The following is a 57087-nucleotide window of genomic DNA, read 5'->3' on the forward strand; positions in this document are numbered from 1 at the left end:
AGCGATCAGTAAAACGGCTGCTGACACCTGCCAGACACGAAGTATCTTGATGTTTACCTTGTGGTGGCGTTGTCTGATCTTTTTACGTACTTCGTCCAGTGATCGCTGTGTTTGAGATGAAGTTGCTGCAGGGGTGACTTCCTCTATATTGTCCCACAAGCCTTGTAAGGCTTTTTCTTTTTCTCGGGAGAATTTTTCTCCGGTAAGCCATCGATGGAATTCGTCCCGTGAGGAGGTTGAAACATCGGTCGTTTTTACAAATAATTCGATAATCTTGTTAAAATAGTTTCCCATCTCGTATCTGCGTCTAATAAAATCGCTTCTGTCAATCAATACGACAACACTCGATTTGCCGATTGTATATTAGATACAATCGAGAAGAGGGGACTACTTAAAATTTTATGAAAAAAATTAGAATAAGAATTAGTTTTTTGAGATCTTTCAGCGCCAAATAGATGTGTTGTTCTACTGTTCGCACCGATAAGTCCATTTTTTCGGCGATTTCGTGATGGGTTAAATGTCCGAAACGACTCATTTCAAATACCTGCCTGCGTTTCTCAGGCATTTGTTCCAATGTCAATTTCAGTAATAGCTGTAACTCTTCATGGTATATTTCATTCAGTGGATCTTTGAATTCGGTCATTTCTTCCAATGAATGTAAGTTTATCTGAGAGTATATGTATTTGGATTCTAGGTTTTTCCGTTTAATGCGATTGAAAACATGATTTTTAACCATTGTATACAAGTAATTCCTCACAAGATTTCCTTCCCATAAATCAGGTTGTTCCCATAATTTCACAAAGATATCCTGTGCTATGTCTTCAGCTTCCTGTTCCGATTTAAGAAGAATGGCGGCAAACGTCCTGACTTTCGGAAAATACTGAATGAATATTTCTTCAAATTCTTTCCTGTATGATTCTGTGTTCACTTAGTAAAAACCTTCAATTACCTCACTTATCCGCAACCTTATAGTCTTTCATGAGGGTTACATTTTCAAAAACACCTCTCGCCACAAAGATAATATTATTCGGTCAGAAATATGTTTCTTTGTCGCTGATCTTTGTATCATCTGTCCATTGATGATGAACTGATCACTCTCATCGCTTTATTTTTTATTGTACACTGCTAATGCCATGAGCCGTAGGCGGTGGGCTTTTTCACATAAGTTTCTCCTAGTATATTGAACGGTGATTTTTATCTGTCCGCGCGGTTTTAAAAAGAAAATCCTGTACCTTTGCGGCAATATGCCAAAACTTTTGATATTTTGATAAATCCATTCATCCGCACTCTGATTTCATCCATTATAGGTAGTTTTCTGCTGATCGCGTGCAGCGGGGAAAGATCCGGTTCAAAGACCCTGTCCGGATCAGACCGCATTCCGTTTGAAGAGAACGATGAACAACCGGCCGACACACGATCGAGGGAGGAACCGGAAACTGTTGACGAAATGGAATACCGGCAACGGCTCCTGTACAATGCCAACGGCGATACGACCGGACTGTGGCCGGTGCAGGACCAGCCGCTGCCGCTCAAAGGAGCTATTTTGCCTTACAGGCGTGTAGTGGCATATTACGGGAATCTGTTCTCCAAAAATATGGGTATTCTGGGAGAATATCCGCCGCAAGAGGTATGGCGAAGGCTGAACGAAGAAGTGAAAGCATGGGAGCATGTCGACCCGGATACGCCTGTGCAGCCGGCCATCCATTACATAGCCGTGGTAGCTCAGGGTTCGCCCTGGAGCGACGGGAAATACCGTTATCGAATGCCCGAGGCGCAGATCGATTCCGCGTTGGCCATCGCCGAAATGGGCAACGCCATCCTATTCCTCGATATTCAGGTGGCATTGAGTACTGTGGAAGAAGAAGTGCCGCTACTGGAGAGATATTTGAAAATGCCGCATGTGCATCTGGGCGTCGATCCCGAGTTTTCGATGAAAGACGGCACCCCGCCCGGAAAGAAAATCGGCACGTATGATGCCGGAGACATTAATTTCTGCACGGAATACCTTGCGAAACTGGTGCGGGAATACGATCTTCCTCCCAAGATACTGGTCGTACACCGTTTCACCCGGGGAATGGTGACGAACTACCAGGATATCGTTCTCAGGCCAGAGGTGCAAATCGTCGTCGATATGGACGGCTGGGGAGGCCCTCAGTTAAAATACGATACGTACCGGCAGTACCTCTACAAGGAACCCGTACAGTTTACAGGTTTTAAACTTTTTTACAAGAACGATGTAAAACATCCGCCGCATCGGATGCTTACTCCCCCCGAGATCATGAAGTTAACACCTCACCCCCTCTATATACAGTATCAGTAAACGAACTACGTACGGCAAGGGGGTATGGCGGCCGGAAGAACAACTCTCACGCTTCCTCCTTGCTCCACCTGTGCTAAAACGGTAAATTTCAGGTTTATTGAACCAATTCCGGTGCCGTTTGTTTGATTTATATTGGTTTATTATCAACATTCATTCAAACTATGGCACATTCTACTATAATACAGCTGTTGGGAGACCAAAGTGATTATCTCCTGAACCATGTGAGTAAAACCGTTGAGAAGTCAATGATTCATCCTACCGGGCCGGATGTTATTGAAAGGTTATGGATTGATTCAGACAGGAATATTCCGACTTTGAATAACCTCCAGCGTCTGTTTGGGCATGGACGTCTGGCGAACACCGGCTATCTGTCCATATTGCCTGTCGATCAGGGAATTGAACATACGGCAGGTGCTTCTTTTGCTCCCAATCCTATTTATTTTGCTCCGGAAAATATTGTGAAACTGGCGCTTGAAGCCGATTGTAATGCTGTGGCATCCACTTTCGGCGTGCTGGCTTCCGTAGCCAGAAAATATGCGCACAAGATTCCTTTCGTGGTTAAAATGAATCACAATGAACTGTTGACTTATCCGAATTCCTATAACCAGGTACTTTTCGGTACCGTAAAGGAGGCATGGAATTTGGGTGCTGCCGCGGTAGGGGCTACTATTTATTTCGGATCGGAAGAGAGTCGCCGTCAAATTGTGGAAGTGGCGGAAGCATTTGAATACGCGCATGAGTTGGGGATGGGCACTATCCTGTGGTGTTATTTGCGTAATAACGCTTTTAAGAAAGAGGGAGTGGATTATCATAGCGCGGCCGACCTCACCGGTCAGGCCGATCATCTCGGTGTGACGATCAAGGCGGATATCATCAAGCAAAAGTTGCCGACCAATGATGGAGGATTCAGGGCGATAGGTTTTGGAAAAACCAATCCCGGCATGTATGACCAATTGAGTTCCGAGCACCCGATAGACCTTTGCCGGTATCAGGTGATCAATGGCTATATGGGGCGGATAGGATTGATCAACTCAGGAGGGGAATCACGTGGCGAGAGCGATCTGGCAGAGGCGGTTTATACCGCGGTGGTGAACAAACGCGCCGGAGGAATAGGGCTTATCGCAGGTCGTAAAGCTTTCCAGAAACCGATGGAAGACGGTGTGGAGCTGATCCATGCTATCCAGGATGTTTATCTCGACAACGAGATCACCCTGGCGTAGCGGATGGTGATCACCTCTCATCCTAAGATGGATAGAGACCGTATAACAAAGAACACGGATAACCGATTGAGTTGTCCGTGTTCTTGTTTTCGTGTGCCGTACATGATTACAAACTTGGAGGGGCAAGTCCACTACGGAGCGCCATCCACCTTTCAAACATTATGTCGTCGTGGAAGTATCGGCCACAGCTGCCAGATTATCGCCCCGGTAGGTATGAGAAGCATCTGATGCTTTGTATTTGCCATGAGTAACCAGATTAGCGGTCGACTTAGGGTTGAATGTCTTCGTTTTCTGGAAACCAGACCATCATACTTCCCTCCTTCCGGTTATTCCAGGCATAATAAGGTAAAAGTACCAGGCTAATCTCTCTGTTTCCTTCCGGAGTCTTTTCCCAGGCGGAAATAACCAACCCTCTTTGCTTTTTACAGGTATTGGCTGATGGATACCCAAAATACGTTTTTTAATAAAAATTCGCTTTCATCAGACTATTTCTCCCAACGGCATAATCCAAGGTAAACTTGTCTTCTGCTCGTACTGCTTAACGAAATAGTTGTTTTTGTTTAAAATTTAACAAAAAAAGAGATCGTTGGAATGATTTAAGATTGTAAATTTTTGAAGAAAACAATCAGGGTAGAAGGAGAAGATTTCAACCGGTATTTACTTGAAAATTTATTTTGTAGCATTCTTTTTGTCAATCCTATTTTCGGGGTTCTGACGATTATCCCAAAATGATAGTATGTGGATTTCAGATTCAATAATTTCATAGAAGATCAGATAAACCTTCATTACGATAACACGGGTTCTCTTGTCTTCCGAAAGTCTTCCTATAAACTCGTTTTCCGAAAGAGCATCCATTATTTGTTTGATCTGGTCTAAAAGCCTGAGACTGTATTTGGTGTTTCCATTCCTTAAGTTGTGGAAGATCAATGTGTTTTTAAGTTCATAATCCGCTTGCTTAGACCATATTATTGTTCTTTTAACCATGTCGTCATTTCTTCCATTACTTGCTCGTGAGATTTATAGTAACCCTTTGCAATATCCTCCCGTCCGGCTTCAATTGCCTGTTTTTGAGCTTTGTTTAACTCATATAACTCTTGCTCGGAACTATCAAAAATTGTCTGTAATGCTTTTAGAAAAGTTTCATTGTTTGAACTTTTGATGCGGGAAATCAGATTTTTTTTTAAGTATGAAGTACTGTTCATATAATAATCCTCCTTTCAGTTACAAATATATGAATAAATTGTGAGGAAGAGGTCATAAATAATCGGATAAATTGTGAATGGTGATCTCCTCCGCATCCTCTTTCAAGATAAGCTCATCCTCTACGGTTACGTGCAACTGAAAAGGGAGAACATCCCGCATCTCTTCTTGCGCAGTGAGGGGTGTGGTGTCTTCCTTGTTAGTTCGGTTAATATCTATAAGCCTGTTTCTTAACGATCTCAAAAGATAAGACTTCAGGTTATTTATTTCATTCAAAGAGGAATGTTGCTCTTTCAGTACTCTTGTAAGCAAATTGTCAATAGGTGTCTATTAATCAGTGTTATATTACTGATAGTCAAACGAATAATTATTTGAAAAAAGACCCACAGTGGATCGAATGGATGTGCAAAATAATGAAAAAATAAAAGAGTAATAAAATATATTCAAGGAAAACAAAAAATAAATCTTTTCCGGTACAAAATAAATTGCGTAAATTTGTACATGAAAGGAGATTTATCGTATGGGTAATAATAAAGTAATAGCCACTATTGAGTATAACCTTATATGACCCCATTCCTGTATAAAATAGCGGAACTCTTTTACGCGCAATACGGCAATGACCTGTATCGGCATACCTTTGTCTTTCCGAACCGCCGTGCCGGTTTCTTCTTCCAGAAGTACCTCGCGGAAATTGCCGGTAAGCCGCTTTTTTCCCCTTCTATAATAACTATTCAGGAACTTTTCATGTCCATGTCTTCCTACCGGCTTGCCGACAAAATTGAAATGCTGGTGATGCTCTACGATCATTTTGGAAAGATCAGTGGTTCCGGCGAGTCGTTTGATGACTTCCTCTACTGGGGGGAGATGTTGCTGAACGATTTTAATGATGTGGACAAGTATATGGCGGATGCTAGGCAACTATTCCGCAACGTGCATGATTTCAGGTCGATGGATGATGATTTGACCCATCTTACAGAAAAGCAGAAAGATGCCATCCGACGTTTTTGGACTCATTTTATGCCGGTCGGGGAGAGCGAGACCAAGAAAAAGTTTCAGGAGACATGGCAAATATTGTATCAACTCTACACCACTTTCCGCACGGAGCTACAACAAAAAGGACTTGCCTATGAAGGCATGATGTTCCGTGAGGTGGCCCAAAGTGCCCGGTCGGGGGAATTGGATGTTAGGAAAAATGTAACGAATTGGCAGGGAACGGAGAAGCCGGCCGGCAAGGTCGAAGGATTCGGAAAACAGGATCATTCGTTCGAATCTGGAGAACAACGGAATCCTGATCAGGACGGCTGGCAGCCGGGATGTTATATATTTGTAGGATTGAATGCCCTTACGCCTGCGGAGACGGTGTTGCTTGAACACTTGAAACATCGGGGGATTGCCGATTTCTACTGGGATTATGAGTCACCGCAGGTTCAAGACAGTCAGAACCGCGCATCTTTATGGGTAAAAGAAAACCTGCGGAGGTTTCCTTCCCGGTTTATACTACAGGATAGTGATGGAGCCGGCATTTCATCTCAACCTGTTGGCGGAAATTTTTCGGAAGATAGAGGCGGAGAGTCAGCAAGGGTTGATTTGGAAGAGGTGGGTGAAAGAAATAAGCAGGGGGAGGCGAAAACACATATAGAAGCAATCGGTATTCCCTCCGGGGTAGGACAGGCGAAACATGTCGCGCAAATTCTTTCGCGATTGATCGAGTCCGGCAATATTCCCAATCCGGATGAGGCGATCAACACTGCCATAGTGCTGCCGGATGAACGGCTTTTGTTGCCGGTACTCTATTCCATTCCCGAGGAGATCGGAAAGATAAACGTCACTATGGGGTATGGACTCTCTTATTCCTCGATTGCGGCGCTGATGGAACATATTGCCGGTTTACAGCGTAATATACGGGAATCCGCCGGAGAAAAGATGTTTTATCACCGGAATGTGTTATCGATACTGAATCATCCGTTGGTGTGTATATCGGCCAAAGAGGAGGTGGAAGCGCTAAAAACATATATCCTTGCCAATAACCGGATTGTCGTCTCGGAAGGGGAATTTCCGCCCCATCCCCTCTTCCGGCTGATCTTTCGTCCCTTGACCGGGTGGCATGATATTTTCGAATACATAAAAAATATCCTCACTTTTATCTATGGCATCCTGACGGATGAAAAGCATCATAAGGAAGAAACCGGGGACACTACGCGGCCGGTAGATCTGGAACGGGAGTTTATCGTACAGTATCATAAAACCGTGACCCGTTTGCAGGACAGGCTTCAGAATGCGAGAAACATGTCGCTGGAGACCTGTTTCCGTCTGTTGAAAAAACTGGCACATTCCATCACTGTGGCATTCAGCGGTGAACCCCTTTCGGGCTTGCAGGTGATGGGTGTGCTGGAAACACGTGTGATCGACTTTGAAAACCTCATCATCCTTTCGATGAATGAAGGCGTTTTCCCCTTGAAAGATCCGGTCAACTCTTTTATCCCTTTCACATTGCGGAAAGGATTCGGTCTTCCCGTATACGAACATCAGGACGGTACCTATGCATATCATTTTTATCGCATGATCAGCCGTGCGAAGAGGGTGTTTATGCTCTATGATACACGCGCGGAAGAGATGCAGACGGGCGAAGTGAGCCGTTATTTTTATCAGTTGAAGTATCTTTATCCCGATTATTTCAATATTTCGGAGCGAGTGGTGGCTTACGATGTGGCCGCGCCCGAAATATTACCGGTCTCGGTCAGCAAAACGCCGGAAGTATTACGGAAGTTGGATGCATTCAGAAAGGGAGGGGAGTCGTTTCTGTCGGCCTCGCTCATCAACAACTACATCAATTGTCCCCTGCAATTTTACTTTACGGCGGTGGAAGGCCTCTACCAAGAAGATGAAGTGCGGGAGTCGGTAGAGTCTGACCTGTTCGGCTCGATCTTCCACAAGTTGATGGAGACGATCTATAGCCGTTATAAAGCCAAAACGGTTACGCCTGACGTGCTGACAGCGATTGCCAAAGATGATGCTTTGCTGACGAGGCTGCTCGAAGAGGCATTCGCGGAGTATTATTTCAAACAGAAGGATGAGCCCCGGCCGTTACTGGGACAGCACTATCTGATCGGGGAGATTCTCCGGAGCTATGTGAAACAAACCTTGGAAACGGACAAGCAGTTCACGCCCTTTGAATTTGTGGCGGCGGAATACCGTTTCGGGCAGGGGAGGCCGTACCGTGTGAACGCTGAACTCTGGGTGAATTTCAAGGGGATTATAGACCGGATCGACAGGGTGGGGGATAGTTATCGTATCATCGACTATAAGACTGGAACGGGAATGACTGATTTCAAGCAGATCGCCGACCTGTTTGACGGATCAAAACCGAACCGGCCCTACCAGATCCTGCAGGTGTTTGTGTACGCATTGTTTTACGCACAGGAATATCCTGACGCGCGACTATCGCCGGCCATTTATTACCTTCGTTCCATTTTTGGTGATCCATCACCGGCTGTCACCTGTAATAAACGTCCTATATCTGACATCTCGGTTTTTATGGACGAGTTTCTCCCGTTATTCCACAATTGCCTTGAGGAGATTTTCAATCCCGACATCCCGTTTGCCCAAACAAAAAATACCAAAAACTGCCAATGGTGCGCTTTTAAGGAGCTTTGTAGTCGATGAGGGGGTGGAGATCGGAAAAACTGTTGATCACCCAATCCGCTCCGGCATCCTGTAAGGTTGCAGCGCCAAATGAAGTCGTCAATCCGGCTACCCCGCATCCGGCCGCTTTTCCGGCGAGTATCCCATTGATGGAATCTTCAATAATGAGGGTCGATCTGTGATCAGCCCCTAAATTATCCAATGCCAGAAGATAAGGCTCCGGATTGGGTTTATGTTTTTGGGTATCCTCCTCCGTGATGACAATATCGAAAAAAGAAGTCAGATTCAATAGCTTGTCCACTTTTCGCACTGTGAAAAGCGAGGAGGAGGTAACCAGTCCGGCCTGTAGTTTTATGGATTTTACTTTTTGAATAAAATCAGTGAAACCTTCCACATACTTCAACTCTTTCAACAGACCTTCAAAAAAAGCATTTTTCTCTTCCAGCAGCTCTTCCATGGAATGAGTGTTGTCCATGTTTTCATATACATGCCGAAAGAATGACTCATCCGATCTCCCCACATAATCGGTTAGAAACGATTGTGAATATTCGATGCCATGCCGTTCCAAAGTGAGGCCCATAGCCCGGAGGTGTAGTTTTTCCGAATCAATCACAACACCATCCATATCAAATAAAATAGTCTTTAACGCTAACTTCTGCATAATGAATGAACCACCACACAGGTTATTTGTTCATTGGGCTTGACCTTCGGGAGCAAAAATGGTCTCTTTTGCGTTCAGTTCACGCTATTTTCCGGTGATGACGTTGTCCTTATCCGTTCCTCTTCCATCAATATCATGGATGAATAGCCGAAAAATTATTGTTGATTTTTACGTTTTACTGTATTATACGCGAGGAGGAGAGCCGTGAGCAACATGATGAGCAGCGCCGCGTAGGCGATGCTGTCTGTCACCTTGATGCTTTTCGGATCGAAACGGAATTCGACTGTGTGTTGTCCCGCCGGAATAGGGAGTGCCCGCAGGGTGTAGTTGGCCCGCAGCATCTCTGCCGGCTGTCCGTCGATAGTGATCTGCCATCCCTTGGGATAATAAATTTCTGAGAACAAAGCCAGTTCATCTTTTTTTGCATCTACAGCATAGGTCACATAATCTGAGTCGTAGTCGGTGAGTTGAATGGTTGACGCCGAGTCGGCCGGCGTGGGTCGGAAGCCGGCGAGGATTGGCTCATATTTTTTATCGGCTACTGCCTCTTTCCGGAGGTCGATGGCTCCCAATGCGTCGATTTCTTCATCGGCGTTCTCCACAAAACGTATACCATCCACAAACCACGCGTTCCCCATGGCATACGGATTCTCCAGAGGAACAGCGGTGCCATCCTGTGCGGGCATAATGACCCATTTCGCATTCAGCATATTCAACACTTTGAACCTGTCGGCATTCAATGAATCCATTTCGCCTTGTGCCTGGATAATTCCTTGTTGTAAAGCCATCATTTCGGATCTGAGATGTATGTCTATCAGATCCTGGTAACGACGCAGTTTTGCGGCATGATACCCCCCGATCACTTTATGGTGGTAGGGTGTGACGCCGTCGTCAAAGGTACTGGTTGCCATATTCAACACACGGTAATATTGGGTGGTATCCTGCAGGATATACTGGTCGGCAGGTGATGGGGCAAATAGTTGTTGTTGGTTGCTTTCCGGCACGAAATCACTATCTTTCAAGTAGCGTTTGTTCACCCCCCACATATCCACTAAACAAAGCAGTAAAATGGCTGCTACCGTCCATTCTGCTTTTAACTTTTTATGGATGAACAGCCAAACAAGAACTCCTCCGATGGCAACAATAAAAAAGCTGCGCCAGGCATCCGCCGTAAAGATGGCCACACGCATGTCGGTCAGGTTGGCGATCACCGCTTGGATATGCGCGGGTGGCAGTGATTGTAATGCCTGCATTTCCTGTCCGGAGATAAAGGAAGAGAAGAAGAGTTTTGGCGCGACGGCAAACAATAAAGCCATTCCACCGGTTACCCCAAGGCTGATATAGAGTTGTTTCATATTGTTTTTCAGCATTTCCGGCTTTTGAACCAGTTCCTTCACTGCCAGTACGGCCAGCAGCGGAATACAGAATTCGGCCACCACAAGGATGGAGGAGACTGCCCGGAATTTATTGTACATTGGTACCCAATCAATAAAAAAATCGGTCAATCCCATGAAATTCTTTCCCCAGGAGAGCAGGATAGAGAAGAGGGTCCCGGCCAACAGGGCCCATTTCAATGGCCCTTTCACAATGAAAAGCCCCCATACGAAGAGCGCCAACACAAAGGCGCCCACATAGACCGGTCCTGCTGTAAAGGGTTGTTCCCCCCAGTACTGTCCGATCTGTTGATAGAGTGGTTGATATTCCGGGCGCGCTTTACTCATTGCCTTTTCATTTTCGGCAATTCTAGCGGCGGAAGTTCCACCTTTGGTATTAGGTACCAGCAATGTCCATGTTTCGCCTATACCATAGCTCCAGGCGGTGATATAATCACGTTCCAGCCCATTGCCGGTTTTATTCTCTTCTCCATGATGGGCTAATTCTGATTTACCCCGCATGGTTTCTTTCGAATATTCGTAAGTGTGGTAAAGGTTACTTCCGTTGGCCGCCACGCCGATGATCCCCGCTGCAAGCAGCACCGCTGTCGATCTCAAGAAACCGGGCAACTCTTTTTTTTGAATGGCTTCTATAAAAAAAGCAGCCGCTATAAAAAGCATGACAAACAAAAAGTAGTAGGTCATTTGCGGGTGGTTTGACGATATCTGGAAGGCGACGAAGAGCATGAAGACCAGTCCGCCCTGAAGATATCTCTTCCGGTAGATATAGATCATTCCAGCTATGGTAGGCGGGATATAGGCAAGGGTGACGAATTTCCAGATATGTCCTGCCGCGATAAGGATAAAGAAATAGGATGAAAAGGCCCATATAACGGCGCCCAATGCACTAACCAGAGGAGATGCTTTCAAGGCCCGCATCAGGATGTAAAACCCGAGCAGCATAATAAATACCAGGCCGACATAATTCGGCAGGAAAAGAGAATAGGCTTTTTTGACCGCATCCTGCGGCTTGGAGGAGTCGTAAGTGGGACTCATCTGATAGGAAGGCATTCCGCTGAACATGGAGAGGTTCCACCTTGTACGTTTCCCATCGTGGCGTTCCATGTAATCGCGTTGTTCCTTTCCCTGCCCGATGGCAGCCAAGGAGTCGCTTTGTGCTATTACACGTCCCTCTGTCACGGGCGATGCGAAATAGATGAATGAGACCAGGATGAATCCTGCGATCACGATTGTATCGGGCAATATTTTCTTGAAATTGAAAGATTGTTTCATAGGATTAACCGTTGCAGTTTACTGTTTGAACCGCAAATTTAACAGATTATTCCGTGAAAGCGTTGTTTTTGGTCAATTCTTTTGGAAGATGCGGGGATCAAGCGGGATATGGCCGACAAAAAAGAGGGAACCTTTTTAGGCCCCCTCTTGCATGGATATTAAAACTGTTTTTAAAAACGCTTTCCTATGGAAATGCCAAGCCGGGGATAACCCACATAGTCGGTGTCGGAATACCGTACACCACCCACATAAAGTTCTCCCACCCAGTTGTTCTGTGAGAGGTATTTCCATCCTATGGCCAGCCCGAATCCGGCCAGCACTTCGGATCTCATATCATAGAAACGCTCATTTGTCGACACTATAGCCCCATTCGCTTCAATGAAAAAACCAGCTCCATATTTTTGCAGGTTCTTCGCATTTCCTCCGAAGAACCAACGGACATAAGGAATCACTGCAAAGTCCACAGGATATCTTCCCTGATCCAATGCCGCGCCCAACGATCCTCCCAGGCTGAAATCGGCGCTTAAGATACGCTCATAAGAAATCTCGGGGAAAGAAGAGAAAATGGTGGTTGGCAGGTTTAACTTTATTTCATTCCGTGGAAGATCTCTCGATACTTTCCATCCCATCACCCGATGTGTCTTTTGGGAAAAAGCAGTAAAGCTGACCAGCAACGCGATAGCAAGAGTAAATAGATGTTTCATATTTGATTATTTTATTTTTAAAAAGCACCCTATCTTTTATGAAGATGCAAATAGAGCAAAAAAGTTACCTGGTCATCATTAAAATAACCAAATACTCAGTTAAAATAATCAAAATCACACCACCTGGCTACCCGGTTGCACATCTCTCGTGGGAGCGACTAAGGCGAGACTTCCGTCAGATTTTTCAGCCGAAAGGATCATCCCCTCGGAGAGCAGGCCTCTCATTTTTCTTGGTTCGAGATTGGCAATGAAACACACCTGTTTACCGATCAATTCTTCAGGATTGGGGTAGTAGGCGGCAATACCGGAGAGGATCGTCCGTTTCTTCAGCCCATCGTCGAGAAGGAACCGGAGAAGTTTATCTGTCTTGGGCACTTTTTCACATTCCAGCACCGTGCCCACACGGATATCCAGCTTTTCAAACATGTCGAACTGGATGGTTTCTTTTATTGGATGCGTCTTGTGCTCACCCGCCTCGTTGGCTTTCTTTGTGTCGAGCAACTTCTGAACCTGTTTTTCAATTACCTCATCTTCCATTTTTTCAAACAGCAATGCGGAATTTCCCAAAGGGTGTCCTTCCGGAAGGAGATTGAAGTTGCCTAAATCATTCCATTCCAGATTTTCGGTGTTGATAAATGTCTTGATCTTTGCCGATGAGAAAGGGAGGAACGGTTCAAAGACAATGGCGAGGTTGGCCGTGATCTGCAGCGCGATATTGAGGATGGTGGCCGTCCGTTTCATGTCGGTTTTGGCTATCTTCCACGGTTCAGAGTCCGCCAGGTATTTATTCCCAAGGCGAGCGAGATTCATCGCTTCTTTTTGTGCTTCCCTGAAATGGAAATTATCGAGATTGTGCTCAACAGCGGCCTTTACCTTTCCGGCTTCGGCAATCGTTTCACGATCATATTCGGTCAGTTCTCCCGGTACGGGCACTCTATTGTCGAAATACTTCTGTGTAAGTACCAATGCGCGGTTTACAAAGTTACCCAGCACGGCTACCAGTTCATTATTGTTACGTGCCTGAAAATCTTTCCAGGTGAAATCGTTGTCTTTGGTTTCCGGGGCGTTGGCCGTGAGCAGGTAGCGGAGGACATCCTGTTTGCCGGGGAACTCTTCCAGATACTCATGCAACCATACCGCCCAGTTGCGTGAGGTGGAGATTTTGTCATTTTCCAGGTTGAGGAACTCGTTGGCCGGCACGTTTTCCGGCAGAATGAAAGAGCCTTCCGCTTTCAGCATGGCGGGGAAGACAATGCAGTGGAACACAATATTGTCTTTGCCGATGAAATGCACCAGTTTGGTCTCTTCATCTTTCCACCATTTCTCCCAGGTGTCGGGCAACAATTCTTTGGTGTTGGAGATATATCCGATGGGAGCGTCAAACCATACATACAGCACTTTTCCCTGGGCACCTTCCACCGGGACCGGCACGCCCCAGTCAAGGTCGCGGCTCACGGCTCGCGGTTGTAATCCTAAGTCGAGCCACGATTTGCACTGGCCGTACACGTTTGTCTTCCATTCCTTATGATCCTCGAGAATCCATTGGCGCAGCCATGCTTCATGTTTATCCAGGGGCAGGTACCAATGTTTGGTCTTTCGCATCACAGGCTGGCTGCCGCTAAGCGTTGATTTCGGGTCGATCAGGTCAGAGGGACTGAGTGAAGTGCCGCACTGTTCGCACTGGTCGCCGTAGGCTTTTGGATTACCGCAGTGGGGACAGGTGCCGGTGATATAACGGTCGGCGAGAAACTGTCCGGCCTCTTCATCGTAATATTGCTCACTCTCCTGCTCGGAGAATTCACCCTTGTCGTACAAGGCACGAAAAAAATCGGATGCTGTTTTCTTGTGGATATCCGAGGTGGTGCGTGAATAGATGTCGAATGTAATGCCAAACTCCTCGAACGATTTTTTGATCAGCCTATGGTAGCGATCTACGATATCCTGGGGAGTGACTCCCTCGTTGCGGGCCTTGATGGTGATAGGAATTCCATGTTCGTCGGAACCGCCGATAAAAAGTACCTCTTCCCCTTTCAGGCGCAAGTACCGGGCATAGATATCGGCGGGGACATACACCCCGGCCAGATGTCCGATATGTACCGGACCGTTCGCATACGGCAGTGCCGAGGTAATGAGCGTGCGTTTAAATTGTTTTGACATATTCGAATTTCAAATTACGGACTGTGTGCTGATGCTTCGAAACAACGTTTTCACATAGACAAACACCCCTTTCATTAGAGCCTGCAAATATAGTGAAAGCTGAGTGATAAGCCAAACGATGAACAGTTTGCAAATAGAGTTATTCATTTAAAAAATCAAACAGTGAGTCCCCTCCGAAAAGTCTTTTTTACCCAAATTTCCCTCAAAACGGCGATTGATTATCAATGGATTACAAGCCCGCGGGATCGGTTTTTGAGGTTTTCGGAGCAGACTCAACATTCACTTAAAAAAGATTCCCGCGCCCTGTTTATATAAACTTTATTATCTTTGCTTTTACTTTTTGTGTTCTTTCTTTTCTATTGCAGTCCTGAGGTGTTGACGTGAACATGATGGCAACCCATAATTGTCCGACGGATAGTTTGTACGGATCGAAACAGACAAGATATATGGAAACAGAGCAAATATGAATTTTAAATGATACTTTATCATGGACAGACGAAATTTTTTAAAGAAATCCGCCATTTCAGCCACAGGGTTAAGCCTGGCGCCGTTGATGGGAAGATCCTATTCTTCTGTTTTCGGTCAGTCCGCCGCCGGCAATAAAATCAAAGTGGGCCTGATTGGCTGCCGCAATCAGGGGTGGAGTAATCTGAAAGCTTTTCTTCAGTATCCCGGAGTGGAGTGTATCTCCATGTGCGACGTGGATGATGAGTGGCTCTATCAACGGGCAGCCGATTTAGAGAAGTTGACGGGTAAAAAACCGCCACAGTTGGTGAAGGACTGGCGAAGGGTAATCGATAACAAAGATGTGGATATGGTGATCATCGGAACCCCCGACCATTGGCACTGTCTCCAGTTAATTGCCGCTTGCGAAGCAGGCAAGGATGTGTATGTGGAAAAGCCCCTGGCTAATACTATCGAGGAGTGCGACCTGATGGTAAAAGCTGCGCGGAAGTATAACCGTATCGTGCAGGTGGGACAGTGGCAACGCAGCGATCCACACTGGGACGAAGCGGCTGCATATGTGCATCGCGGAGAATTGGGGCGAATCAGAACTGTAAAAGTATGGGCCTATCAGACCAGCAAGTGGACATTGCCGGTAGTTCCCGATTCGGCGCCACCGGCCGGTGTGGATTACGACATGTGGTTGGGTCCGGCACCCAAGCGCACATTTAACCAGAACAGATTCCATTATAATTTTCGTTTCTTCTGGGATTATGCCGGCGGCTTGATGGCCGATTGGGGGGTACATCTGCTCGATTACGCGATGAAAGGCATGCGTGTGGGATTACCTTCGTATGTCTATGGTGCCGGAGGAAAGTATGGTTATCCCGATGATGCGATGGAAACACCCGACACGCTGATGGTGACTTATAAATATCCCGATTTCAATATCATCTGGGACCATGCTTGCGGAATAGGCGCGGGGTTGTTCGGCCTGCGGGAAGGAGTTGCCTTTTTCGGTGAAAATGGTACGCTGATACTTACCCGTCAGGGATGGGAAGTAGTCCCCGAGCAGGCTATCAATAGCCGTACATTCCCTTATTGTTACCCCTGCGATGATGAGAGGAAACCCAACACCCTCCGGATGGAAGCCGTGGAAAAAAGAACCGGTACGGGCAAAGGCCTTTACCTCCATGCGGGCAATATGCTTGACTGTATGCGCACGCGTGAGTTACCCAATGCCGATATCGCCATCGGCGCGGAAGTGGCTACCCTGAGCCACATGGCCAATATCTCCTGTCGGGTGGGAACTGCACTCAACTGGGATGACAAAGCCGGGAAATTTACGGGCAACGACGAAGCCAACAGGTTAATCAAAGCCCATTACCGCGCTCCCTGGAAATTACCGAAAGTTTAATCATTTCTTGGGCTATATGGGTCAGGTCGGTCAAATTAAAAAAACCGCTCCCAAAGTATAATCACTTTTGGAGCGGTTTTTTTAAAGTATGAAGATATTGTAGGACTTATATACCCATTCGGTGGACGCAACCCCAGCATTAGCAAATATTGACAGTCGGCTATCGGTCTCGGTTTCGGAACAACAGCGCGGAGAAGCGGTAAAAGTCTGTTGCCAGGATTAGTCTTTGAGTTATTTCCTGTTATTTCCTGAAACGGGCGAAAAAAAGTTTCATCAGATCGGCACAATCATCGGCCAGAATACCGGAAGTGACGGTTGTTCTGGGATGGAGCAGGTAAGGGGAAATCTGTGAGTAACCCCGTTTTTCATCCGACGCTCCATACACTATACGTGATATCTGCGCCCATCGCAGCGCGCCGGCGCACATCGGACACGGCTCCACCGTCACATAGAGGGTACAATCGGTCAGGTACTTTCCTCCCAACACATTGGCGGCGGCAGTAATTGCCTGCATCTCGGCATGAGCTGTTACATCATTCAACGTTTCTGTCAGATTATGTGCGCGGGTAATGATGCGGTCGTTCGCCACGACTATCGCACCTACGGGAACCTCTTCGTTTTCGAAAGCCCGGTGCGCTTCCCGCAAGGCTTGCTGCATAAAATATTGATCGTCCAGCATCAGTTTGAAATTACCAATTACCAATTACCAATTACCAATTATTAATTATCAGTTACCAATTATCAATTAAGGGTTCGAGAAGCAAAAATCTTGAATCTGAAATCAACAAATCGTCACATTACCAAATCATCCCATCGAAATTCATCTCCTCATTTCATTCTCTTCGAACAGCGTGGGATAATCCTGCTCCATATTTTTCAGCACATGGTTGAGAACAGTTTCGCGAAACCACCGGGAACGGTTGGTGATCTTGTACTTCTTCAGATAAAAATGGATCAGGCTGTATTCCTCATCGCTGAGCATGAATACGGCCTTTTTCGTGCGAGGCTTTGTCTTGCCCTGCGGTTTGTATTGCTTTGTTCTCATCAAATAGCCATTGAAATTTCTGCTTCATAGAAAACGGAGAGACTCAACAAAAAATATCCGCTTTTCCTTTGCAGATGCAAAAAAACAAAATATTTTCGCCAAAAAGAAGAGTTTACGGTGTAAATTTGTATTTTTACGAAGTTTATCAGTTGTATTGTCAAAAAAGAGATGGCCGAACACAATGAGTTGGGAAGGAAGGGCGAGGAAGCGGCGATAGCCTGTCTTAAAAAGAAGGGACACCATATTGTGGCGCGAAACTGGTCTTTCTCCGGTTACGAAATTGATATAGTATCGGAACATGAAGGATTTATCGTGTTTGTGGAGGTGAAAACCCGCACTTCGGCTCAGTGGGGCGATCCGGTCGATGCCGTCACTGAACAGCGCATGCGACGTATGATACGGGCTGCCAGTCATTATCTGAAAATACACCATATCGATAAACCGGCCCGCTTCGATATTGTTGCCGTAATAGGAAATGAAACGTTTTTCGAACTGGAACATATTGAAGATGCGTTTTTGCCCTTTTTGTGAAACATGGCTTTGGAAGGTTATAGTAAGGCAGAACAGTTTTAATTTTAAAACGGCAATCCAACGGGATATGAATATCGAGGAACTTTTTGATTATTGTCAGTCCATTCGGGGAGCGGAGGCAACTACTCCCTTTGATGAGGAAACCATTGTGATGAAGGTGATGGGGAAGATGTTCGCGTTGATACCCACGGATGCGGACAGGTTCAGTGTCAGTCTCAAATGCGACCCGGGAAAAGCCATTGTATTGCGAGAAAAGTATGTATGCGTGGAAGGGGCCTATCATATGAACAAAACCTATTGGAATACTATTTATTTAGACGGGGATATGCCCGATGATGAACTCAAGGAATGGATCGATCATTCTGTGGAGGAGGTTATAAAGAAATTGCCCAAAAAACAGCGACAGCAATATTTTGGTTATGCAATACGGGCAGAAGACAAGCTTGCTTGAATGTTCTCGATAAGCGAACAGAGAGGAAAAACAAGTTTTTACTCTGTGGAGCGTTATCTCGTCAAGTGAGAGCAGGGCAAATAATTTTGATTTGCTCCATGCGGAACTGAAAATTAAGGAGCGAAGACGACTCAAAATATTTAACTATTGTGAATATTTATGGAACAATTAAGTAAAGAGCGACGGATAATCCGGGTAGAAGCGACGGAATCGACAAACCTCTATTTAAAGCAACTCCTCAGGGAGGAACAGTTGGAAGAGGGTTCAATGGTTATAGCCGATTTTCAGACCGTGGGACGGGGACAGATGGGGAATTCCTGGTTTTCGTCGAAAGGCGAAAATCTGCTGTTCAGCCTCCTTATTTATCCCCGGGATGTACGGGCCAATGAACAGTTCATTATTTCCCGTATAGCATCATTGGCTGTCAAAAATACGCTCGACCGGTTTGCGGACGATATTCGTATCAAATGGCCGAACGACATCTACTGGAAAGAGCGGAAAATCGCAGGGATACTGATAGAGAACGATATAGAAGAGAAACATATCACAAATTCTGTGATTGGGATCGGTGTCAATGTTAACGAGAAACTGTTTCCGCCTGATCTCCCTAATCCTGTTTCTCTCCGGCAGATTACCGGCTCAATACAAGATAGGGACTATATCCTCGACATTTTTCAGAGGGAGTTTTTTTTACTCTATCGTGATTTTCAGAAAGGTGACATCAAGGCTATTGAAGACGAGTATATGCTCGATCTCTACCGCGCGAAGGGTTATTATTGGTATGAAGATAAAAACGGACGCTTTATGGCCGAGATCGATGAAGTGCTTCCCTCCGGTCATCTGGTGCTGAAAACAATGGATACCGACGAGGTGCGTACCTACGCGTTCAAAGAGGTTGCTTTTGTGGATGAATGAAGGTGGTTCCCAGTTCTAAGTTCTAAGTTCTCAGTTCTAAGTTCCCAGTTCTTTAATATTAATATAAATATGCAATTTAACAGGATTTTACTCAAGCTCAGCGGAGAGTCGCTGATGGGGGATAAACAGTACGGGATTGATGAAAGACGTCTACAGGAATATGCCGAACAGATACATGAGGTGGCACAGACAGGGGTACAAATAGGGGTCGTGATTGGCGGAGGGAATATTTTCCGGGGCTTGAGTGGCGCTACCAAAGGGTTCGACCGGGTAAAGGGTGACCAGATGGGGATGTTGGCTACCGTGATCAACAGTCTCGCGCTAAGTTCGGCGCTCATCGCTGTGGGACAGAGAAACCGTGTTTTCACCTCAGTCCGTATGGAACCGGTAGGTGAACTTTATTCCAAATGGAAAGCCATTGAATCGTTGGAAAGAGGGGAGATCGCGATCCTTGCGGCCGGTACCGGAAACCCTTTCTTTACCACCGATACTGCTTCCGCGCTTCGGGGAATTGAGATCGAGGCCGACGCCATGTTCAAGGGTACGCGGGTCGACGGTGTCTATACGGCTGATCCGGAGAAAGATCCTTCCGCTACCAAATTCCAGACAATCACTTTCGATGAAGTCTACAGCCGTGGCCTTAAAGTAATGGACCTGACCGCTACCACCCTGTGTAAGGAGAATAACCTTCCTATTGTCGTGTTCGATATGGACAGTTACGGTAACCTGAAAAAAGTGATTGAAGGCGAAGATATCGGGACGTTGGTGCATGTCTAGTCCGGCGCTTGGACAGTGCCAATAACGCTGTTTCCTGTTTGTCAGGCTATGTATCTGCTGAAAATAGGAGATGATTAGAATTTTTTCACTATTTTTGCCCAAAACTTGAAGTCAACTAAATTTATTGAAAGATACATATGGAAACAACGACAATCAGAAAAGAAGCCGAAGAGAAGATGCAGATGACCATCGAATTCCTGGATGAGACATTCTCACGTATTCGTGCAGGCCGTGCCAATGCCCGTATTCTGGATGGTATACGTGTGGAATATTATGGTAGTCTTGTCCCGTTGTCGAATGTGGCAACGGTGACCACCCCCGATGCAAAGACCATTATGGTGCAGCCCTGGGAAAAAGCGATGTTGAAAGTAGTGGAAAAAGCCATTCAGGACTCTGACGTGGGTATCACACCCGAAAATAACGGTGAGGTGATCCGTTTAGGCATACCGCCACTTACGGAAGAACGTCGCCGGCAACTGGTAAAGCAAACCAAGCAAGAGGCGGAGGAGGCAAAGATCAGTATCCGCAATGCGCGCCGTGAGGGGATCGATGAAGTGAAGAAGGCTGTCAAAGAAGGTTTGGCTGAGGATATAGGAAAAGACGGCGAGAACGAATTACAGAAACTTCATGATAAATATATCAAGAAAGTGGATGAGATGTTCGCTGAAAAAGAGAAGGAGATACTTACCGTTTAATGGCAAAAAGAGGTGAGGAAAGCAATGGGACAGGGTTGCAGGGACTGGTCGTGAGGAATACCGGGAATGCCTATTTGGTGCGTGATGATCACGGCAACGATATCATTGGCATAGCAAAAGGAAACTTGAGACTCAAAGGGATCAGGAGCACAAGTCCTATTGTGGTGGGCGACCGGGTCTTCATGACACTGAATCCCGACGGCACCGCTTTTATCACCGATATAGCCGAACGGAGGAATTATATCGTCCGCAAAGCCTCCAATCTGTCCAAACACGCACATATATTGGCAGCCAATATAGATCTGGCATTTCTTTGCATCACAGTGAGTTATCCTGAAACGACAACCGTCTTTATCGATCGTTTCCTGACCACTGCCGAAGCCTATTCGGTGCCTGTTTGTCTTATTTTCAATAAGATTGATTTGTATGATGACCAGGAAAATGAATACCTGGACGCATTGATACACCTTTATTCTTCGATCGGTTACCGGTGTTTGAAAATCTCGACAGTGACCGGCGAAGGGAAAGAGCGGTTAGAGGCGCTTGCCGAAGGGAAAATTGTTTTACTGGCGGGACACTCGGGAGTGGGAAAATCGAGTATCGTCAATCTGTTAGTGGGAGATCAGGCACAGCAAGTGAGAGAGATATCCCTTTACCATCATAAAGGGACGCATACCACTACTTTCTCTGAGATGATCGAATGGAAGCACGGAGGGTTCCTGATCGATACTCCGGGTATCAAAGGATTCGGCACAATCGATATGATCCGGGCCGAGGTGTCACACTATTTCCCTGAGATATTCAAAATCTCGAAAAACTGCAAATATAACAACTGTCTGCATCTCAATGAACCGGGATGTGCTGTATTGGAAGCGGTGGAAAATCATCATATCAGTGAAAGCCGCTATAACTCATACCTGAATATACTGGAAGACATCGAGGAAGGAAAATATCGGTTATGACTATACAGCTGAATAACGCACTGCTTATCATCATTGAGATACTTTACCTGCTCACCGTGGCAAGTATCGTAGTGGTGGTGATTTCGGAAAACAGGAATCCCATCAAAACCGTGGCATGGATACTGGCCGTGGTTTTCCTGCCCTTCATCGGTATTATCTGGTACGCCTTCTTCGGACAGGATGCCACAAAAAAACAAGTGATTTCCAGACGGATGTACAGCAAACTGAAAAAGCGTCCGCTCGACGGGATGGAGACTGTGGTGGAACACACTTTCCCCGAAGGGTATGCCAACCTCATCAATCTGCTGCAAAACATGGATTATACTCCTTTATTGGGAGGAAATGATGTGAAGCTGTTCACCTGCGGCGAGGAAAAATTCCAACATCTTTTTGCCGATATCGAGAAGGCGGAAAAACATATCCATATAGAGTATTACGTGTTGCTCGATGACGAACTGGGTTTGAGACTCCAGCAAGCGCTTATCAGTAAGGCCAGGGAAGGAGTGGAGATACGGGTCATCTACGACAGTTTCGGATCACGGAAAGTAAAGAAGAAGTTTTTTGAAGATTTCCGAAAAGCGGGAATCGAAACCGAGCCTTTTTTAAAGTTGAATCTCTCGGCGTTTACTTCGAGGCTCAATTACCGGACACACCGTAAGATAGTGGTTATCGACGGGCGGATAGGTTATGTGGGGGGAATGAACATTGCCGACCGTTACCTGAAAGGGTTTCACTGGGGCTGCTGGCGCGATACCCATGCCCGGATCGAAGGCAAGGGAGTACAGGGATTGCAGTCGGTCTTTCTGATCGATTGGTATTTTGTGTCACAAACGCTGATCACCTCACGCGACTATTTTCCCATACTGGGAAATGATGGGGGGTGCCCCATGCAGATAGTGAACAGCGGCCCTCTGAGTGGAGTGAACGAGATCTCGCACGGGATTATGCAGGCTATTTATGATGCCCGTGAATCGATCTTTATCCAGACCCCCTATTTCCTGCCCCCCGAGGCCATGGCGGACGCGTTGCAGGCCGCCGCTATCAGGGGGGTCGATGTGAGGGTGATGATGTCGAAACGATCGGATGTGCCACTGGTGCAGAAGGCTTCCAACTCCTATATCAGGGATATGTTGAGGGCCGGAGTGAAAGTATATATGTATCACAAAGGATTCCTGCATTCCAAGATGATGGTGTTCGACGGTTCACTTACTTTGGTCGGATCAGCCAATTTCGACTCGCGCAGCTTCGAGCAGAATTTTGAAGTAGAGGCTTTTATCTATGATAAAAAATTAGGGATGCGGGCAGACAGTATTTTTGTGGAAGACCAGCGCTTTTCAGAGCTGGTCTCTATGAGGGAATGGTCTAAACGTCCTGTTTCGAAGCGCTTTGTGGAGTCGTTGATGCGGCTTTTCGCCCCTTTGATGTGACGGGCGTCAGGAGTTAAATTGAAGATTATATGGAACGGATTTTTATTATAGGTTATATGGGTTCCGGCAAAACCACCATAGGGAAGCGTCTGGCCAGGTTATTTTCACTCTCGTTTGTCGATCTCGATGCCTATATCGAGAACAAGTATCGAAAGACTGTTCCGGCTCTTTTTGCGGAAAAAGGAGAAGCGGGTTTCCGAAAGATAGAGAACCAGTCGCTCCGGGAGGTCGCTGAGTTTGAAGATGTGGTGATTTCCACGGGAGGAGGAACACCCTGTTTTTTCGATAATATGGAGATAATGAATCGTGCCGGTCTCACCATTTATCTTGAGGCTCACCCCGAAGATCTTGCCAATCATCTGCTGGTGTCGAAAACCGTGCGGCCACTCATTGCCGGAAAGTCGAGGGAAGAGCTTATTCCTTTTATTACGGAGCATTTGGCCCGCAGGGAATGTCATTACCGGAAAGCGCAAATCGTTTACCCTATAGACCGCATGATCACAAAAGAGGAGGTCCATTTGACGGTGCATGGAATTAAAGAACAATTAGAAAGGAGGAACGCGGAATGATGTACGATTCCCACAGAAGCACTTCGTTTGTCGTGCGTGAATTGCTGCAAAAGGTGGAAAAGCAGAGAACGTCTCTGGTGATCGGGATTCCCCGGGAAGACCGGAAACATGAAAAACGGGTGCCGTTGACACCGGAAACCGTGTCATTGCTGGTGGAATCGGGCTACAGGGTGCTGCTTGAAGCCGGGGCGGGGATGACCATCAATTATACCGACAGCTATTATGCCGAATCGGGTGCGCAGATAGTCGAGACTCGTGAAGAGGTTTTTCAGGCCGACCTGATCCTGAAGATATTGCCTCCTACAATGGAAGAGGTGATTATGATGCGGCCGCGTGCTACTGTTTTTTCGTTTCTCCATATCCATAAGTTATCCCTTTCTTTGTTGGAGTTGATGTCTGAGAAGAAGATCAACGCGTTGGCTTATGAACTTTTGTACGACAATACGGGCATCTCACCCTTTGTGACATCCATATCCGAGATCGAAGGTACTTATTCCATTACTCTGGCGGCGGAACTCTTGAGCAATGCCCACGGTGGAAAAGGCATTTTACTGGGAGGTGTCCCCGGCATATCGCCTTCCGAGGTAGTCGTTATCGGCGCAGGTGTGGCAGGTACTATGGCTGCCCGCGCGGCGTTGGGCATGGGAGCATCGGTAAAGGTGTTCGACAACGACATCATGAAGCTGCGCACTATTCGTCATGAGCTGGGCAATTTGGTGTTTACTTCCACGCTCCAGCCCAATGTGTTGAGGAACGTGTTTCGTTCTGCCGATGTGGTGATCGGTGCCATGCAGTATATCAATAAAACCCATTTTTACCGCATTTCCAATGACCTGATCAGGGAGATGAAGCAGGGGGCTGTGATCATCGATGTGCGGATGGCACAGGGAGGATGCTTCGAAACCACCATGGAAGCCTGCCTGCCCGGTCATCCCGCTGTTTTTGAGAAATTCGGCGTGTTGCATTTCTGTGAGATGAGTCTTAGTTCGCGTGTGGCCCGTACCGCTTCCATCGCCTTGAGCAATATCTTCGTGTCGATGTTTTCCGCCATGGCCGACTGTGGCGGGATCGACCATTTTGCCCGGTTCGACCGCGGATTTGCCGGCGGTTTCTATCTTTATGCCGGAAAAATGGTCAACAGTTATGTAGGCAACCACTTCAATATTCCCGTAACCGATATCGGACTGTTTTTGCCGGGGTATTGAAATATTTCATTCACTACAGGATGGCCGAAACCTTTTCTGCAGTATCAGATACCAGGTGAACAGGATGATCCCTTTGAATAGGGAAGTGATGGTCAGCGCCCACCATACGCCGGTCACCCCCATGCGGGTGCCCAATATCAAGGCAATCGGTATACGCAATGTGTTGAACACAATGCTGATGATGGCGGGTGGGGTAGTCCTGCCCAAGCCGTTGAACATGCCTTGGGTGGTGATCTCCAGCATCATGAAAACCTGGGAGATCCCTATGATCAACAGATACTCGCCCCCGGCTTCGTATGCCGCTTTTTCGGGCACGAAAACCGAGAAGATCCCTTCTCCGTATAACACAAATGCCAGGGTTACTGCAATTCCCAATGCTCCCATCATCATCAAAGTGTGACGGAAAGCCCTGTTGGCACGGTGTATCTTGTGCGCGGCGAAATTCTGCGCCACAAAGCTGCCGAGGGCGGTGGAAAAGCCGGTGGAGGTGTTCCAGGTGATCCCCTCGATCTGTCCCCCGGTGGTCTGGCTGGTGATACCCAGATGCCCCCCGTATAGCGATGCGATGCGGGCCAGATTCATATTGATAAATGCGAAATAGGTATTCATGGCGGCCACCGGCAGTCCCAGCTTCAGGATATTGAGCGTGTACCTTCTGCGTGGGCGGATCAGGAATGGGAATTTTCCCAGCAATCCGTTCTTCTTTTTCAGGTGCCGGACGAACAAGAGGAGTACCACGCTCTGAGACACGATGGTAGCCAGTGCCGCGCCTTTTACTCCCATAGCGGGAATAGGCCCCGCCCCGAAGATCAGAAGCGGATCCAGCGCGATATTTAAAACAAGGCCGGTAGCGTTGAAATAAAAAGGGATATCACTCCGCCCGGAACCGATATAGATGCCGGAGAAGTTGAGAATCAGGAACATGACAGGAATCCCCAGGGAGATGATCTGCAGATATCCGGTCGCTTCCACTCCTATCTCCTGTTCCAGTTTGTAAAATGATATATATGGGTGGGGAAAAAGAAGGAAAAATAAACCGAAGAGAAACCCTAACAGTATGGCGATGGTGGTAGTATGCGAAGCATAGAGTGACGCTTGGTCTAACCGCCGGGCGCCGATGGACTGTCCGATAGAGATTTCGGCAGCCACCTTGGAAGTAAGCGCGACCGAGTTCATCATCCACATAAGCATCCCCACGGCACCCACGGCTGCGACCGACTTGCTGCCCAGCCGTCCTATCCAGACGATATCCACCAGATTGTAGGCCATCTGGATAAAACTCATCGCCATCAACGGGAGGGCTAACGTGAGCAACTGCCGGAAAATGCCTCCCCGGGTAAGATCGCGCACTGCAGATGTTTGAAAAGATTGAGATTCCACCGGCAACCCTCTTTATTAAAAAAGGAAGTAACCTGTGATGTTACTCCCTCAAATTTCTTTTGTGGTTCACTCTCTTAGGCTCCGCTTTTAGATAAGAGAAAGAGGAGATTCTCCGGTGTGCCGGAATAAATTCCCCTCTCCTCTTCGGAGCGGAAGACGGGACTCAAACCCGCGACCCTCAGCTTGGAAGGCTAATGCTCTATCAACTGAGCTACTTCCGCAACATTGATTTGATGATTTCCTGATGGGTGGATTTGTGGATGAAACCAACTCATCATCCAATTATCCCATCATCACATCAAACTCGGGTGGGCAGTGATGGATTCGAACCACCGAAGGCGTAAGCCAGCTGAGTTACAGTCAGCCCCATTTGGCCACTCTGGTAACTGCCCTTTTGGGAATGCAAAGATACAATATTTATTTGTATCTTGTTTGAAGTTCCATCATTTTTAACGCGGTGATGGCCGCTTCGTCGCCTTTATTACCGTGCCTGCCGCCGGCCCGGGCTTGCGCCTGGTCGAGCGTGAGAGTTGTCAGTAGCCCGAAAATTACCGGCACATCGTACCTGAGGTTGAGATGAGTGGCGCCTTCTGTCACACTGTCACAGACAAATGTGAAGTGTGGTGTTTCCCCCTGAATGACACACCCCAGCATGATAACGCTGTCAATCTCCGCTTTCTCGATCATCACCTTGGTGGCGTAGGTCAGTTCAAAACTACCGGGCACATGTTCAATGATTATGTCATCGGCCGACACACCGAACTTCAGCAATGTATTGGTTGCCCCCTTCAGCAAACTATGGGTGACAGACGAATTCCAGTCGGATACCACAATGCCTACCCGTTTTCCTTTCCCCTCGGGAACCGCCGTCGGATCGTATGACGAGAGATTACTCAATGCTGTTGCCATGACTGCTTAGTTATTTTCTTTCAGAAAAAGAGCCTGCTGGATAAACTTGTCCGCCTCACGCGATTCCGGAGAGTTGAGATAGGTCTCCTTGACCTGTGTGAAAATCTCAATTGCCTTGTCGTAGTCGGCTTTGCTCAAATATGCTTCGCCAGCCTTTTTATAATAGATGGGGCTGAGCATTTCGTTGTTGGCGTCTTTGGCTGCCTTGAGAAAGTTATTTATAGCTTGATCTGTCTGACCCATGTTCATATATACGTCGCCTATGGCACCGGTGACGGCCGGAGTGATCAGCAAATCTCCTCCTTTGAATTTTTTCAGGTGTTCAAGTGCTTTCTCATTATTGCCCATCCGGCTGTAAGAGATGCCTGCATAGGCGCGCGCAAGATCGGCCGTTTTGGTCCCTTTATAACGATCTATGATGGATTCAAATCCTATGTAATCGTTGCCGTTCCCGAAGAGAGCCAGTGAATCGTCTCCATTCTGAAAATAGCGTTCTCCTTTAAAGAGGGCGGCTTGTGCTTTCTCGGTGCGGGGTGTTTTGAGTAAATAGTGATAGGCGAGAAAAGCACCTACAAGGGCAATTACAATCAGCAATCCTGTGACAATGATTTTCTGATTTTTTTCGAGAAATTGTTCGGAAGTAGTAAGTGCCTCCCCGATATTTTCGAAATTCTTTTCGGCTTTCGACTCTTTTGTTTTTTTAGCAGACATATTTCTTTGAAAAAATGTTACGTTTTTATTTTTCGAGATGCAAAAGTACAGTTTTTTAAGTGATAAATAAAATTTCAGCACCTGTTTTTTACAAAAATGAGCGGTTGCTTTAATCTTTTTCGTAGGTTTGTAGTCTGATGAAGATGGAAAGGTGGAAAAGGGGTAATGGTGGATGCGATAATTGGTCATTCAATGGGCAAATTGCCACATTAGGTTTTTCTTGACTCTTAAAAAGAATTTGATATGAAGAAATATATATTGATTGTAAGTCTGTTCATGATGGGCCTGTCGCGGATGGAGGGACAGGTGGATGGCGGTTTTAATACTGTTCCGGTGGTGAACGGCAAGGTGGTTTTTGAACAGTTTATTCTCACCGATCAGGGACTTTCGGCTAATCAGAAATATGCCACCCTGCAAAAATGGGTGAAAGATAAGTATAGCGGCAGTCCATTGGTGTCGAGTGTTCGTTTTGATGATAAAAACCAATCCGCGACGGTAAGTGCGAAAACCGAGCTGACGGGCGTGCCGGGGAATACTGTGATGAATTACCGGTTCGACCTCTCCGTAGCCAATGCCGGGTGCGTATTGGTGGTAAGAGATATCACCTATCAAAGTGCGCCAAAGCAGGGGACATCTTCTTTTCCTAAGACCATCACTGCTGAACAGACCATTACCGACCAGGCAGTGGGTGCTCCCGGTGAAGAGGGGCAAATAAGAAACAGCACGCGAAAGGCTACCCTCTCGTTTCTGAATAGTTTATATAAAGAGGTGTCGGGGCTGTTTTAATAAAATCCCTGCAGTCATACAATTGGACGTGATCGATTTATCGCCGGGTAGATTCCAATAGCAAGTGCAAATTAATTTGCGGAAAACTTTGGTAATTCGAAATTATATGATTAATTTTGCGCCCTGATTTACCGGAAAATGGGGTTTCGGTGAAGTGCTGTGGGTGTGATCCATGGATATAAATGTTGGTGATTAATAAAGTAAACACAGTATATAGTAATGTCTAAGATTTGTCAAATAACAGGAAAAAGAGCAATGGTTGGCAACAACGTTTCCCACTCCAACCGGAAAACGAAACGTAAGTTCAAAGTCAACTTGTTCAGAAAAAAATTCTATTGGGTGGAAGAAGATTGCTGGATCAGCCTCAATATATCGGCATCCGGTTTGCGCACCATCAATAAGATCGGTTTGGATGCAGCCTTGAAAAAAGCCGCTGCAAATGGATATTTAAACGCTTAACGACAGGGAGGAAGCAGCAATGGCAAAAAAAGTAAAGGGAAACAGGATACAAGTGATCCTCGAATGCACTGAGCATAAGGAAAGCGGTATGCCTGGCACTTCGAGATATATCACTACAAAGAACAGAAAGAATACCACAGAGCGGTTGGAATTGAAAAAATACAATCCCATCCTTAAACGAATGACTGTTCATAAAGAAATCAAGTAAAACAAGATAGACTATGGCAAAGAAAGCAGTGGCGGGATTCCGTGACAAAAATACAACTACCGGGCGTAGTCATACCAAAGTGATCAAAATGGTAAAATCGCCCAAGACCGGCGCGTACAGTTTTAAAGAAGAGATGATCCTGAACGACCAGGTGAAAGATTATTTTTCAAAATAAATCTGTTCCATTCAGACTTTTTACTCTGCTCGCCCAAGTAGATGAGTTTATTTGTTGTGGGAGCGGCTGAAAAGATTTGGTTAAAAATATATAAAAGCTTCCCTGTGCTCAAACGCGGGGAAGTTTTTTATTGACTATTTCGTAGCTTTGCAGATTGTGCGGGTTGCCTGCCATTCCGCACAGATGCAAAAATCAAAGGTATCATAATAATTGTTCTATGGGCTTTTTTGATAAATTCACAAAAGGGAAAAAAGAGACACTGGATAAAGGTCTCGAGAAGACAAAGGAGAGCTTTTTTTCGAAGATCACTCGTGCCGTGGCCGGTAAGTCGAAGGTCGATGATGATCTGCTCGACAACCTGGAGGAGATACTGGTTAGCTCCGATGTGGGTGTGGATACTACCCTCAAAATTATCGAGCGTATTGAAGCGCGTGTAGCCCGGGATAAATATGTGGGGACAGATGAGTTGACCGCTATGCTCCGTGATGAGATAGCCCTGCTCCTGACCGAAAATAACAGCGACGACCTGTCGGAATTCACCCTTCCCACAGGGAAAAAGCCTTATGTGATCATGGTGGTGGGTGTGAATGGCGTGGGAAAAACAACCACCATCGGAAAACTCGCTTATCAGTTCAAGCAAAAAGGATACGCTGTTTATCTGGGAGCGGCCGATACGTTCCGTGCGGCCGCGGTAGAACAACTCGGCATCTGGGGTGAACGGGTAGGTGTGCCGGTGATCAAGCAAAAAATGGGTTCCGATCCCGCTTCTGTGGCCTTTGACGCGGTCAGCTCGGCCAAAGCGCATGATGCCGATGTGGTAATCATAGATACCGCCGGCCGCCTGCATAACAAGGTTAACCTGATGAACGAGCTGACCAAGATAAAAAATGTGATGGGGAAGATCGTTCCCGGGGCTCCCGATGAAGTACTTCTCGTCCTTGACGGCTCTACCGGACAAAACGCTTTTGAACAGGCCAAGCAGTTTACAGCGGCGACAGAAGTGACCGCTCTTGCCATCACCAAACTCGACGGAACTGCCAAGGGGGGGGTGGTGATCGGTATCTCCGACCAGTTCAGGATACCGGTAAAGTATATTGGCCTGGGTGAAGGAATAGAGGATCTGCAAGTGTTCCGCAGGCGCGAATTTGTGGATTCCCTGTTTGGTGAGTGATGAATAGGAGAATATATGGTGAATAACAAGATAGATGTCGTTACGCTGGGTTGTTCAAAGAATCTTGTCGATTCGGAATTGCTGATGAGGCAACTCATTGCCAACGGGTATACTGTGGAACATGATCCTGAAACACCTCGCGGCGATATTGCCGTGATCAATACCTGTGGATTTATCGGCGATGCGAAAGAGGAATCGATCAATATGATCCTTTCTTTTGCCGAAGCCAAAAAACGGAACAAACTCAAAAAACTGTTCGTGATGGGTTGCCTTTCGGAACGCTACAGGGAAGAATTGTTGGAAGAGATACCCGAAGTGGACGGGTTTTACGGTAAATTCGACTGGAAAAGCCTTATTACTGATCTGGGTAAATCCTATTATAAGGAGTGGGAGTTCGACCGGTCATTGTCGACTCCGTCCCATTATGCCTATGTGAAAATAGCGGAAGGATGCGACAGGACCTGTGCATACTGCTCCATCCCGTTGATCACCGGAAAATACAGGTCTCGCCCCATCGAAGAGGTCGAGGAAGAGATCCGGCGATTCGTGGGCAAAGGAGTGAAAGAATTCCAGTTTATCGCGCAGGATTTAACCTATTACGGCCTTGACCTGTACCGACAGATGAAATTGCCCGAACTGGTAGAACGTGTCTCAGATATGGAAGGCGTGGAATGGATCCGTCTTCATTATGCCTATCCCACTCATTTTCCAACCGACCTGTTACGGGTGATACGCGAACGCGACAATGTGTGCAACTATCTTGACATTGCCCTACAGCATATCAGCGACCATATGCTGAAAACCATGCGACGCAATATTACCAGGCAACAGACGATTGAGCTGATTCAACGTTTTCGTGAAGAAGTGCCGGGTATCCATCTGCGTACTACCATGATGGTGGGACATCCCGGAGAAACCGAACAGGATTACCTGGAACTACTTGAATTCGTCGAAAAGACCCGGTTCGAACGGCTTGGCGCTTTTCCCTATTCGCACGAGGAAGATACGCATAGTTACAGGCATTATTCCGATGACGTGCCTGCGGAGGTGAAACAGGAAAGGATGCACAAGCTGATGCAACTGCAGGAGGGGATCGCCCTGTCGGTGAATGAAGCGAAAGTGGGGGAGACCCTGAAAGTGATCGTCGACCGGGAAGATCCCGAGTATTACGTCGGTCGAACCGAATTTGACTCGCCGGAAGTGGATGGGGAGGTGTTGATCGATAAGTCGAGAGTATTGGAGATTGGCCGGTTCTGCCATGTGAAAATCAATGCTGCCATGCCTTTCGACTTGATGGGAACGGTGAGTGTTTGATTTTCGAATAGTTGAATTTTGAATCTGGAAATTTGATTACACAATACCTTGGTTGATATGACTCATGAAGATTTTATTGCTGAAGTGGCGAGACGGCTTGAATGGCCGGAAGAAAAGATATCCGGCGTCATTGAAACGATACTGGAGGTGGTGAGCACAGAATTGAAGATGAACAATCCTGTGATCCTCGATGATTTTGGCAGTTTGAAAACCGACATTCAGCCGGAATATATCCTGGTGAATCCGGAAACCAAAGAACGGCATTTGATGCCTCCCGCCGTTGAGATCGTTTTTGAAGCCTTCTTTCACGAAAACGGAGAAAACACATTGTTCTATGCCGGTTTTACGCCGGATGAAACATTATATGATGAAGTGAACAGCTCTTTCTCCCAGTTCGAACCCACACCATTGAATGAGGGTGTAGAGTTTCCCGGAATTCTCGAAATAGTTGTCGGGGAACAGGAAACAGACGATAAAATCCCGGAGTCGTCGCTTTCGCGGGAAGAACAAAATGTTTTGCCTGGGGAAATTTCTCATCCTGAACTTGAAGTTGAGACTCCTGTAGTTCCGAACGAATCCCAAAGAAGGATCGCTTCAGTTGAAGTTACCGAACCGGATAAAAGTCCGGAGCAGTCTCCTCCCCGATACCGCTCCCATCGAGGATTGAGAAACAATAAAAGAACATCATCTGTCTGGATCCCGATTGCGGGAGGGATAGCCATTGTAGTGGCATCACTTTTTTTTTCAAAGGGGAATAAGGACAGGTAAGGCGCCCCCCAATCGGTAGCCAAAGCAAAATCCCTCGGAGATGAGATACTGATGAGGTTTTAGCGAACCATAGTCATTTAAAGTGCGTGTTGTGGCTTTTCATGAAGGTAAGACGGATATAAAAAATGGTATGGATTTATATTATCAACGTTAAATAAAAAATCTTATGCAAAAACAACTGACAACCTTTGCCATACTGCTGGCAATCATTTTCCTGCCCGGCTGTACCAACGGTACGCGGGGGACAAAAGGACAAGAGGGGAAGTGCCAACCCATCCGCACCGAAGTGCCCGCCCGGCCGTCGGGACAGAAAGACGTGCTGGGGCTGGTGACCGAAAAACTGGACACCGTGCGCGTCGGCTTTATCGGGCTGGGCATGCGCGGCCCGGGCGCCGTGCAGCGTTTCACCCACATCCCGGGGACGAGGATCGTGGCCCTGTGCGACCTGCACGAAGACAGGGTGGAGAAGGCCCAGGGAATCCTCCAGAGGGCCGGCTTGCCCCGCGCCGCCTCCCACAGCGGCGGTGAAGAGGCCTGGAAGGAGCTCTGCCGGCGTGACGACATCGACCTGGTCTATATCGCCACCGACTGGAAACGTCACGCCCCGATGATGGTCTACGCCATGGAGCAGGGCAAGCATGTGGCCTGCGAGGTGCCCGCCGCCATGACCCTGGAAGAGATCTGGGAGGTGGTGAACACCGCCGAACGGACGCAGAAACACTGCATGCAGCTGGAGAACTGCGTGTACGACTTCTTTGAGCTGACCACGCTGAACATGGCCCAACAGGGCCTTTTCGGTGAAGTGCTCCATGCCGAGGGAGCCTATATCCACGACCTGAGCGATTTCTGGGGTTATTACGAAGGGGACTGGCGCCTGCAGTACAACCGGGAGTTCCGGGGTGACGTGTATGCCACCCATGGCATGGGGCCGGCAGCGCAGGTGCTCGACATCCACCGTGGCGACAAGATGAACACCCTGGTGGCGATGGACACCAAACCGGTGAACATCCCCGAATACCTGATCGAACAGAGGGGCGTGGACCGCGACAGCGCCTACCGGTTTGCCAACGGCCAGCACACGATGACGATGATCCGCACTGAAAAGGGCAGGACGATCCATATCCAGCACGACGTGGCTTCACCGCGTCCCTACAGCCGGATGTACCAGGTGAGCGGCACCAAGGGCTTTGCCAACAAGTACCCGACGCCGGGTTACGCCCTCCAGGGTGATGTGCTGGCCGAAGGGGATGTGCCCGACCATGAGAACCTGAGCGCCCATAATTATGTGCCGCAGGAAGTGCGTGACGCCTTGATGGACAGGTACAAGCACCGCATCCACCGCGAGCTGGAGGAGAAAGCCAAGGAAGTGGGCGGCCATGGGGGAATGGACTTTATCATGGATTACCGGTTGATCTACTGTCTCCGCAACGGACTACCGTTGGACATGGATGTGTATGACCTGGCGGAATGGTGCAGCCTGGCCGAGTTGAGCCGTATCTCGATAGAGAACGACAACTCTGCGGTGGAGGTGCCCGACTTCACCCGCGGCAACTGGAATAAAATCCGGGGATTCAGGCATGCATTCGTCGATTGAACAAACCGAAAAGCGTAAAACCAAAAAAGCGAGTTCCCATTACAGGCTCGCTTTTTTATGTATGCGGGGTTATCTTCTTCTTTTTAACAACTCCGGGATCTGACTCGGTTCTTTTGCTACCGGCACACCTGCTGCCTCGAAAGCCGCGATCTTTTCGGCTGCGGTGCCGCTTCCACTGGAAATGATGGCACCCGCATGCCCCATTTGTTTTCCGGGGGGCGCCTGCTGACCGGCAATGAATACGGCTACCGGCTTGGTTATATGTTCCCTGATATATGCTGCGGCACGTTCTTCGGCATCACCCCCGATCTCGCCGATCAGCACGATGGAATCGGTCTCGGGATCCTTCTCGAACATTTCAAGTAACTCTATAAAATAGAGGCCTACCACCGGATCACCGCCCACACCCACTGCGGTGGATTGTCCAATCCCTTTTTGGGTGAGATTGTAAACTACTTCATAAGTAAGCGTGCCACTGCGGCTGATCACACCGGTGCCTCCCTGTTTGAAGATCATGGAAGGCATGATCCCTACCAGGCTCTTTTCCGGCGAAATCAATCCGGGACAATTGGGGCCGATGAGATGGGCGCCCTTGCGTCTGATGTAATGGTATGCTTCTATCACATCCAGAGTGGGCACACCTTCAGTAATGGTGACGATCAGTTTTATCCCGGCATCGGCAGCTTCCATCATGGCGTCTTTCGCAAAGGGAGCCGGGACAAAGATGACTGATGTGTCGGCCCCGGTTTCCGCTACTGCATCCCTTACCGTATTAAACACAGGAATTCCGTCTGCAAATTCCCCCGCTTTGCCGGGTGATGTCCCTCCCACCATATGGGTTCCGTAGGCCTTCATTTTTGATGCGTGGAATCCGCCATCGCGGCCGGTTATCCCCTGCACGATCACTCGGGTATTGCTATCTATCAGGATACTCATATTTTGTAAATTAAAAGTGAAAAGTGAAAAATTAAATTTCATTATTCACATTAGCCTTATTGACACATTATTCACATTAGCCTTATTGGCACATTATTCACATTAGCCTTATTGGCACATTGGGTGGCACATCGAGACCGCTTTTTCGGTAGCTTCTCCCATCGTTTCGGCCACATGAAGGCCGCTACCCTGTAATAGCGCGCGTCCCTCTTTTTCATTGGTTCCGGTAAGCCGTATCACAACGGGAATAGCTGTCTTTATCTGTTTGATGGCTTCCAGCAATCCTTTTGCCACGTCGTCACACCGGGTGATGCCACCGAAGATATTGATCAATACCACTTTCACATTCTGGTCGCTTAGCAGCAGTTTCATTGCTTCAATCACTTTTGTAGGGTTGGAGCTTCCTCCTATGTCAAGGAAGTTGGCCGGGTTGCCGCCATAGAGCTTGATCAGATCCATGGTGGCCATTGCCAGGCCGGCACCATTTACCATGCATCCTATCTCCCCTCCCAGATTCACATAACTGAATCCTTTGTTTTTGGCATTCTGCTCTTTTTTCTCCTCTTCTGTCGGCTCATTGAGTGTCGCTATTTTGGGATGCCTGAAGAGTGCATTGTCGTCGAATGTCATCTTCGCGTCGATGGCCATGATCTCTCCTTCTTTGGTAAGTACCAGCGGGTTGATCTCTGCCAGAGAGGCATCGGTACTCATGAACAATTTATAGAGCTTTTGGAGGATTACGGCAGCCTGGCGCACCTGTTTGATGTCGTCAAATAGTTTAAACGCAGCCTCGCGGGCCAGATAATCGGGCATACCTGTCGAAGGGTCGATCTCGATCTTATGGATCTTTTCGGGTGAGGTGCGGGCCACCTCTTCAATGTCCATTCCCCCCTCTTTGCTTGACATGAGGATCGCCGATTTCGACTTTCTGTCGATGACGTAACTCACATAATACTCTTTTTCAATGTTGATTGCCTGGCCTACCAGGATACGGTCGACAGTGAATCCCTTGATATCCATCCCGAGAATTGCGGCGGCATGCTTGCGTAATTCCACTTCTCCGTTAGCCAGCCTCACTCCCCCGGCCTTTCCCCTGCCTCCGGTATGTACCTGTGCTTTTACGATTACCTTTTGTGAATCCAGTTGGCTGTACGCCTTGACTGCATCCTCCACTGAACGGCACACAATACTCCTGTCGACGGGTATTCCATATGTCGCAAATAATTCTTTTGCCTGATATTCATGAATTTTCATACGATTATCTTATTTTTTTTTCGGTATATGGAACCTTTGATGCGCAAAATATTCATTCCCTTGGGCTGTGTAATGATTATTGTAAACATGCCGGTTTCATATGAATTATTTTATTGTTTCATTGTCATGCTCGTTCCATGGGACCTTTTCATATATAATTTTATGATGATTAAAAATTGTTGTAAAGCTATTAAGAAATCCAACAGTGTTAATGGAGAACGCTTCATTGCGTTAATTTGTTTAACAAAATAAGGAGTTTCTGGTTCAACTAAAGATCTATATCCTCAATGGAGATGATTTTCTTGGAAATAGCGTAGATGGTGAGTCCCGACTGACTGCGGATCCCCGTTTTCATTGCGATGTTCTTCCTATGCCTTACCACTGTGTGGATACTGATGTTCAGCGCATCGGCAATTTCCTTGTTCAACATTCCGTTGACAAGGCCGGTCAGCACCTCGACCTCTCTCCTGGTGAGGTTCTCTTCTCCCTCTTTTTCGTTTGAATGGGATTGGCTCTTTTTGTCGAGTTTCAGGAGCAGGTGCAAAATATGTTCGGATGAATCGTAAAGAGTAAAAGTGACATCGGTCAGTGTGGACGGTTTGTGCATCATGCCGAAATCGATGCCTGCAATGGACAGGGAAGGATAACTCTTCCTGATCTTCCTGATTTCCTTTTCCCGGTTTACAAACTGTAACGGATTGGCTATTAGTATGTCAACCGGATTGGATTCGAGGAGTTCGATTAACTCGTCCAAGGTTCCCAACCTGCGGATCCGGCAATCCATGTCCGATTGATAAAGAATGGCCTGTATACCTTCGCAGATGATTTTCGAAGATTCCAAAATAGCTATGTGGAGTGTGGACTTATTCATTTTGTTCCCTTTCAATATCCACCCCCGAGGGAATCAGGATGGTTTCCTCTATCAGAGAGTGAATGTACAGATCGAACTCCAGCTCATAAAGCGACATGAACAATTTACGACGAAGATCCAAATCGTTATCGATCGTTATATATTTGAGCAGGAGGTTTTTCAGGTCCTTCAGCTTCAACTCTATATCGGTGTGATGGTCGCTGTATTCCCTGGAGGAATAAACTTGCCGGTCGTTCTTATATTTATCGTCGCCTAAGAGTGTGATGAAATAGGGAAAAGCCACTTCATCTTCGTAATCGAGATGTTCCCTGACCTCCGTGAAATATTCATTGAAGAATTTCTCCAACAACTTCAATTCTTTTTCGGGATGATTTTCCTGAAGTTGACGAATATAGGCGCTGATTTGCGGATATTTATCGAATCTGTAATAGTTGTGGCTGCTCTTCAGAAAATCGATCACCTGCAGCAGATCCTTCCTGGTGAAGGGTTGCTCTCCTCCGGTTCCGGATCCATTATAAAGATTGGCAATGCTGAGGAACAGCCGCTCGCTGATACCATACTGATGGCAAAGCTGCAACAGGGTGCGATCGCTTACCCGGAAGTCGATGTTGAAATGTTGCAACATAAGCAACAGGTAAGGGTTGCCGTCAATCAGATCGGCCATTTTCATATGTGGCTTTACTCTTGTTCTTGAAGAATGATACATACCTTGGAGTCTGTTTTTTCCACTAAAGTTAGCATGTTTGAATTATATCCCACTATTTCCGGCTCTGTTCTTTGGCGGAAACATTTAAAATAGATTTTGTCTCTGCCTCCATTGGGTGAAATAGTCGTGCAAAAATAGTAAAAAAAAGAAGGTAATTTAGAATGGTTCTATATGAATATTGGGTAATCCGTCTCTATTTTCCGGAAAATAATACTTTATCCCGGATTTTTTTGTATCATTGCGTTCCTAATTAAAAAAAAATGTTCGATTTTCAAAGTTTATTGCTCCGGCGCCGCAGTATCCGGAAATTCAGTGCGGAATTGTTATCTCCCGATGAGATCCGGAAAATTATGGAGGCGGCCCTGCTTTCACCTACTTCCAAGAACAGGCACTCATGGGAGTTTATCGCGGTGGAAGAGAAAGAAACCTTGGCCAAATTATCGGTTTGTAAGCCCGGTAGTGCTTCATTCATTGCCGATGCCGTTCTCTCCATTGTGGTTTTGGGAAACCCCCTGATAAGTGATGCTTGGGTGGAAGATGCCTCCATCGCCGCAATGAACATGCAGTTGCAGGCTGAAGAGTTGGGTGTGGGGAGTTGCTGGGTGCAGGTCAGGAATCGGAATTATTCCGACACCATGTCGGCAGGTGAATATATCAATCAACTGCTGGAGATCCCCATGCCATTGGAAGTATTGTGCGTGATAGCCTTTGGTAAAAAAGAGAAGGAGAGAACTCCGGCCGATCTGGAGAACCTTCATTGGGAAAAAGTACATATCGGAACATATAGGCCGATGAGAATTGAAAATTGAAAGTTGACAATTGATGCCGAAAAGGAGAATTAGCTGATTTCCTTTTGCTGATTAGTCATTAGTAATTATAATTGAATGTGATGATCGATTTTTCTAAAATACCCTCTCCCTGTTTTGTGATGGAAGAGGAACTCCTTCGCGACAATCTCCGGTTGATACGATCGGTACAGGAGCGCGCCGGCGTGCGGATTATTCTGGCTTTCAAGGCATTTGCCATGTGGAAGTCATTTCCTATCATACGGGAATATATAGGGCATTCCACTGCCAGTTCTGTGGCTGAAGCACAGTTGGCGTTCGAAGAGATGGGGAGCCCCGCCCACACTTATGCGCCCGCTTATACTGATTCCGATTTTCCATCCTTCCTGAAATATAGCAGCCATATTACCTTTAATTCCCTATCCCAGTTCGAGCGCTTCTATCCGCGGGTACGAGCGTCGGGAAAGAAAATAGAATGCGGAATAAGGATTAATCCTGAATTTTCGGTGGTGGATACAGACCTGTACAATCCCAGCGCCCCCGGCTCGCGACTCGGTGTCACCTCCGACAGGATTGGGGCAGAGTTGCCCGAGGGTATCACAGGATTACACCTGCATAATCTGTGTGAGAATAACTCTTACGATCTGGAGAAGACACTGGAGGTGGTGGAGCAAAAGTTCGGGCACCTTTTCCGGCAGATACAGTGGCTTAATCTTGGCGGAGGACACCTGATCACGCATAAGAAGTATGATGTGGAACACCTGATACGGGTACTGACCGGCTTGAAGGAACGTTACCCTCATCTGGAAATTATTATGGAACCCGGCAGTGCTTTCGCCTGGGAAACCGGCGTATTGGTGGCGACGGTGGCGGATATTGTGGAAAACAGAGAGATCAAGACCGCCATGCTGAATGTGTCATTCGCCTGTCATATGCCCGACTGCCTGGAGATGCCTTATAAGCCGCGCATCCGCGGAGCCAGCCAAGACCCCGTTCCCGGCAAACCCACCTACCGGATGGGAGGAAACAGTTGTCTGAGCGGTGATTTTATGGGGGACTGGTCTTTCGACGAGCCGCTGCAGGTGGGCGACCGGATAGTTTTCGAGGATATGATCCATTATACGATCGTGAAGACTACTATGTTCAATGGTGTGTCTCACCCTTCCATCGGACTTTGGACTACAGAAGGAGAGTTCGAACTCTATCGTCGGTTCGGTTATGAGGATTATAAACAGAGGATGAGCTAAATCAACCGGTGTGTTCGCTTGTCGAAAACAAGGATATTTTTAAACAATTTCCAGACTGATAACGTTTAACAAATTGAGAAACTTGATTTCATATGATTCAAAGATTTATTTTCAACGGTTTTATATGGAATCCCGGCATAGCGGGACAAGTTTCGATTTTAAAGGATTCTGGTGTGAGAAAAGCTCTCATGCTGTTTTATTCAATTAATTAAAAAATTATTAACATTAAAAACAATTAGTTATGAGTTGGTTATGGTGGATTATTGTAGGTGCTGTTGCCGGTTGGCTGGCGGGTAATTTGATGAGAGGCGGAGGTTTCGGTTTTCTGGTGAACCTCCTGGTAGGCATCGTGGGTGCCGTCATTGGGGGCTGGGTCTTCGGCCTGTTGGGAATCAGTACCGGAAGTGGCGTGATAGGCAGCCTTGTTACGGCGCTTGTAGGTGCTATATTGCTGCTCTGGATCGTTTCCCTCTTTAAAAAGAACAGGTGAGGGAACACCTGGGAAATAATAAAAAAATCGATGTGTAAGTGTATGCACATCGGTTTTTCTGTTTAAATGATACCCCGATTTATGCAAAAACAGCGTATTGGTATTTTTTGCGGATCATTCAATCCTGTTCATGCCGGGCATCTCATTCTGGCAAACTATCTCTGCGAATTCACCGATTTGGATGAGGTGTGGTTCGTGGTCACACCGCACAATCCGCTCAAAGAGCCCGGAAATCTGTTGGATGATGACATGCGCCTGGAGATGGTGCGCCTGGCTCTGGAGGGATTCGATCATATGACTGTCTCTGATGTGGAATTTCATATGCCTCGCCCTTCCTATACCATAGATACTTTGACAAAACTGACGAAGATGTATCCGGATAAAGACTTCACCCTTATCATCGGCGGCGATAACTGGAAGCAGTTCCACAGATGGAAAGAGGCCGGCCGGCTGATGAAAAACTATCGGATCGTTGTTTATCCGAGACTGAGTGAAGAGGTGGTGATACCGGATGAATTTGCTCTGTCTGTCCGGCTTGTGGAAGCTCCCATAGTTGAACTCTCTTCCACATTTATCCGTGAAAGTATCCGCGACGGAAAAAACATGCGCGCTTTTCTTCCTCCCAAAGTGTATGATTTTATAATCCAAAACCGACTATACCGAAAGAAATAAGACAGGTGGCTTTATCCTTCCTTGTCGTACCTTATCTTGTCCAGAATGATCGGTAATATGGTAGTGTCTACCCCTGCCTCTTTCAATTCCTTCTTATCTTCGTCGAGCATCGATTCAAATATCTCAAAACTGCCCGCTTTCTCGAGCGAGAGTTTATACATCTCGACCGATCTTTTCGTCTGTTCGAGGCATAGAGCCACATGGCCGGCATTGAGATAATCATGAGCATTGGGTTTAGCTTCCAATATGCGGGAGTAATATCTCTCCGCCACATCGAGTTTGCGCGACAGGAAAGCACACCAGGCAATGGAGCGCCACGCGCGGGTATTATTGCTGTTGATCATCTCCACCTTGAAGTAATAGTTGAGCGCTTTTTCATACTCTTTCAATTCCAAGTGGCAATGTCCGATATTGAGTTGAATATTCAGGTCGTCGGGACGAAACTGTTCCACACGGCGGTAGTATTCCAGGGCGGTGATGGGTTCTTTCAGCACCCTGTAGCAATAGGCAATGCGGTTTAGCACCCATGTGTTGTTCCCTTCTATCAGATCGGCATGCAGGTAGGCCTCTAATGCCCCTTTCATATCAGCCAGCATCTGCCGGCAATAGCCTATTTTCTGCCATATCTCACTCTTGCCGCTTCCCGTTTCTGCCAGTAGGGCATAGGCACTGAGAGCTTCGTTGAAATTATTTTTCTCGAAATAATAGAGAGCTATCTTTTCTAAATGATTGGGCTGCATTACTACCGGTTGAAATGCCGGCAAACGATGGTAGTTGAGGGGCAGTTCAAAGATATCGGGGAATTCGCCGCGGCGGGGGAAGAGTTTAAAGAAGCGGTAAAGATCCTGGATATACTGCTTGATCATCGTTTCCTCTTTTCGGAAAGGCTTGAGTGCCTCTTCCTCTGTCTGCATCTTTTTCAGCTCATCGCTTTCGGCCCCTAGTTGGGAAGCCATCATCTTCCGGTAATTTTCAGGCATCATCATTATGCTAAGGCAGAATGAGTATTTATCGGAATTGCAGATAAGGGACGATCCTGAAAGCGCTTCCACGAGCGAATCTTTTTCGGAACGGTTGGCCAAGAATGGTTGAATGCTGCTGTGCCGCGGTGTGAACGGAAGGAACCAATTACTCATTTGCTGAAAGAAGGGGTAAGACTTCAGATTTGAAAAAGTAGAATGAAAGACGTCGGCACCTTCCAACTGCAATTCGGTAAATTCCTGTAATTTATCCGTCAGCCCGGTTTCATCCAGTATCTTTTGCCATTCGGGATTCTTCTCATCGAAGCCGGTTTCACCCATCCATTCGTCTAATTTTATCTTTTTACCGATCATCGGACTCAGTTTCATCATTTCGGGAAGGATCTCCTCGGTCAGTTTTTTTGTGATCTTTTCCGTCTCATGCGCCTGAATGAAGCCGATAATAGCCGCGATAAAACGATGTCCGAAGGTTTTGTCATCCGACAGCAGTTTCAGCCGGTCGCAGCACCCCGAATACAGTTCTAACCGGGAGTTATATATCTGGAATATGGGGATGATGCCTGTTATCGCCCGGAGAGCCAATTCCGTTTCCGGGTGGTTGCAGAGGTCGAGCAGCAATTCAATTTTCCGGGCGTCGAAGCGTTGCAGGATATTCATCATTAGTGCCGCGATAAACAGCGCTTTATCCTGCCGCGGGACCGATCGGTCTTCCATGAAATTACGGCACGAGGTGATGAAATCGCCGTTTGCCCTGGGAGAGACAAAGACCGTATAGAACAGATCTTGTTGCGTGTTTTCGCGTGTGATGGTGGTCTGCCTTATACGGGACTCTTTCTCGGGCCCATCCTCCAGCAGATCGATGAAAGAGAGGGTGTCTGCCTGTTTGGTGATAAGAATCCTGTACTCCTCTATCGTCACAGGCGCGCGCGCGTTCATCAATCTTGTTTTATCGAAGAAAAGGGATGAACTTTCCTGCAGGAGCAGTTGTTCGGCTGCATCTTCCGCCAAAGTATATATATCGCGGGTCAATTTGTTGTAAACACGTTTTTGTTCCGGGTCTTTTTTACCTTCAATCAGATAGTGCAGCATGAATTGATAATTGGTCGTCAGCTCGGCTATTTTTTCCGAAACCGCCCAACTCTGCTGTATGGTGGAAAGCTCTTTGATACCCTCAAGGGCATCTTTCAGTTGCTTGTGTTCGATATATGAGTAGATGGTTGCCAGTTTTTTCCTTATATCGGATGGATTCATACGATTAAAACTATTTATTTTCACTAAAGTTAGACTATTTGAGTCGCCTTCGCTCCTCTTCTTGTCAATTGAGTCGCCTTGGCTCCTCTTCCTGTCAATTGAGTCGCCTTGGCTCCTCTTCCTGTCAATTGAGTCGCCTTCGCTCCTCTATTTTCAATTCTCGCTATGACATGGTAGAGGCAAGCTTCTCCCAGCTCATTTAGCTTAACGGAAAAATTCAAAAGTATCGTATGGAACTCGCATTTAATCATGAACTTGGGTGAGAACGATTATCATGCTCGTTTCATAGTTGGATTGAATTTGTCGCCTCTTTGATGATCAGCGTCGACGGGAGACAATCTGTCCACGGCAGTGGGGTACAGATCAATTTACTCCATCCTTCCGTGCCGATGATAACAAGATCCTGCTCCTTAATAAAGTCGCACCCTATCTTTTTGTCATTGTCCCATAAGTAAATCCGTCCTTCGCTCTTCTTTGCGATGAACTGGTAGAGTTTCTGCATTTTCGCATCTGATTCAATGATGCCGATCGCATCCCAGATCATGATCTTCACATTCTCCTGCTGGGCAATCCGGTAAAGATAAGTGAAGATATGGATATCGGATTTCTGCAGGAGGGGAATGAATAACTTCCTGAACTGCGTGATCCCGCAGTCTATGAACAGACCGGCAGCTACCGTATTGCGACTGAACAGGGCGTTGATACTTTTCAGGCTTCCGGCTTCCTTCTCTTCGAATTGTTCGAGGATGAAGGAGTCGGAGTACTTGGGGTCACTTTTGAGTTGCCCGTACTTTTTCATCAAGCTGGAGTTAAACTCATTGTTATGGATACCCAATAAAATCAGATTGGATTTCTGCTCTTCAGAGATCCTTATGATATCCGCATAATAATCGTCGGAGGATCGAATGAACAGGCGAAGGGTGATCCTCTCCCTCTCTTCCGCGGAGATAAGGCCGGAGATGATCTTGTGCTTGTATTCGTCCATCTCTTCACTGAGTCGCATCTCCTCCGATTTGTCGATAAAATAGAGAAGGGTGATGGACGATTTTTCCGATTTCGACCGGATCATTCGGGTGGCCAGCCCGGTCAATATTTTACCTGTTTCCAACATGGAGAAACAGATCAATGCGCTATTGTTTTTTTTCATTTCCGCCTCGCCGTCGAAGCGATTTAATAACATCTCTGCAAAATCCATACCACCCTGTTTTTAGTGAACAAATTAACTGTTGATAATTTCGCTGTCGAGCATAGAGTCCTTGTATCCAAGGAAATAGAGGATGCCGTCAATCCCTACCGTGGAGAGAGATTGATCTGCGTTTCGTTTCACCTTTGGTTTGGCATGAAAAGCGATGCCCAGGCCGGCTATTCCCAGCATGGGCAGATCATTGGCCCCGTCGCCAACGGCCACCGTTTGCCGAAGATCGATCCTTTCCACCTGGGCAATGAGCCTTAATAACTCCGCTTTCCTTTTGCCATCGACAATGTCACCCAGATAGTCTCCGGTGAGTTTCCCATGCTCAATTTCCAATTCGTTGGCATACATGTAATCGAATCCGTATTTCTCTTTCAGATAATTGCCAAAGTAACTGAATCCACCTGACAATATGGCGGTTTTAAATCCTACTTTTTGTAATACTTTCACCAACCGGTCCACACCCTCGGTGATGGGCAGATTCTCGGCAATCTCTTTCATCACGGAAACATCCAGGCCTTTTAGCAATTTTACGCGCTGCCGGAAACTTACATTGAAATCAATTTCACCCTGCATAGCCTGCTCGGTAATGGCTCTTACCTGGCTGCCCACACCCGCTCTTTCGGCCAGTTCATCTATCACCTCCGTTTGAATGAGGGTAGAGTCCATGTCGAAACAGATAAGCCTGCGCATGCGCCTGAACATACTCTCTTCCTGAAAGGATATGTCGAAGTTGAGCGAAGAGGCGAGTTCCAAAAATGCTTGCTGCATCTGTTGGCGGTCGACCGGTGTGCCTCTTACCGACAGTTCCACACATGACTGTGCCGCCCGCTGTTTCTCGTCAAGGGGCATGCGGCCGGTCAGGCGCACTATATTGTCGATATTGAGATTCTGCTCAGCTATAATCTTCGAGACGGCGGCGATCTGTTTAGCCGTAAGTATTCTTCCCAGCAGCGTGATGATATAACGGTTCTTGCCCTGCAGTCCCACCCAGTTGGAGTATTCTTCGTCCGAGATAGGTGTGAACCGGACATTCACATCCATCTCATAGGCTTTGAACAGCAAATCTTTCATGATCTCTCCGGAAATGGTGGTCTTTGATCTGAATAAGATGCCCAGTGACAGATTCCGGTGGATATCCGACTGTCCGATGTCGAGAATAAATGCCCCGTGCCTAGCCAGGATTTCTGTCAGGGCGGCTGTCAGGCCAGGTTTGTCTTCTCCGTTGATATTGAGTAAAATGATTTCTGATTTTTCCATTATTACGATAATATTGTACTGTTATGGCAATGAACCTCGTCGCCGGTCTCTTTCCCGTTTTAAATGACAGGCATAGATACCTGTGAATAAATATCTTCAATGTCCTGTTGGCTGATTTTTTCAAAATCCTCCTCTCTTACACAGATCATCATTCCGGCCATATCGAGCGCGCCCGGGCTGACGAGTAACTGTTTTTTCCCTTTCTCGTAATAATGTCCCGGACGGTGTGCTTTACGCGGAAAGATGTGGAGTTTATACTTGTTATCCTCCGTAAAAGCGATCACGTTCATCATCGGCTCCGTCTCTTCCGGCTGAAGATGATGGAGGTACTGGTATACATCCTCGAAAAGTTCCTGGGTTTCGTTTTTGTTTTCACTTTCGATTTGCAGACAGGAACGAAGTTCGTTATCACCCTGCATAAGCAAAGGAACTTTGAGCCCTGCCTGCAAGTGGAAGTGGTCGGGGGCGGAAGCACCGCATTGGGGACCATTATAAAAGACCAGGTAATCGGGGAGTTGTTCCGCCAGCGTGAGCATGTCTGCTGTTTTTTTACGGATACGTTGCGGCACATGCGAATGGAGAGGGATTGTGAGATGGTTTCTCAGAATGGGAAATGGATTACAGAGAATGATATATTTTCCCATAAAAGGAACTCCCCTTTGTTGAGCGGGCCGGTTGGCCTCACATAGAAAACAGGGGCGCTTTTCAATCGCCTCCTTGCTGATTGTTGCCGCCGTGGAAACCATCCGTGCCGGATTGAACTGTAGTCTTACCCGGTAATCGTCGCCCCATGCAAACTCTTTTTCCCGCAGGTTGTCCAACTGTGAAATACCATCTCTTAATTGTTCCCAATCTCTCTGTTGTGCAGAAAACAAATGGCTTATTTCCCTTTGAAGATCCATTCAGTACCGATTTTTTTATAAAAGCAAAGATAAGGATATTTTCTTTTACTCTCTATGGAAGTGCCGGGAAATAAAAATAGTGGGGTCGCTGTTTGATTATCACCTTAATTTTTATACCTTTGTGTAATAAATAACAGAAAATGTCTACTCAACAATGAAAATTTCGGAGCATATCTTTTTCTGCTTGCTCGCCCTTTTCCTTTTCTCCTGTGCGGAGTCTACGGAAAAGAAAGGCCGTATGGCGGGTAAAGGAAGGGCTGAAACGGAAACTAGTAGGGCAGACAGCCGAGAGGAAACCATCTCAGGAGAGGAGAATTTCGACCAGTTTATCCGTAAGTTCAGCACGCAGGAGTCTTTCCAGCTGGAGCGGATCAAATTTCCGATCAACGTGATCGTCCCTGATGATGAGGATGAAGGAATGGCTCCCGTCGAAGAGACGATCGGGAGATATGAATGGGAACTGCTTGACCTTACCTATGACAGCACTTATCTGACACGCCCTTACGATCAGTATTATCAAGGCGTGCGCTACGGGAGAGATACCGCTGTGGTGGAGATCCGTGGGATCAATAACGGTATTTATGCCGATTACTACTTTACCCTGATCGATAAGAAGTGGTATCTGGTGACACTCTATGAAGCGTCATTTTAACATCTCATCTCCGAAACTGAGCGGTAGCAGGTCTTTTGCACTCTCCAGCACATAGACGGCTTCGTTGCCATACATCAATATCTTTATTGACGCGTTGAAGCGGTTCTCCGTCTCTAACAACACCTGCCGGCAACCACCACAGGGGGTGATCACTTCATCGGTGAACCGACCGTTATACCAGGCGGCGACAGCGATGGCTTCAATTTTCTGATCAGGATAGGTGGCATTGGCGAAAAAAACGGTAGTCCTTTCAGCACATAATCCCGACGGATAAGCGGCGTTTTCCTGATTATTGCCGGAGATAATTTCACCGTTTCCCAACAAGACAGCGGCACCTACTCTGAACCCCGAATAAGGTGCATAGGCTTTTTTTGTTGCCTCTTTCGCCGCCTCGATAAGTTTTTTTTCCATTTCGGAGCATTCCACTAACGGATAAACAGCTATCTTTGTGGTTAAATTGATTTCTCTCATAGAATTGTTTTTTTAATGAAGGGAGCACAGAATAATCAGATGTTTACTGATTTATCTATTTGCAAATCAATGAATTATATATTGTCAAATCAGCACATCAAACGAGTCTCTTTAAAATGGGTTACATGCTTGATTATCGCATATCACAGAATTTTTTTCACAAATATAGATATATTTTACCGCTCTTTGTCGTTTTCTCCTTTTTATTTGCGCCCGCTCATCACCTGTCGGCACAGGTCAGGGTGAGCACTTATGAGGATTATATTCGTAAATACAGTGATCTGGCGGTAGAGCATATGGAGAAATACAGAATCCCTGCATCCATCACACTGGCGCAGGGGATTCTCGAATCGGGAGCAGGATTGAGTGATCTGGCCCGGCGCTCCAATAACCATTTCGGGATTAAATGCCACCGGGGATGGAATGGGGGAACGGTATATGCTGCCGATGACACGCCCCGCGATTGCTTTCGGAAGTATAAAAGCGTGGAGGATTCTTATCAGGACCACTCTGAGTTTTTGGCCTATGGCAGTCGTTATAAAGCTTTGTTCGCTCTCTCTATTACTGATTATAAAGGATGGGCAAGAGGATTGCAAAAATCGGGTTATGCCACCGACAGGGCGTACGCCAACAAATTGATAAAGCTGATAGAGGATTACGAGTTGTATCGTTTTGATGATGCGAAGTATCGTAAAGGGGTCAGTCGCAGGGAACGGAATGAGCAGCGCGAAAGAGAGGCGGAGCGGGTAACCTGGACGCACCAGCCCTATATCACACACGGTTTGGTATATGTGATTGCTGTCGATGGCGATACCTTCAGCAGTATCGCCCGGGAGTTCGGGTTCAAGGAAAAAGAGCTGTTGAAATTCAACGAAGTGCCTGAAGATTTTCCGTTGAGCCAAGGTGATATGGTCTATTTTCAAAAGAAGAAAACGCGTGCTGATAAGCCGTATGAGTTCCATACCGTACAAGTGGGAGAATCCATGTACAGTATCTCACAAAAATATGGCATTCAACTGCGTAATTTATACCGGCTTAATAAAAAAAGCTATGAATATGTCCCCGAAGAGGGTGATATTCTGAAGTTGAGGTGATTTTAAGGTGGAAAGGTGGAAAGGTGACTTGATATCCCGGCTTGTCGGCTATGATTATGTGTTTATCAAGTGGAAATCCGCCGAACTGTTCATTAACGATATATAAAAAAATAAAACCGGGTGCCAGTATAGATTTCTGGTGCTTCCGGATAAATAATAAAGTAATACAGAGATGCAATACAACACACAAATGAAAAAGCTGGCGCTGCCGGAGTATGGACGCAATATCCAGAATATGGTAGATCACTGCGTGGCCATTGAAGACCCCGAAGAACGCAAAAAATGCGCCTATACTGTTATCGATATTATGGGGAGTATGTTCCCGCACCTTCGTGATGTGAACAATTTCAAACATATTCTATGGGATCATCTGGCTATTATGTCGGACTTTAAACTCGATATCGAATATCCCTATGAAGTGATCACCAGGGAGGAGCTGAATACTCTTCCCGGACACCTCGATTACAGCCGCCCCACAATGCAGTACCGCCATTATGGCAAAATCATGGAAAGGATGATCAGGATCGCTGCCAATATGGAGGAAGGCGATAAGAAAAACTACCTGGTGAAGTTATTACTCAGCCAGATGAAACGCTCCTATTCCCAATGGAACAAGGAGCCGGATGATCAGAAGATATTTCACGACCTGCACCTATTGTCGGAAGGCAAAATAAAGATCGACACCCAAGAGTATGTGATCCCCGAGGTAAAAGTAAATGCCAACCGGGATAAATTGAAAAATATCAAGTATCAACGCAGAAAATAACAAAGGGTGATTTCCGGAAAAGATATCCTTCGGGTGGGAAGTACACAGAAACCTCACGGAATAAAGGGTGAAATGATTATCCGGTTTCGTAAGGCGGAGTATGCCGATGTGGAAACAGAATATTATTTTCTGGAAATAGAGGGTATTCCCGTACCCTTCTTTGTGGAGGAGTTTACTTATTCAACCGATGTTACCGCCCGGGTAAAGTTTGAAGATGTCGACGATGAGATAGCGGCGGCTCGATACGTCAACACCGATGTTTATCTGTCGCGGGAATTGGTGAAATCACAGGAAGAGCAAACAATGGCCGGTTGGGATTACTTCACCGGATTCACTGTTGTCGATCACCATGGAGTAAAATTAGGGGTCATAGAGGAGGTGGACGATTCCACCCTGAATGTGCTCTTTGTGGTGAGAAAAGATGGAAAGGAACACCTGATCCCGGCTACGGAGGATTTTATCGTTGCTATCGATGAAGAGAACAACCTGATTGAAATGTATCTCCCGGAAGGATTGGTCGATGAATGAACCCGGTATGCCCGGAATAATCGTAAACTCCTTGCCCGATCCGGGAAAAAACAACCCTGAATTTTTATTATCTTTGCATGCTTTACCGCAGATGATCATTTCCCTATGGAAGATGGAAAACGAAATATCGCCATTTTAGGTTCCACTGGTTCCATTGGAACACAGGCCCTGGAGGTTATATCACGTCATCCCGACCGATTCGGGGCATATGCCTTGGTGGCTAATAACCGGGTCGAGTTGCTTATCGCACAGGCACGCGCCTTTCTCCCCGAAGTGGTGGTGATTGCCAACGAGTCGAAATATGAGCAGTTGAGGGATGCCCTGAGTGATCTGCCCATCAAGGTGTGGTGTGGAAGCAAAGCCGTTGAGCAGGTGGTGCAGGACGAACAGATTGACATGGTTCTTACGGCCATGGTCGGTTTCTCGGGTTTGCAACCTACCATAAACGCAATAAAAGCGGGAAAGACCATCGCGCTGGCAAATAAGGAGACGCTCGTGGTAGCTGGTGAGCTGATCACTTTGTTGGCGTTGAAACATAGAACGCCTATTTTGCCGGTCGACTCGGAACATTCCGCTATCTTTCAATGCTTGAACGGTGAAGGCGACAATAAGGTGGAGAAAATATTGCTTACGGCTTCGGGAGGTCCTTTCCGCACGCTGTCGAAAAAGCAATTATGGCACGTCACCCGCAACGAAGCGTTGGCCCATCCCAATTGGAGTATGGGTGAAAAGGTCACCGTCGACTCATCCACCCTTATCAACAAGGGATTAGAGATGATCGAGGCCAAATGGTTGTTTGGAGTGGAACCGACGCAAATCGAAGTGCTCGTCCATCCTCAGTCGATCATTCACTCCATGGTGCAGTTCGAAGACCGCTCCGTGATAGCCCAATTGGGAGACCCCGACATGCGTATGCCTATCCAGTACGCCTTTTCCTATCCGGTAAGGCTCAGGTCGGATGTCAGGCCACTGAATTTCCTCGAACTGTCGCAGTTGACTTTTGAAGCACCTGATACGGATAGATTTCCCGGTCTTTTGTTTGCTTATGAGGCGATTGCGGCAGGCGGGAATATGCCCTGTATACTGAACGCTGCCAACGAAGTGGCGGTGGAACTGTTTTTACAGGAAAAAATAGGCTATATGCAAATGAGCCATTTGATAGAAAAAACCATGCGGAAAGTATCGTTCGTGCAATCACCGTCGTTAAGCGACTATCTGCAAAGCGATGCCGAAGCAAGGGTGATAGCGAGAGAACAAATAATTGAATTTACTAATTGATAAAACAGCACCACCGGCAAGGTGTGTGCGATAATAACTGAATGGAGACATTTTTAATTAAGGCGTCACAACTCATCTTGAGTTTGTCGATATTGGTGATTGTACACGAATTCGGGCATTATATCTTCGCGAGGCTGTTCAAGATAAGGGTGGAGAAATTTTATCTTTTCTTTGATCCCTGGTTCGCACTCTTCCGCCACAAACCCAAAAACAGCCATACTGAATATGGTGTCGGTTGGTTACCCTTGGGCGGTTATGTGAAAATAGCAGGGATGATCGACGAGTCGATGGACAGGGAGCAGATGTCGCGTCCCGCGGAGCCGTGGGAATTCCGCTCTAAACCTGCGGGCCAGCGGCTGCTGGTAATGCTGGCGGGTGTGGTGTTTAACCTGTTGCTGGCATTTTTTATCTACTCCATGGTGCTCTTCACCTGGAATGACACCTATCTTCCCCTGAAAAATGTGACGCAAGGGATGGAGTTCAGCCAGGCGGCACACCGGGCCGGCTTTCAGGACGGGGATATTTTGCTCCGGGCCGACAATAAGGAACTGGAACGCTTCGGTGTGCGCACATTGCTGGATGTGGCCAATGCCGAAAAGGTGACCGTGCTGCGTAATGGCGAGGAGGTGCAACTGACCATGCAGGAAGGGTTGATGGAAAACCTGCTGAAAGATAAAGAAGGGTTTGCCGTTGAGAGGATTCCTACCGTGGTATATCAGACAATAGAGGGAAGAGCTGCCCAACGGGCCGGGTTGGTTACCGGTGATAGTATTGTGGGAGTCAACGGTGTGTCCACACCCGCTTTTAGCGATCTGCGGGCAGTTCTTGACCACCATCGAAACCAACAGGTTACCCTCGATTATTACCGGAACGGAACATTACAAACCGCAACCATAGAGGTGGATTCGGCCGGAACTTTAGGTTTCTACGCAATGGGATTGGGACAGCTTTATCAGACCGTTACGGTTGAGTATGGATTCTTCGAGTCATTCCCGGCAGGGATAAGATTGGGCATACAGACATTAAAAGATTATGTGGCACAATTTAAATATGTCTTCACCAAAGCGGGCGCTTCTTCCTTAGGTGGATTCGGAGCGATCGGAAACCTCTTCCCCGCCCAGTGGAACTGGCAGGCATTCTGGATGATGACTGCTTTCCTGTCGGTAATCCTTGCCTTTATGAATATCCTGCCTATTCCGGCACTCGACGGTGGCCATGTCATGTTCCTTATTTATGAGGTGATCACCCGGCGGAAGCCCAACGAGAAATTTATGGAATACGCCCAGGTGGCAGGGATGATCCTGCTCTTAGGACTGGTGCTGTACGCCAACGGGATGGATGTGGTCAGGGCTATTTTTAATTGACACTCTGGGGTATGATTTAGTCGCAAATTTGAAAATCAACAAATGAGAAAATCAATAAATCATCAAATCAATGTAAGATGAGGGTCTCGGAATTAATTAAAAATACAAGGAACACTGCTTTTTCATTCGAACTATTGCCCCCGTTGAAGGGGAACAGTATTCAGCAAGTGTACAATGCTATCGACCGCCTGAAAGAGTTCGACCCGAAATATATCAATATTACGACGCACCACAGTGAAAGTATCTATAAGGAAGATGAAAACGGTGCTTACCGGAAAGTAAATGTGCGAAGACGTCCCGGTTCAGTGGCTATTGCCGCCGCCATACAGAACAAGTATGGAATACGGGCAGTGCCTCATATTATCTCCCAGGGCTTTTCGAAGGAAGAGACCGAGTATGCGCTGATCGACCTCTCCTTTTTGGGAGTTACCGATCTGCTGCTGCTGAGAGGTGATACCAAGAAACTGGATGCCGAGCAACGGAAAATGGATTGCCATCCATATGCTACCGGCCTTCAGGAACAGGTGAACAATTTCAATAAAGGAGTCACGTTCGACGGTTCTTCTTTTACGCCTCCCGAAGAGTCGTTTTCTTATGGGATGGCTTGCTACCCCGAAAAACATGAGGAGTCGCCCAATATGGAGTCGGAGATCTATTATACCAAGATGAAGGTGGATAATGGTGCCGAATATCTTGTGACACAGATGTTTTTCGATAACAGCAAATATTTTGACTTCGTGAAACGTTGTCGCGATGTGGGAATTACCGTTCCCATTATTCCCGGGATCAAACCCATCCACATGAAAAACCAACTCACGGTCTTGCCTCGTATTTTCCGAACTGATATTCCCGAAGAACTGGCCACGGCACTTCGTAAATGTAAAAATGATGAGGATGCGAAACAGGTGGGTGTGGAATGGTGCGTCGAACAATGTAAGGAACTGATCCGGAACAACGTTCCAAGTATCCATTTCTATTCATTGATGGCTACCGAAAGTGTCCGGAGGGTAGCAGGGGAGATATACTGATGTATTTTCGAGATGTCATAGGGCTCCACGATGTAAAAGAACACCTGATCAATTCGGTGCGGCAGGGGCTTATTCCCCATGCCCGCATCTTTTACGGTCCGGAAGGAGTGGGCAAGTTGCCCTTGGCCATTGCTTACGCCAGATATCTGAATTGCACTAACCGGCGCGCCGAAGATGCCTGCGGAGAATGCCCCTCGTGTCATAAGTTCGATAAGCTGGCTCATCCCGACCTTCATTTCGTTTTCCCTGTGGTGAAATCAAAGGTGAGTGACCAGTATCTGGCGGAATGGCGTGAATTCCTGTCCCAACACCGCTATTTCAATCTCAACGACTGGCTTAACTTTATTGACGCACAAAATGCGCAGGGAATCATCTACTCGAAAGAGAGTGATGAAATCATCCGCAAACTCAATCTTAAGGTATATGAAGCGCATTATAAGATCATGATAGTATGGCTGCCTGAAAAGATGCACGAGGCATGCGCCAATAAACTGTTAAAGCTGGTCGAGGAACCCCCCGAACATACGATCTTTCTCCTGATCTCGGAGGACCGGGAAAATGTACTGCAGACCATCTGGTCGCGATGCCAGCCATTGCATATCCGTGCTATCGAAAAGGATGAGATGGTGATGGCTCTGCAACAGAAATTCGGGCTGGATCCGGAAAAGGCCCGGTCGACAGCCCATATAGCCAACGGCAGTTTCACCAAAGCCATTGAGATCATACAGGTTTCCCAACATACGGAGTATTTTTTTGAACTCTTCAGGCAAATGACGCGTAATGCTTTTGCCGGTAAGATCAAAGCCATAAAAGAGATAGCCAATGAGATCGCCGGAATTGGGCGGGAGATGCAGAAAAGTTTTTTGCTCTATTCGCTGCGGCTGTTCAGGGAATATTTTGTGAGTAACCTCCATGAACCCGAAATGGTCTACCTGAACAGTGACGAATGGCAGTTCGGCGAGCGTTTCGCCCCCTTTGTCAACGAAAAAAATATAGAAGCGTTGAGCGATGAGTTTTCGCTTGCTTACCGTCAGATTGAACAAAATGGTAACGCGAAAATTATTTTCCTTGATCTTTGTCTGAAAGTGACGATGCTTTTAAGAAAATAATTTTGTAACTTGCACTCTGTTTTAATTAATTATCATCAAAAGTCTCGTCTGCCGGGAGCGGTGGGACGTTTTAATATATATGGACAAAGAACAATTAGCGGATAAATTAGCGGATATCGCGCCATTGCATGCGACAACCCTGCGAAATACGAAGAGTTGCCGGGGATGTACCCCCCATAATAACAAACTCCATGTCTACGACTGGCTACACGATTTCCCTGAGTTGCAGAAAACCACAAAGATGGTGGAGGTGCAGTTCAAAAACACCCGTAAAGGCTATTATATCAACAGTAATGACCTTCCACTTGAACAGGGTGATATAGTGGCCGTAGAAGCCTTACCCGGACATGATATTGGTACTGTCACACTGACCGGAAAACTGGTCGAGTTGCAGATGAAGAAATACAACTTCCGGGACGACGCCAACGGAGGACTGAAGCGGATTTACCGGATAGCGCGCCATGCCGATCTGGAGAAGTACGAACAGGCGAAGGCGCGTGAACAGCCCACCATGATCCGATCCAGGGAGATAGCCGAAGAGCTGGGTTTGAAGATGAAAATAGGCGACGTGGAATACCAGGGCGACGGCAACAAAGCCATTTTCTATTATATTGCGGACGAGAGAGTCGACTTCCGCCAGCTAATCAAAGTGCTGGCCGCCGAATTCAGGGTAAAGATCGAAATGAGGCAGATAGGCGCGCGTCAGGAAGCCGGCCGCATTGGCGGAATTGGCCCCTGCGGGCGCGAGATGTGCTGTAGCCGGTGGATGTCGAACTTCGTGTCGGTCTCCACTTCTGCCGCCAGGTGCCAGGATATCTCCATCAATCCGCAGAAACTGGCCGGACAATGCGGAAAGCTGAAGTGTTGCATGAACTACGAGGTAGATGCTTATGTGGAGGCGCAACGCGCACTGCCTTCGCGCGAAATTGTACTCGAAACCAAAGACGGCAGCTACTACCATTTCAAGACCGATGTTTTCTCCGGCAAGATGACCTATTCTTCCGACAAACACAATGCTGTCAATTTGGTGACGATCCCCAAAGATCGCGTATTCGAGATCATCAAGATGAACAAAAACGGGGAAAAACCACTGAAATTGACGATGGAGACGGAGGAGAAATCCGGCGGTGACGGAGCATATCCGGGAGACATCCTTGGAGAGCAAAGCATTACCCGTTTCGATGACCAGGGAGAGAATCAGGGTAAGAGAAGACGCAAACCCCGTAAAAGACGGACTGATCATCTCTTGGAAAACAGAAAACCCAGAAACAGAAGATCTCCGGGTGAGAACAAAGAGTAATATCTCTATACTATTTGCCGGCCTGTTTTTTACCCTTCTTGCCTCCTGCTCGGGGAAAGAGGTTTACTCCCGGTTTCACCATATTGAGAATGGAAAGTGGTGTCGCGACTCTGTGCTTGTTTTTGAGATAGACTCATTGGCGCGCCCTTACGGCGCGGGATATGATGTGACGGTGGAGTTGACCACCAATCGCGGTTATCTTTACCGCGATCTCTGGCTACTCATAGATCAGAATCTGACCGATTCACTTGTCCGTACCGATACGCTCCACTGTCTTCTGGCCGATGAATACGGAAAATGGCTGGGGAGCGGTGCCGGAGGATTGAACCAGTTGTCTTTGCCTTATCGAACTTTCATCCCGCGGGATTCAGTATATAACTACCGGCTGATGATCCGCCAGGGGATGGATGAAGATCAGTTGCGCGGAGTCGAGAAAGTAGGAATTAAGATCATTGAGACGGGCGGGGA

At 47.0% G+C, this 57087-nt stretch carries 60 protein-coding genes and 2 tRNA genes (2 of these 62 only partly in view); 35 read left to right on the forward strand and 27 right to left on the reverse strand.

Going from position 1 to position 57087, the window contains the following annotated elements; translation table 11 throughout:
* Both D7D25_RS01385 and D7D25_RS01390 read right to left on the reverse strand, forming a co-directional pair.
* A protein-coding gene (locus D7D25_RS01385; RefSeq protein WP_122967358.1) for a FecR family protein crosses the window boundary here: on the reverse strand, positions 1-294 show its beginning. 699 nt of this gene lie to the left of the window's left edge; only the first 294 of its 993 coding nucleotides appear in the window; its start codon is at positions 292-294; its stop codon lies beyond the left edge, outside the window.
* Between the two features lie 97 nt (positions 295-391).
* Positions 392-928 carry an RNA polymerase sigma-70 factor gene (locus D7D25_RS01390; protein ID WP_122967171.1) on the reverse strand — a complete coding sequence of 179 codons (537 nt, stop codon included), beginning with the start codon at positions 926-928 and terminating at the stop codon, positions 392-394.
* A gap of 336 nt (positions 929-1264) precedes the next feature.
* Between D7D25_RS01390 and D7D25_RS01395 the strand changes: the two genes are divergently transcribed.
* On the forward strand, positions 1265-2320 hold the full coding sequence (locus tag D7D25_RS01395) for a hypothetical protein (protein WP_221407939.1): 1056 nt from the start codon (positions 1265-1267) through the stop codon (positions 2318-2320).
* Between the two features lie 161 nt (positions 2321-2481).
* Positions 2482-3540, forward strand: a complete 1059-nt coding sequence (locus D7D25_RS01400) for a class I fructose-bisphosphate aldolase (RefSeq protein ID WP_122967172.1) — start codon at positions 2482-2484, stop codon at positions 3538-3540.
* Between the two features lie 268 nt (positions 3541-3808).
* On the opposite strand, the gene D7D25_RS18715 is transcribed toward D7D25_RS01400, so the two are convergent.
* The 4 genes from D7D25_RS18715 to D7D25_RS01415 all read right to left on the reverse strand — a co-directional run bounded on the left by D7D25_RS18715 (position 3809) and on the right by D7D25_RS01415 (position 5016).
* Positions 3809-3949: a hypothetical protein gene (locus D7D25_RS18715; RefSeq protein WP_370453812.1), complete on the reverse strand. Its 141-nt coding sequence runs from the start codon at positions 3947-3949 to the stop codon at positions 3809-3811.
* Between the two features lie 260 nt (positions 3950-4209).
* Positions 4210-4524: a type II toxin-antitoxin system RelE/ParE family toxin gene (locus D7D25_RS01405; protein WP_122967173.1), complete on the reverse strand. Its 315-nt coding sequence runs from the start codon at positions 4522-4524 to the stop codon at positions 4210-4212.
* Positions 4506-4742, reverse strand: a complete 237-nt coding sequence (locus D7D25_RS01410) for a hypothetical protein (protein ID WP_122967174.1) — start codon at positions 4740-4742, stop codon at positions 4506-4508. Before D7D25_RS01410 ends, D7D25_RS01405 begins: the two co-directional genes overlap by 19 nt.
* 52 nt (positions 4743-4794) lie before the next feature.
* Positions 4795-5016 carry a hypothetical protein gene (locus D7D25_RS01415; protein ID WP_221407940.1) on the reverse strand — a complete coding sequence of 74 codons (222 nt, stop codon included), beginning with the start codon at positions 5014-5016 and terminating at the stop codon, positions 4795-4797.
* Positions 5017-5304: 288 nt separating this feature from the next.
* Here D7D25_RS01415 and D7D25_RS01425 point away from each other — a divergent pair, with 288 nt between their 5' ends.
* Positions 5305-8403, forward strand: coding sequence for a PD-(D/E)XK nuclease family protein (locus tag D7D25_RS01425; RefSeq protein WP_255417132.1), 3099 nt, complete (start codon positions 5305-5307; stop codon positions 8401-8403).
* On the opposite strand, the gene D7D25_RS01430 is transcribed toward D7D25_RS01425, so the two are convergent.
* The 4 genes from D7D25_RS01430 to metG form a co-directional block, all read right to left on the reverse strand.
* Positions 8381-9043 carry an HAD family phosphatase gene (locus D7D25_RS01430; protein WP_122967175.1) on the reverse strand — a complete coding sequence of 221 codons (663 nt, stop codon included), beginning with the start codon at positions 9041-9043 and terminating at the stop codon, positions 8381-8383. The genes D7D25_RS01425 and D7D25_RS01430 overlap by 23 nt on opposite strands.
* Before the next feature lie 155 nt (positions 9044-9198).
* Positions 9199-11709: a YfhO family protein gene (locus D7D25_RS01435; protein WP_122967176.1), complete on the reverse strand. Its 2511-nt coding sequence runs from the start codon at positions 11707-11709 to the stop codon at positions 9199-9201.
* A gap of 170 nt (positions 11710-11879) precedes the next feature.
* Entirely contained in the window at positions 11880-12413 is a 534-nt protein-coding gene (locus tag D7D25_RS01440) for a hypothetical protein (protein ID WP_122967177.1), read from the reverse strand.
* Positions 12414-12527: 114 nt separating this feature from the next.
* The gene (metG, locus tag D7D25_RS01445; RefSeq protein ID WP_122967178.1) at positions 12528-14570 is read right to left on the reverse strand and encodes a methionine--tRNA ligase; all 2043 of its coding nucleotides are present in this window, start codon (positions 14568-14570) and stop codon (positions 12528-12530) included.
* Positions 14571-15057: 487 nt separating this feature from the next.
* Between metG and D7D25_RS01450 the strand changes: the two genes are divergently transcribed.
* Positions 15058-16431 (forward strand): Gfo/Idh/MocA family protein, encoded by a 1374-nt coding sequence (locus D7D25_RS01450; protein WP_122967179.1) that lies wholly within the window; start codon positions 15058-15060, stop codon positions 16429-16431.
* Between the two features lie 241 nt (positions 16432-16672).
* Here the strand turns inward: D7D25_RS01450 and D7D25_RS01455 are convergent, their stop codons facing one another.
* Together D7D25_RS01455 and D7D25_RS17815 are read right to left on the reverse strand one after the other, a co-directional pair.
* Positions 16673-17110 (reverse strand): nucleoside deaminase, encoded by a 438-nt coding sequence (locus D7D25_RS01455; protein WP_122967360.1) that lies wholly within the window; start codon positions 17108-17110, stop codon positions 16673-16675.
* Between the two features lie 141 nt (positions 17111-17251).
* The gene (locus D7D25_RS17815) at positions 17252-17476 is read right to left on the reverse strand and encodes a hypothetical protein (protein WP_148038821.1); all 225 of its coding nucleotides are present in this window, start codon (positions 17474-17476) and stop codon (positions 17252-17254) included.
* A 168-nt stretch (positions 17477-17644) separates the two neighbouring features.
* Between D7D25_RS17815 and D7D25_RS01460 the strand changes: the two genes are divergently transcribed.
* The 9 genes from D7D25_RS01460 to D7D25_RS01500 all read left to right on the forward strand — a co-directional run bounded on the left by D7D25_RS01460 (position 17645) and on the right by D7D25_RS01500 (position 25008).
* On the forward strand, positions 17645-18007 hold the full coding sequence (locus D7D25_RS01460) for a YraN family protein (RefSeq protein WP_122967180.1): 363 nt from the start codon (positions 17645-17647) through the stop codon (positions 18005-18007).
* 67 nt (positions 18008-18074) lie between these two features.
* Entirely contained in the window at positions 18075-18458 is a 384-nt protein-coding gene (locus D7D25_RS01465; RefSeq protein WP_122967361.1) for an MmcQ/YjbR family DNA-binding protein, read from the forward strand.
* 159 nt (positions 18459-18617) lie between these two features.
* Positions 18618-19373: a biotin--[acetyl-CoA-carboxylase] ligase gene (locus tag D7D25_RS01470; protein WP_122967181.1), complete on the forward strand. Its 756-nt coding sequence runs from the start codon at positions 18618-18620 to the stop codon at positions 19371-19373.
* Positions 19374-19442: 69 nt separating this feature from the next.
* Complete coding sequence (pyrH, locus tag D7D25_RS01475) at positions 19443-20150, forward strand: UMP kinase (RefSeq protein ID WP_122967182.1); 708 nt, start codon at positions 19443-19445, stop codon at positions 20148-20150.
* A gap of 137 nt (positions 20151-20287) precedes the next feature.
* Complete coding sequence (gene frr, locus D7D25_RS01480; RefSeq protein WP_122967183.1) at positions 20288-20845, forward strand: ribosome recycling factor; 558 nt, start codon at positions 20288-20290, stop codon at positions 20843-20845.
* On the forward strand, positions 20845-21807 hold the full coding sequence (gene rsgA, locus D7D25_RS01485) for a ribosome small subunit-dependent GTPase A (RefSeq protein ID WP_122967184.1): 963 nt from the start codon (positions 20845-20847) through the stop codon (positions 21805-21807). Before frr ends, rsgA begins: the two co-directional genes overlap by 1 nt.
* Entirely contained in the window at positions 21804-23234 is a 1431-nt protein-coding gene (gene cls, locus D7D25_RS01490; protein WP_122967185.1) for a cardiolipin synthase, read from the forward strand. The genes rsgA and cls overlap by 4 nt, the downstream gene beginning before the upstream one ends.
* 29 nt (positions 23235-23263) lie before the next feature.
* Complete coding sequence (locus D7D25_RS01495; protein ID WP_122967186.1) at positions 23264-23803, forward strand: shikimate kinase; 540 nt, start codon at positions 23264-23266, stop codon at positions 23801-23803.
* Positions 23800-25008 (forward strand): alanine dehydrogenase, encoded by a 1209-nt coding sequence (locus D7D25_RS01500; RefSeq protein WP_122967187.1) that lies wholly within the window; start codon positions 23800-23802, stop codon positions 25006-25008. Before D7D25_RS01495 ends, D7D25_RS01500 begins: the two co-directional genes overlap by 4 nt.
* A 6-nt stretch (positions 25009-25014) precedes the next feature.
* On the opposite strand, the gene D7D25_RS01505 is transcribed toward D7D25_RS01500, so the two are convergent.
* From D7D25_RS01505 to D7D25_RS01525, 5 genes are all read right to left on the reverse strand, one after another.
* Positions 25015-26298, reverse strand: coding sequence for an MATE family efflux transporter (locus D7D25_RS01505; protein ID WP_255417147.1), 1284 nt, complete (start codon positions 26296-26298; stop codon positions 25015-25017).
* Positions 26299-26536: 238 nt separating this feature from the next.
* Positions 26537-26609: transfer RNA gene (locus D7D25_RS01510), tRNA-Gly, on the reverse strand.
* Positions 26610-26697: 88 nt separating this feature from the next.
* Positions 26698-26780 (reverse strand) — tRNA-Tyr (locus D7D25_RS01515).
* 25 nt (positions 26781-26805) lie between these two features.
* Positions 26806-27297 (reverse strand): 6,7-dimethyl-8-ribityllumazine synthase, encoded by a 492-nt coding sequence (gene ribH, locus D7D25_RS01520; RefSeq protein WP_122967189.1) that lies wholly within the window; start codon positions 27295-27297, stop codon positions 26806-26808.
* Between the two features lie 6 nt (positions 27298-27303).
* The gene (locus D7D25_RS01525; protein WP_122967362.1) at positions 27304-28008 is read right to left on the reverse strand and encodes a tol-pal system YbgF family protein; all 705 of its coding nucleotides are present in this window, start codon (positions 28006-28008) and stop codon (positions 27304-27306) included.
* Between the two features lie 243 nt (positions 28009-28251).
* On the opposite strand from D7D25_RS01525, the gene D7D25_RS01530 reads away from it, so the two are divergent.
* The 8 genes from D7D25_RS01530 to D7D25_RS01565 all read left to right on the forward strand — a co-directional run bounded on the left by D7D25_RS01530 (position 28252) and on the right by D7D25_RS01565 (position 34483).
* Positions 28252-28794: a hypothetical protein gene (locus D7D25_RS01530; protein WP_122967190.1), complete on the forward strand. Its 543-nt coding sequence runs from the start codon at positions 28252-28254 to the stop codon at positions 28792-28794.
* 219 nt (positions 28795-29013) lie between these two features.
* Positions 29014-29253: a 50S ribosomal protein L28 gene (rpmB, locus tag D7D25_RS01535; RefSeq protein ID WP_122967191.1), complete on the forward strand. Its 240-nt coding sequence runs from the start codon at positions 29014-29016 to the stop codon at positions 29251-29253.
* A 19-nt stretch (positions 29254-29272) separates the two neighbouring features.
* On the forward strand, positions 29273-29461 hold the full coding sequence (gene rpmG / locus D7D25_RS01540; protein ID WP_019539518.1) for a 50S ribosomal protein L33: 189 nt from the start codon (positions 29273-29275) through the stop codon (positions 29459-29461).
* A 13-nt stretch (positions 29462-29474) separates the two neighbouring features.
* Positions 29475-29636 carry a DUF4295 domain-containing protein gene (locus D7D25_RS01545; protein ID WP_019539519.1) on the forward strand — a complete coding sequence of 54 codons (162 nt, stop codon included), beginning with the start codon at positions 29475-29477 and terminating at the stop codon, positions 29634-29636.
* Between the two features lie 217 nt (positions 29637-29853).
* On the forward strand, positions 29854-30807 hold the full coding sequence (ftsY, locus tag D7D25_RS01550) for a signal recognition particle-docking protein FtsY (RefSeq protein WP_122967192.1): 954 nt from the start codon (positions 29854-29856) through the stop codon (positions 30805-30807).
* A 15-nt stretch (positions 30808-30822) separates the two neighbouring features.
* Positions 30823-32121, forward strand: a complete 1299-nt coding sequence (rimO, locus tag D7D25_RS01555) for a 30S ribosomal protein S12 methylthiotransferase RimO (RefSeq protein WP_122967193.1) — start codon at positions 30823-30825, stop codon at positions 32119-32121.
* A gap of 57 nt (positions 32122-32178) precedes the next feature.
* Complete coding sequence (locus tag D7D25_RS01560) at positions 32179-32889, forward strand: HU family DNA-binding protein (protein WP_122967194.1); 711 nt, start codon at positions 32179-32181, stop codon at positions 32887-32889.
* 166 nt (positions 32890-33055) lie between these two features.
* Complete coding sequence (locus D7D25_RS01565; RefSeq protein WP_122967195.1) at positions 33056-34483, forward strand: Gfo/Idh/MocA family protein; 1428 nt, start codon at positions 33056-33058, stop codon at positions 34481-34483.
* 69 nt (positions 34484-34552) lie between these two features.
* On the opposite strand, the gene sucD is transcribed toward D7D25_RS01565, so the two are convergent.
* From sucD to D7D25_RS01585, 4 genes are all read right to left on the reverse strand, one after another.
* Complete coding sequence (gene sucD / locus D7D25_RS01570; protein ID WP_122967363.1) at positions 34553-35419, reverse strand: succinate--CoA ligase subunit alpha; 867 nt, start codon at positions 35417-35419, stop codon at positions 34553-34555.
* A gap of 108 nt (positions 35420-35527) precedes the next feature.
* Entirely contained in the window at positions 35528-36673 is a 1146-nt protein-coding gene (gene sucC, locus D7D25_RS01575; RefSeq protein WP_122967196.1) for an ADP-forming succinate--CoA ligase subunit beta, read from the reverse strand.
* A gap of 268 nt (positions 36674-36941) precedes the next feature.
* On the reverse strand, positions 36942-37544 hold the full coding sequence (locus tag D7D25_RS01580) for a response regulator transcription factor (protein WP_122967197.1): 603 nt from the start codon (positions 37542-37544) through the stop codon (positions 36942-36944).
* Entirely contained in the window at positions 37537-38208 is a 672-nt protein-coding gene (locus D7D25_RS01585) for a hemerythrin domain-containing protein (protein WP_158602507.1), read from the reverse strand. The genes D7D25_RS01580 and D7D25_RS01585 overlap by 8 nt, the downstream gene beginning before the upstream one ends.
* A 302-nt stretch (positions 38209-38510) precedes the next feature.
* Here D7D25_RS01585 and D7D25_RS01590 point away from each other — a divergent pair, with 302 nt between their 5' ends.
* The 4 genes from D7D25_RS01590 (at position 38511) to nadD (ending at position 41444) form a co-directional block, all read left to right on the forward strand.
* A complete protein-coding gene (locus D7D25_RS01590; protein WP_122967199.1) occupies positions 38511-39059 on the forward strand; it encodes a nitroreductase family protein in 549 nt (182 codons plus the stop codon).
* An 80-nt stretch (positions 39060-39139) separates the two neighbouring features.
* Positions 39140-40282, forward strand: a complete 1143-nt coding sequence (gene nspC / locus D7D25_RS01595) for a carboxynorspermidine decarboxylase (RefSeq protein ID WP_122967200.1) — start codon at positions 39140-39142, stop codon at positions 40280-40282.
* Between the two features lie 241 nt (positions 40283-40523).
* The gene (locus D7D25_RS01600; RefSeq protein WP_122967201.1) at positions 40524-40772 is read left to right on the forward strand and encodes a GlsB/YeaQ/YmgE family stress response membrane protein; all 249 of its coding nucleotides are present in this window, start codon (positions 40524-40526) and stop codon (positions 40770-40772) included.
* Between the two features lie 81 nt (positions 40773-40853).
* The gene (gene nadD / locus D7D25_RS01605) at positions 40854-41444 is read left to right on the forward strand and encodes a nicotinate (nicotinamide) nucleotide adenylyltransferase (RefSeq protein WP_122967202.1); all 591 of its coding nucleotides are present in this window, start codon (positions 40854-40856) and stop codon (positions 41442-41444) included.
* An 11-nt stretch (positions 41445-41455) separates the two neighbouring features.
* Here nadD and D7D25_RS01610 read toward each other — a convergent pair whose 3' ends face one another.
* From D7D25_RS01610 to D7D25_RS01630, 5 genes are all read right to left on the reverse strand, one after another.
* A complete protein-coding gene (locus D7D25_RS01610; RefSeq protein ID WP_122967203.1) occupies positions 41456-43675 on the reverse strand; it encodes a tetratricopeptide repeat protein in 2220 nt (739 codons plus the stop codon).
* Between the two features lie 29 nt (positions 43676-43704).
* Positions 43705-43896, reverse strand: coding sequence for a hypothetical protein (locus D7D25_RS18215; RefSeq protein ID WP_148038822.1), 192 nt, complete (start codon positions 43894-43896; stop codon positions 43705-43707).
* 62 nt (positions 43897-43958) lie between these two features.
* Positions 43959-44870, reverse strand: coding sequence for a hypothetical protein (locus D7D25_RS01620; RefSeq protein WP_122967205.1), 912 nt, complete (start codon positions 44868-44870; stop codon positions 43959-43961).
* Positions 44871-44894: 24 nt separating this feature from the next.
* A complete protein-coding gene (serB, locus tag D7D25_RS01625; protein WP_185140196.1) occupies positions 44895-46127 on the reverse strand; it encodes a phosphoserine phosphatase SerB in 1233 nt (410 codons plus the stop codon).
* 59 nt (positions 46128-46186) lie between these two features.
* A complete protein-coding gene (locus tag D7D25_RS01630; protein ID WP_122967207.1) occupies positions 46187-47029 on the reverse strand; it encodes a DUF4922 domain-containing protein in 843 nt (280 codons plus the stop codon).
* Positions 47030-47183: 154 nt separating this feature from the next.
* Between D7D25_RS01630 and D7D25_RS01635 the strand changes: the two genes are divergently transcribed.
* Positions 47184-47681 (forward strand): DUF4348 domain-containing protein, encoded by a 498-nt coding sequence (locus D7D25_RS01635; RefSeq protein WP_122967208.1) that lies wholly within the window; start codon positions 47184-47186, stop codon positions 47679-47681.
* Here the strand turns inward: D7D25_RS01635 and cdd are convergent.
* Positions 47673-48152, reverse strand: coding sequence for a cytidine deaminase (cdd, locus tag D7D25_RS01640; protein ID WP_122967209.1), 480 nt, complete (start codon positions 48150-48152; stop codon positions 47673-47675). The genes D7D25_RS01635 and cdd overlap by 9 nt on opposite strands.
* A 116-nt stretch (positions 48153-48268) precedes the next feature.
* Here cdd and D7D25_RS01645 point away from each other — a divergent pair, with 116 nt between their 5' ends.
* From D7D25_RS01645 to D7D25_RS01685, 9 genes are all read left to right on the forward strand, one after another.
* On the forward strand, positions 48269-49246 hold the full coding sequence (locus tag D7D25_RS01645; protein WP_122967210.1) for a glucosaminidase domain-containing protein: 978 nt from the start codon (positions 48269-48271) through the stop codon (positions 49244-49246).
* A 172-nt stretch (positions 49247-49418) separates the two neighbouring features.
* Entirely contained in the window at positions 49419-50012 is a 594-nt protein-coding gene (locus D7D25_RS01650; protein WP_122967211.1) for a DUF4290 domain-containing protein, read from the forward strand.
* Between the two features lie 6 nt (positions 50013-50018).
* Positions 50019-50540 (forward strand): ribosome maturation factor RimM, encoded by a 522-nt coding sequence (gene rimM, locus D7D25_RS01655; protein WP_122967212.1) that lies wholly within the window; start codon positions 50019-50021, stop codon positions 50538-50540.
* A 105-nt stretch (positions 50541-50645) separates the two neighbouring features.
* Positions 50646-51818 (forward strand): 1-deoxy-D-xylulose-5-phosphate reductoisomerase, encoded by a 1173-nt coding sequence (locus D7D25_RS01660; protein ID WP_122967213.1) that lies wholly within the window; start codon positions 50646-50648, stop codon positions 51816-51818.
* Positions 51819-51859: 41 nt separating this feature from the next.
* Entirely contained in the window at positions 51860-53182 is a 1323-nt protein-coding gene (rseP, locus tag D7D25_RS01665) for an RIP metalloprotease RseP (protein ID WP_122967214.1), read from the forward strand.
* A 77-nt stretch (positions 53183-53259) separates the two neighbouring features.
* Positions 53260-54210, forward strand: coding sequence for a methylenetetrahydrofolate reductase (locus D7D25_RS01670; protein WP_122967215.1), 951 nt, complete (start codon positions 53260-53262; stop codon positions 54208-54210).
* Positions 54210-55319, forward strand: coding sequence for a DNA polymerase III subunit delta' (gene holB, locus D7D25_RS01675; protein WP_122967216.1), 1110 nt, complete (start codon positions 54210-54212; stop codon positions 55317-55319). Before D7D25_RS01670 ends, holB begins: the two co-directional genes overlap by 1 nt.
* A 79-nt stretch (positions 55320-55398) precedes the next feature.
* Entirely contained in the window at positions 55399-56619 is a 1221-nt protein-coding gene (locus D7D25_RS01680) for a regulatory iron-sulfur-containing complex subunit RicT (protein WP_122967217.1), read from the forward strand.
* Positions 56603-57087: the 5' portion of a gliding motility lipoprotein GldH gene (locus D7D25_RS01685; RefSeq protein ID WP_158602508.1), read on the forward strand. The gene runs 7 nt beyond the window's last position; 485 of the gene's 492 nt are visible here — the first part of the coding sequence; the start codon lies at positions 56603-56605; its stop codon lies beyond the right edge, outside the window. Before D7D25_RS01680 ends, D7D25_RS01685 begins: the two co-directional genes overlap by 17 nt.

The organism is Proteiniphilum sp. X52, assembly GCF_003712195.1.
Taxonomy (GTDB): domain Bacteria; phylum Bacteroidota; class Bacteroidia; order Bacteroidales; family Dysgonomonadaceae; genus Proteiniphilum.

Bases quoted from the DNA above. Each gene is read 5' to 3' on its own strand.
- D7D25_RS01400 (WP_122967172.1), top strand. From the start codon at position 2,482: ATGGCACATTCTACTATAATACAGCTGTTGGGAGACCAAAGTGATTAT.
- D7D25_RS01405 (WP_122967173.1), bottom strand. From the start codon at position 4,524: ATGGTTAAAAGAACAATAATATGGTCTAAGCAAGCGGATTATGAACTT.
- D7D25_RS01410 (WP_122967174.1), bottom strand. From the start codon at position 4,742: ATGAACAGTACTTCATACTTAAAAAAAAATCTGATTTCCCGCATCAAA.
- D7D25_RS01425 (WP_255417132.1), top strand. From the start codon at position 5,305: ATGACCCCATTCCTGTATAAAATAGCGGAACTCTTTTACGCGCAATAC.
- D7D25_RS01430 (WP_122967175.1), bottom strand. From the start codon at position 9,043: ATGCAGAAGTTAGCGTTAAAGACTATTTTATTTGATATGGATGGTGTT.
- D7D25_RS01435 (WP_122967176.1), bottom strand. From the start codon at position 11,709: ATGAAACAATCTTTCAATTTCAAGAAAATATTGCCCGATACAATCGTG.
- D7D25_RS01440 (WP_122967177.1), bottom strand. From the start codon at position 12,413: ATGAAACATCTATTTACTCTTGCTATCGCGTTGCTGGTCAGCTTTACT.
- metG (WP_122967178.1), bottom strand. From the start codon at position 14,570: ATGTCAAAACAATTTAAACGCACGCTCATTACCTCGGCACTGCCGTAT.
- D7D25_RS01450 (WP_122967179.1), top strand. From the start codon at position 15,058: ATGGACAGACGAAATTTTTTAAAGAAATCCGCCATTTCAGCCACAGGG.
- D7D25_RS01455 (WP_122967360.1), bottom strand. From the start codon at position 17,110: ATGCTGGACGATCAATATTTTATGCAGCAAGCCTTGCGGGAAGCGCAC.
- D7D25_RS17815 (WP_148038821.1), bottom strand. From the start codon at position 17,476: ATGAGAACAAAGCAATACAAACCGCAGGGCAAGACAAAGCCTCGCACG.
- D7D25_RS01460 (WP_122967180.1), top strand. From the start codon at position 17,645: ATGGCCGAACACAATGAGTTGGGAAGGAAGGGCGAGGAAGCGGCGATA.
- D7D25_RS01465 (WP_122967361.1), top strand. From the start codon at position 18,075: ATGAATATCGAGGAACTTTTTGATTATTGTCAGTCCATTCGGGGAGCG.
- D7D25_RS01470 (WP_122967181.1), top strand. From the start codon at position 18,618: ATGGAACAATTAAGTAAAGAGCGACGGATAATCCGGGTAGAAGCGACG.
- pyrH (WP_122967182.1), top strand. From the start codon at position 19,443: ATGCAATTTAACAGGATTTTACTCAAGCTCAGCGGAGAGTCGCTGATG.
- frr (WP_122967183.1), top strand. From the start codon at position 20,288: ATGGAAACAACGACAATCAGAAAAGAAGCCGAAGAGAAGATGCAGATG.
- rsgA (WP_122967184.1), top strand. From the start codon at position 20,845: ATGGCAAAAAGAGGTGAGGAAAGCAATGGGACAGGGTTGCAGGGACTG.
- cls (WP_122967185.1), top strand. From the start codon at position 21,804: ATGACTATACAGCTGAATAACGCACTGCTTATCATCATTGAGATACTT.
- D7D25_RS01495 (WP_122967186.1), top strand. From the start codon at position 23,264: ATGGAACGGATTTTTATTATAGGTTATATGGGTTCCGGCAAAACCACC.
- D7D25_RS01500 (WP_122967187.1), top strand. From the start codon at position 23,800: ATGATGTACGATTCCCACAGAAGCACTTCGTTTGTCGTGCGTGAATTG.
- D7D25_RS01505 (WP_255417147.1), bottom strand. From the start codon at position 26,298: ATGGCGATGAGTTTTATCCAGATGGCCTACAATCTGGTGGATATCGTC.
- ribH (WP_122967189.1), bottom strand. From the start codon at position 27,297: ATGGCAACAGCATTGAGTAATCTCTCGTCATACGATCCGACGGCGGTT.
- D7D25_RS01525 (WP_122967362.1), bottom strand. From the start codon at position 28,008: ATGTCTGCTAAAAAAACAAAAGAGTCGAAAGCCGAAAAGAATTTCGAA.
- D7D25_RS01530 (WP_122967190.1), top strand. From the start codon at position 28,252: ATGAAGAAATATATATTGATTGTAAGTCTGTTCATGATGGGCCTGTCG.
- rpmB (WP_122967191.1), top strand. From the start codon at position 29,014: ATGTCTAAGATTTGTCAAATAACAGGAAAAAGAGCAATGGTTGGCAAC.
- rpmG (WP_019539518.1), top strand. From the start codon at position 29,273: ATGGCAAAAAAAGTAAAGGGAAACAGGATACAAGTGATCCTCGAATGC.
- D7D25_RS01545 (WP_019539519.1), top strand. From the start codon at position 29,475: ATGGCAAAGAAAGCAGTGGCGGGATTCCGTGACAAAAATACAACTACC.
- ftsY (WP_122967192.1), top strand. From the start codon at position 29,854: ATGGGCTTTTTTGATAAATTCACAAAAGGGAAAAAAGAGACACTGGAT.
- rimO (WP_122967193.1), top strand. From the start codon at position 30,823: ATGGTGAATAACAAGATAGATGTCGTTACGCTGGGTTGTTCAAAGAAT.
- D7D25_RS01560 (WP_122967194.1), top strand. From the start codon at position 32,179: ATGACTCATGAAGATTTTATTGCTGAAGTGGCGAGACGGCTTGAATGG.
- D7D25_RS01565 (WP_122967195.1), top strand. From the start codon at position 33,056: ATGCAAAAACAACTGACAACCTTTGCCATACTGCTGGCAATCATTTTC.
- sucD (WP_122967363.1), bottom strand. From the start codon at position 35,419: ATGAGTATCCTGATAGATAGCAATACCCGAGTGATCGTGCAGGGGATA.
- sucC (WP_122967196.1), bottom strand. From the start codon at position 36,673: ATGAAAATTCATGAATATCAGGCAAAAGAATTATTTGCGACATATGGA.
- D7D25_RS01580 (WP_122967197.1), bottom strand. From the start codon at position 37,544: ATGAATAAGTCCACACTCCACATAGCTATTTTGGAATCTTCGAAAATC.
- D7D25_RS01585 (WP_158602507.1), bottom strand. From the start codon at position 38,208: ATGGCCGATCTGATTGACGGCAACCCTTACCTGTTGCTTATGTTGCAA.
- D7D25_RS01590 (WP_122967199.1), top strand. From the start codon at position 38,511: ATGTTCGATTTTCAAAGTTTATTGCTCCGGCGCCGCAGTATCCGGAAA.
- nspC (WP_122967200.1), top strand. From the start codon at position 39,140: ATGATCGATTTTTCTAAAATACCCTCTCCCTGTTTTGTGATGGAAGAG.
- D7D25_RS01600 (WP_122967201.1), top strand. From the start codon at position 40,524: ATGAGTTGGTTATGGTGGATTATTGTAGGTGCTGTTGCCGGTTGGCTG.
- nadD (WP_122967202.1), top strand. From the start codon at position 40,854: ATGCAAAAACAGCGTATTGGTATTTTTTGCGGATCATTCAATCCTGTT.
- D7D25_RS01610 (WP_122967203.1), bottom strand. From the start codon at position 43,675: ATGAATCCATCCGATATAAGGAAAAAACTGGCAACCATCTACTCATAT.
- D7D25_RS01620 (WP_122967205.1), bottom strand. From the start codon at position 44,870: ATGGATTTTGCAGAGATGTTATTAAATCGCTTCGACGGCGAGGCGGAA.
- serB (WP_185140196.1), bottom strand. From the start codon at position 46,127: ATGGAAAAATCAGAAATCATTTTACTCAATATCAACGGAGAAGACAAA.
- D7D25_RS01630 (WP_122967207.1), bottom strand. From the start codon at position 47,029: ATGGATCTTCAAAGGGAAATAAGCCATTTGTTTTCTGCACAACAGAGA.
- D7D25_RS01635 (WP_122967208.1), top strand. From the start codon at position 47,184: ATGAAAATTTCGGAGCATATCTTTTTCTGCTTGCTCGCCCTTTTCCTT.
- cdd (WP_122967209.1), bottom strand. From the start codon at position 48,152: ATGAGAGAAATCAATTTAACCACAAAGATAGCTGTTTATCCGTTAGTG.
- D7D25_RS01645 (WP_122967210.1), top strand. From the start codon at position 48,269: ATGGGTTACATGCTTGATTATCGCATATCACAGAATTTTTTTCACAAA.
- D7D25_RS01650 (WP_122967211.1), top strand. From the start codon at position 49,419: ATGCAATACAACACACAAATGAAAAAGCTGGCGCTGCCGGAGTATGGA.
- D7D25_RS01660 (WP_122967213.1), top strand. From the start codon at position 50,646: ATGGAAGATGGAAAACGAAATATCGCCATTTTAGGTTCCACTGGTTCC.
- rseP (WP_122967214.1), top strand. From the start codon at position 51,860: ATGGAGACATTTTTAATTAAGGCGTCACAACTCATCTTGAGTTTGTCG.
- D7D25_RS01670 (WP_122967215.1), top strand. From the start codon at position 53,260: ATGAGGGTCTCGGAATTAATTAAAAATACAAGGAACACTGCTTTTTCA.
- holB (WP_122967216.1), top strand. From the start codon at position 54,210: ATGTATTTTCGAGATGTCATAGGGCTCCACGATGTAAAAGAACACCTG.
- D7D25_RS01680 (WP_122967217.1), top strand. From the start codon at position 55,399: ATGGACAAAGAACAATTAGCGGATAAATTAGCGGATATCGCGCCATTG.